This is a genomic window from Betaproteobacteria bacterium, assembly GCA_016713305.1.
Taxonomy (GTDB): Bacteria; Pseudomonadota; Gammaproteobacteria; order Burkholderiales.
Window position 1 is genome coordinate 230685 of sequence record JADJPK010000031.1, and the last position, 57671, is coordinate 288355.

Here is a 57671-nt window from a genome sequence, read left to right on the forward strand (position 1 = left end):
CGCCGAGGCGCTCATCGTCAATCCGTACCACGTGGAGGAACTGGCCGACGCGCTCCACCGGGCGCTCCTAATGCCGCCAACGGAACAGCGGGAGCGCATGGCCAGCCTGCGCATGACGGTGCGTGAATTCAACGTCTACCGGTGGGCGGGCCTGATGCTCACCGACGCCGCCCGCTCGCGCCTGCGCGAACGGATCGAGGCGAGAGTCGCCCGACAGGGAAAGGAAGCGGCGTGAAGCTGGTCCTGGAGGAGGAAGGAAGGCATGCGGTGGCGCGCTGATGAGGCGGAGGGCACTTCTCGCTTTCGATTTCGACGGAACGCTGGCGCCGATCGTCCCGCACCCCGAGGACGCCGGGTGCCGCTGCCCGTGGCGCGCCGGCTGGAACAGCTTTCCCGCGTGCGGCCCCTCGCCGTCGTGACGGGACGATCCATCGCCGACGTGACCGAACGGCTCGACTTCGCGCCACACCATATCGTGGGCAACCACGGTATCGAAAACCCGCAGGACCCCGGCCACGGCCAATGGGGAGAAGCGCTTTCGGACTTCCGCCACGCGCTGCGCACAAACGCATCCGTTTTGGCGGAAAGCGGTGTGCTCATCGAGGACAAGGGCCTTTCCATCGCCCTGCACTACCGGCTCGCCCCGGATCGCGCGCGGGCCGTGGCGGCCGTGGAATCCCTCTATCTCGGGCACAGCAGCGGCCTGTCGATCCTCGGCGGCAAGTGCGTCTTCAACGTGATGGCGGCGGGTGCCCCCGACAAGGGAGACGCGCTGCTGTCGCTGGTGGAGCGGATCGGGGCGGATGCGGCACTGTTCGTGGGCGACGATCTCAACGACGAGGCGGCCTTCGAGAAGGCGCCGCCCGACTGGGTGACCGTGCGCATCGGGCGCAATCATCCGGCCTCGCACGCCCGCTTCTACCTCGATCTCCCCGCGCAGCTGCCGCTGCTCCTGCAGATGCTCATCGACTACGCCTGAGCGGACTTCGGGCCGCTTCGCGAACCGCCTTTCCCTTCGCTTCGGGGAGAAGCCACCGGCGGGGTCTGCCGGCGGCCTCCCGTTGACCCGTCAGCGTACGGCCTTGGTCACCACCTTGAGCAGCGACCGCAGCAGACTTGTCTTCGGCGTGGCGGCGGGACCGTCGGCGTCGTCGATCTGCTGCAATCTCGTGGTGAGGTCCTTGGCCCACGCCGTGTTCTTCCAGTCGTCCGTCGCAACCGGCACGGGCGTGATCGGGGTGGACTGGCTGGACGGCTGCTCGAACTTGGCGCTCCAATTCACCAGGGGAGCCGGGGCGCTGCTCTGCAACGCGGCCACGATCTCCGGTGCGACCGTCTGCACGGCCGCCGCGGGCGCCACCGCCGGCGCCGGCGGCACCACCGGTTGCGGCAGCGTCACCGTGATCACCATGTCCGTGGCGTCGGGACCGACCTGCGGCGTGACCGCAGGCTGCAGCCGCCCATCGTTGAGCGACAGCAGTTGCAGATCGACCTGCGTCGTTCCTGCCTGGGCGGCGTCCTTCACGCGGAAGTCCAGCTCCAGCAGATTGCCCTCGCCCACCCCCATCGGGTTCAGGCGGGCGATGTCGATCTCGATGGCGCGCAGGCCGCCTTCGATCGCGTGGTCGCGTACCAGCCTCCACTGGAAGTCGGCCGACAGCGCCGGCCGGGCCTGCACATACTGCAGTGCGCTGGGGTCGTAGACGATCCTGGCCCGCACGCTTTCCAGACCCTGCGTCTGGTCGATGGTCACCGGCACCGTGACGGTCTGGCCGCGCGTGGCGGAGACATCGGCACCCAGCGCGGCGGACCGCGTCGGTCCGTCCAGGACGAACGGCACCGCGCCTTCGGGCAACGCAGGAATCTCGCGGCGCTGCTGCCCCAGCACGAACTGGTAGAAGCGGTTGACGTCGAGCGTGGTCAGCTGCCCGTTGGCGTTGAGGTCGCCGACGATCACGGGGTCGACGTTCGGATAGGCGCCGAACCCGGTGTCGATGCCGGCCACCACGCGCTGCAGACGCTGCACGTCCAGCGTGCTGTAACCGGCATTGGCGCTGCCGTCGAGGAAGTAGCCCGCCAGGTGTACCGCATCGTCGCCGGTGGCTTCGAGCGATTGCTCCTCGGCGCCCAACGCCTCCAGGACTCGCACCTCGATGCGTTGCGCGCTGCCATATTCGACGTTGTCGGGCACGAAGGCCGCCAGCCTGAGCGGCGTCGCGCTGCCCTGCACCGTCTGCTCGAAATTGACGAAGAACCGGCGTCCGCCTTCGATCTCTATCCAGTCGATGCCGCCGCCGAAACCGTTGGCGAACGAGAGATCGCCGAGTTCCAGCATTTCTGCGTCGAACAGGACCTCGAAGATCAGGGTCCGCAATCCATCGGCATGGGCGATCGAGACCGGCAGGAGGTTGCTGTCCTGTGCCGTGCTGTTGGGCACCACCACGGATTGTCCCGGTCCGCGCATGAAGTCGGGCAGGGAGACGGTGAGATGCGCGGCGGTTTCCACCACGATGTGGAAGGAAGCGTTGTCGCCGCCGATTCCGTCTCCGTTGCCGTCCAGGGCACGTCCGAGCAGATCGACGAATCCGCCTTCGCCGGCATTGAGGACGACCTCGTAGTCGCCATCGCCGAGCGGCGCGCCGGTCTTGACGAATTGCACGCCCAGACCGTCGGCATCCCGGAACAGGGATCCGGCGATCGTCTGGCCCTGCGGGCCCAGCACCGTCAAGTCGGCCGCGCCGAACATGCCGCCCTGTCCGCTGTAGAGGTTGAGGGACGCCCCGTCGATCGCCTGGTCGAACCGCACATGGAATACGGAGACGGTCCTCTGCACGCTGTCGACGGACAGCAGGTCGGGCCGGACTTCCACCGTCAACGTCTCGGCCGTCCACTCGCCGTCTTCATCGATGGCCGTGGCGACGATGTCCACGCTGCGCGTCCGATCCGTCTGATAGATATGCACCAGCACCGTCGGACCTTCGGGATTCGCCTCCACCGTGACAGGCTCGCCACCGTCGCCCCAGTTCACGATCCATTGAGTGACGTTGTCCGCACCGGCGTCGGTCCAGTCGAGTTCCAGTGTGTAGGGCTCGCCGGAAACCACGAACTCGGGGCCGTGGACGGTGAGTTCCGGCGCGACGTTCACCACCGACAGCTCGAAGGCATCGGACCCGGTGTCGCCGGTGTTGTCCTTCACCGTGATGCTGACAGTGCGCACGCCGTCGTCCGAATACTTGTGCTGGCCCACGACGTACCAGATGCCTTCTTCCTCGATCAGCTGCGCTTCCTCGGCACCGAAACCGTCGCCCCAGTCGATGAAGCCGGCCGATTGCGCCGGATCGAGAACACCGGCGTCGCTGAACGGCACGCGGATCTCCACCGTGCCGCCTTCCGTGCTTTCACGGTCGGGCCCGGCATCGACGACAGGCGCGACGTTCGCCACGTTCACCATGAACGCCGTTTCGGTCCCGCTGCCGTCGTTGTCGACGAGCTGCACGACCACCTTGTAGGCGCCCTCGTCCGCATAGACGTGGGACAGCGGTATCACGCCATTGCCGGACACCGTGTCCAGAACGATCCCTTCCGGCTCGGAACCGTCGCCCCAATCCACAGAGGCGAGGTGAGTGTCCGTGACACCGGGGTCGCTGTAGGAAAGATCGAGCGTGAAGACCGCGCCTTCGTCCGCGCTCTGGTCCTTCGTCTCCTCCAGCACGGGTAGTGCGTTGAGCGCAGTCACTGCGAAAGACAGCGTGTCGCTGTCTTCGCCATCGCTCACGGTCAGCACGACCTCGTACTTGCCTTCGTCCGCGTAGACGTGGCTGCCGCGCAGGAACCCGGTGGCACCGGGCTGGGCTTCCTCGCCGGGGAATTGCCGGAAGAGATCGAACGGAATCTCCTCGACGGTGCCATCGCCCCAATCGGCCGTGACGAAGTAGTCGTCGGCGAAGCCGGTGTCGAAGAACCCGATCTCGAACTGCTGCAGCGCGACGGCCAGGCCCTCGACGGCGACGACTTCACCCGGCCCTTCGCTCAGGAATTCCGGTGCCGAACCGACCACCGTGAGCACGAAGGAATCGCTGCCCGTGCCGCCGTCGTCGTCCGTGACGGAGATCGTCACGGTGTAGGTTCCGTCGGCACCGTACATGTGCGAACCGAACAGGCTTCCGCTCATGCCGCCTTCGCTTCCGGGCGGGCCGAACGGCTCCTCGAAGAGGCCGATCTCCTCGATCACGCCGTCGCCCCAGTCGACGGTGGCGGTATGCCCGTCCGCCGTGCCGAGATCGACGAAGAACGCCCCGGGATCCTGCTGGTTCTGACTGCTGAAGCCTTCGAGGAACACGAAGGTGCCCTCGAACGCCGTGCGATCCTCGCCTGCCGAGACCGTCGGCGCGACGTTGCCGACCTCGACCACGAACGTGTCGCGGGCACGGCCTCCGTCATCGTCCAGAACCGTGATGCCCACGCGGTACTTGCCGTCATCCGCGTAGACGTGACGCAGGCCCGCAAGCACCGCCTCCACCGATTCGCCGGGCAGCACGAAGGCGCTCTCCACCGTCGTGTCGCCCCATTCGATGTCGATGGTGAGCGCATCGCCCGCTCCCGGATCGCTGAGCGTGACTCCCGCCAGCGTCAACGCGACCCCTTCGGTCAGCGAACGATCTGCTCCCGCTTCGAGGACCGGAGCCACGTTGGTGACCCGGACGTTCACGATCTCGGGATAGCCGACCTGCACGAGCTGCCGCTCGTTCGCGGCCACCCGCACCTGCTGCTCCCCGCTCACGTCGCGATAGGCGTAGAGGTAGAGCTGGTACACGCCTTCGTCGGCCGGGGTGAAGCCGAAGGTTTCACCTTCGCCCTGCGCGATGGTCGTGCCGGCGGGATCCACGAGCGACCACAAGGTCACGTAGCTCTCGCCTCCGGCCGGGTCCTTCGCCACGCCCGAGAACTGCATCGTCTGGCCTTCGACACCGTCACGGTTCCCCAGCACCTGCAATTCGACAGTCTGGCGATTGCCGATATCCTGTCCGAGGCTCACTTCGCCGTCCGTCGTGAGGCTCACGACATCGATGCCCACGACACCGAAGCCGTCGAAGCCCGTCTCGCCCGTGGGTTCCCAGCCGCCTTGCGGAACTTCCACGACCAGGAAGGACGCATCGGCGCCGGCACCCTGCGTGACGCCTGCCGGGAAGCCCATGCCGCCATTCGATGTCTGGTCGGACACGACGCCGGAACTCTGCAGGGCGAAGCTGGAGATCGACGTGCCGAGGAAGCCGGTGAATCCGCGCGTATAGACGTCGCGCACCACCACGGTCCGCGTGACCGCCGTCACACCCAGCACCTGATCGGCGCCCGCGGCGAGCGATCGGAACGTGAGCTGGTTGCCCGTGCGCCCGACGGCGATGTCGCTGCTCAGACCCGCGTTCGCGAACAACGACGCGATGTCGTTCACCAGATCGTCCATGGTGGCGTTGTTGGACGCCATGCTGGCGGACAGCGTGATGGACCCGAGCGAGCGTCCGCTGAGATTGAAGGACAGCGCGGCACTGGTCGTCGTTGTCGTGACCGTCCGCCTCATGTTCACGTTGCTGAACCACAGGTTGGAACTGGGGTTGCTGTCCACCGTCGTGGTCGTGACGCCCGTGCCGCCGCGGACGTTCGTCGTCGAAGGCGCGGTGACGATCGCCGGCACCGGCTCGGCATCGCCGATGCTGCGGAACGCGTAGTCGCCGTTGGCATCGGAATAGGTGAACTTCTCGCCGTCGTCGTAGCGCAGGTTGCCGTTCGCGTCGAGGAAGAAGAAGACACCGTCGATCCCCGCCTCTCCCGCATCGCGTACGCCGTTGCCGTTGCGGTCGTCGTACTTGGTGCCGTAGATGGCGTTCTGAGTGGGCGTGTAGTCCACGACCACCGAAGCGCTGCGGCCGCGGCTGTCGCCCAGGGCGCCCGTGCCGTCGCGCACCGTCACCACCACGGACTCCGTGCCCGGTTGACCCGGCAGCGTCGAACGGCCCAGCGTGATGTCCGTGCCGTTCAGAGTGGCGACGACGAGCGGCGCAGGTGCCAGGACCAGGCTCAACGGATCGCCCGGCGTGTCGTCGATGTTCACGTGCACGGGTGAAGTGGTTCGCGTGACCCCGTTCACCAGCGTGCCGGTGTTGTTGTTGCCGCTGGAGTCCCTGACCGTCGTGCCGGCGGGCTCCATGAAGTTCCACCACCCGTTCAGGCCCGAGGGCGCCACTTCCGTCAGGGCGTACATGGCGGCCTGGATCTGCTGCTGCGTCCGGGCGACATTCCACAGGCGCACTTCCTCGATCGTCCCGCGGAAGGCCCCGTAGCTCGCGTCGCTCTCCAGCGTGGCGCCAAAGAGCAGAGCGGCGGGAGTGACGACCGGATTGGTCGAGGCGATGCCTGCCTTGCCGACGAGTTCGCCGTTCAGATAGACCGACATCTCGCCCGTGTCACGGTCGATCACGCCGGCGAAATGATAGGACTGCCCGGCCTTGATGGATCCGGTGGGCGTGTTCACCCAGTACTGCACCGTCCCATCGGACGACGTGAAGTGCAGATACCCCGTGTTGTTGACCCACAGGGTGTACGAGCGCGTGTTGACGCTGCCGCCATTTTTCTGGATGAGCGGCATCCAGGTGTTGGTGAAGGCCTCGACCTTGAACCACGTCTCGAGCGTGAGTTGACGGCCGGGAGACACGGTCGCGCTGTGGGGGACCAGGACGAGGTCGTTGATGCCGTCCAGGCGAACGGCCGACGGCGCTCCGCCCTGAGGCAGGACGGCCCCGATCGTGGGTGCATCGTTGGCGTCGTACAGCACGTCCACGCCTTCGGTCTGCCGCTCGAGGAAGCCCAGCGGCTGTGCCGCGTAGATCGTCGCATTGGCGATCGTGTTCGTGGTGATGTCCAGCGTGAGCCGGTCGCCGTCGATCACGAACCGCATGCTGCCGGCTGCGTAGCCGATGCCGGCGAGTTCACCGTCCAGAGCGGCATTGAGGTCGGCGACCAGGTCCGCAAGACTCGTGTTGGCGGCCGTTTGCGCCGTCGTGAGGCTGAGCGTCATCCAGCGGATGCTGCTGTCCGCCGTGCTGATGACGATGCGCGCATCGAGATCCTCGGTCAGCTGTCCATCCGCGGGCGGCGAGCCTGCGGGATCCACACCCAGACGGGTCGCGAGGATGCGCAGTTGCGTGCCGAGGTTGTCGAGAATGGAGCTGTCGTTGATATCCAGTCCCAGACGCCCGTTCACCACCGTGAACTCGATCGCGTCGTCGGCAAAGCCGGCGTTGTCGAGACCGACACGCAAGGCCGCATTGAGGTCCTCGACGAGATCCGCCAGATCCGTGTTGTCCGCGGTCACTGCCGCGAGCAGGTTGATCGAGACGGTCGTGCGCACGTCGCCCGGCTGGTCGACGCGCATCTGGTACGACAGGTCCTCGGCCAGCTTGCCGTCCGTCACCTTCGGCAACGGCGCAGGAATGTCCTCGTTCGCCGCGATCGTATCGAGCAGCGGAATGAAGTCGTCGTGCGCCCGGTTGTCGAGCGGATTGCCCTCCAGCCCCAATACCGAAAGGGAGGGCATGAAGGAATCGACTCGCACCAGTCGCACCGCGTCCGCGGCCGCCAGACCGGCCGCGTCGCTCAGGACCACCTGGACGCGCAGACCGTCGGTGGCCGTGGGATCGGCAGTCACGTTCACCGTGCCGAGCGTCTGCCACGGACGTCCGCCCATCGTGTCGTCGGCCTGCGGCGCCTGCGTCTGATCCACCGTGACGACGAGCCCCGGCGGCCGGATGAACATGGTGTCGCCGTCGTTCAGCGTCACGGCCTTGCCCAGGTAATTCACGGCGCCGACGTTGCCGCTCGCCGTGAACGCTTGCGTCGACTCCGGAATCAGCGTCGCGTACACGCCGTAGGCTTCCAGGTTGGCGAGAATCTCCGCTCCGCTGCCGCCGAACTGGGTCTTGGTGGCGAATCCCGCCTTCAGCAGTTCCGTCTGATAGCCCAGTTCTCCGGCACCCAGCTTGGGCGCGGCGATCGTTTCGTCGGTCAGATTTGCGAACAGCACCAGGTCGAAGCCGGCGAAATCGTCGGAGACGCCCAGGATGCCGGCGTCCACCCGCACCACGGCCATGGCGGCATCGCCCGGCGCCGCCGAGAGGAACGCCGTGTCGAACAGTTCCGTGGAAAGGAACGGAAGCAGACCACCCACCGCTGCACCGCCCTGGAGGGCCGGCAGATACGGCGTGAGCGTGGTGCCGCCCTTCACGAACGGGTTGGCTGTCCGCGAGCCCGTGTAGGTCTCGATGTCAGCGGTGACCCGCGGCTCGATGGAGACCGCGCCACCGCCGAGATCCGTGGCCTCGTAGTACTCGAAGGTGCCTGCGTTGGAACCGAGGATGAAGCGGCCCGTCTGGCCGGTGCTGCCGCCCGTGCCGCCGCTCGTGTTCACGAAGCCGTCGTTGGAATTGACGACCGAGCCGTACAGCTTGACCGTGCCACCGGCACCGCCGCCGCCCAGCCCGCCCAGCCCGCCGTCCCCGCCTTCTCCGCCGGTGCCGCCCTTGCCACCCGCGCCGCCCTTGCCACCCGCGCCACTGAAGATGGATCCGGCACCGCCGTTCGCACCATTGGTGCCATTGAAGCCGGTCAGGCCGCCGTTGCCGTCCGCGCCGCCGGAACCGGCACTGCCGTTGCCGCCCGTGGCATCGAATTGCGCTCCATCGACGAGGATGCGGCCGTTCGCCACGATCTCGAAGGCACCGCCGCCGGCGCCGCCGACGCCGCCCAGCCCTCCGCGCCCGCCAGACCCGCCGCTGCCGCCGGCGCCCCCGGTGCCGCCGTTTCCGCCGTCTCCGCCGGTGGCGAACACGAGGGAAGTATTGCCGCCACCACCGCCGCCACCGCCACCCGCGCCGCCACCGCCACCGCCGCCCGCGCCACCGCCGCCCCCGCCGCCGCTGCCGCCTGCGCCACCGCCGCTGATGCCCAGCCCGTTCACATTGTTGTTGCCGCCTGCGCCGGCGTTGCCGGTGAATCCATCCGCTCCACCGAAGCCGTTCTGGCCCGGTGTGCCCGCCTGGCCGTTGGCGCTGATTCCGCCACCGCCACCGCCGGACACCTGCCCTCCACCGAATCCGCCCACCTGGAACCAAAGGAAAGGCGCGTAGCCACCGGAACCGCCCGTACCGCCCGCACCGCCGCCCGCCACGTTGCCGTAGCCGCCGGAGCCCGTGCCGCCCGTGCCTCCTTGGGAGCCCAGGGAACCGATGTTGCCGTAGTTGCCCGTGCCGCCCGCACCTCCGGGCGTGCCCTGATGGAAGCTGAAGAACAGGAACTCGGCGCCTTCGCCTCCTGCACCGCCGCCACCGCCCGAGCCGCCCGTGCCTCCACCGCCGCCCGTGCCTCCGGCGCCCACACCCGCAACCGCGCCGCCGCCGGGTCCGGCGATCGTGCCGCTTGCGCTCGCATCGATCGTCACGTTGGTGCCGATGTTGACGTCGTCGCCGACCTGCAGCGACAACGGTCTCAGGCCCTGGATCACGATCGTCGTGTCGTCGGGGATGTCGAGGTCGCCGGCGATGTTGAAGGTCAGCATGCCGTTCACTACGGAAACCGTGTAGGGCGTACCGAAGAATGTCGCGGCACTGCCGTCGTCGCCGGTCACGAATCCCGTCGTCGTGTCGATGATCACCATGCCGCCGCCCGCACCCGGATCTTCCGCGTCGAGCGCGAGACCTCCGCGGAACAGCGACAGTCCCGAGACCACCTCGGCGGTGTTGGTGCCGCGGACGAAATACGTGACCGCATCGCTGCGGGAGTCCGCCGCCGGCCAGGTCACGTCCACGCGGTACTGGCCGGGCTGAAGATCGCCGAAGGTCCAGATCGCCGCGTTGGTCTCGTCGACGTTGCCGGTGAAGCGGTAGTCCTGCTCGAAGGCACCCGCGACCGGATTCAGGTTCCGGTCCCAACCCGGGGCCTGGAAGATCGGCACCTCGTTGGCACCTGTTCCCGTGGTTCCCGTGTCACCATCGTCGATCACGCGCTGACCGACGAGATCCTCGATGCTGCGGATCGTGTTGTTGTCCAGGCGCAGCACTTCCACCGTCGAAAGCTTCGTGAACGGTTCGACGTCCTGGATCGTGTGGTTCTTGAGACTCAGCACACGGATGTCGGTGAGCGACGCGAGCGCGGAAGCATCGTCGGACGGCACCGAGGCGGGCACCGGATCGGGCAGCAGCCTGCTCGAAGGAACGATCTGCTTGGCTCCGCCCGGGAGCCGGTAAGACAGTTCCACCCCTGCACCGCCGCCGTTCTCGAAATAGTCGAGACGTATCGTGTGCCAGCCCGCCGCGAGGCCGATGCTGCCGGTCGCCTCGAACGGTGCATGCTGGCCATCGTTGTTGACGACCAGCGCCCCATCGATGAACAGGCGCGAACCGTCGTCGCTGTTCACGAAGAACTGCGTGGTCCCGCTCGCGTCGATGAAGATCTGCCCGGTCCAGCGGGCAAAGAACGTGTCGGACATGCCCGTTCCGGCGAATTCGCCGAGGGTCGACGGATTGTTCACGTTCGCGTCGATGCGGACGACGTCGGCATTGCCGCTGTTGAAGCCGGACGTGAACTGGGCCAGATTGTTGATGGTGGAGTCCACATCCCAGAACCGGGCCAGCAGTCCCTGCTGGAACAGCGAGGCGGACGAGTCGGGAATGAGCACGGCCTGCGGGATGACCTGCTTGGGTCCGTTGACCGGGTCGTACTTGAGGATCACGCCCGCCGGACCGCCCGCGTCGAAATAATCCAGCCGCAGGTCGTGCCAGCCGCGCTTCAGGGTGAGGGTGCCACCCGCCTCCGTCATGGCATGGCCGCCATCGTTGTTCACGACCTGCACGCCGTCGATGAACAGGCGCGAGCCGTCGTCGCTCTCCGTGTAGAACGTGACCGGGCCGTCCCCGCCGATCCAGATCTGGCCCGTCCACCGGGCGAAGAAGAGTTCGCTCCCCACGCCCGGTGCGAACGCCGCCGTCGTGGAGCCGATGTCCACGTTGGATTCGACACGGACCGAGGCCACGTTGGTCGCGTTGTACGTCTGGTTGAACTGGGAGAGGCTCGTGATCGAGCCCAGGCCGCTGTTCCAGTACTGAGCCAGCAGGCCGTTCGCGCGTACCGTGTCCAGCGACAGGAACTCGAGCGAACGGGTGCCGCCGCCGGCCACGGTCCAGGTGAGGTCGGCGAACTCGGCGAGATCCGAGACGGCGTTGCCGTCGAAGGAGAGGCTGCGCAACGAGGCAAGCACCTTGACCGGGTCGAGTTCGTTGTCGACCGTGGACGAGAGCGACTGGATCCGCGGATTCAGATCCAGGGCGAGGTGCTCGAGCTGCGCGAGCCCTGCCTTGAAGTTGATGGCATCGCGGTAGATGCCCTTGACGACACCGTCGAGCGGATCGGTGTCCAGGCTGACGTCGTCGGTCACCGTGCCTTCATAGAGCGCACCGAACTTGCGGTCCTCCAGGCGGCGCAGCTCGTCAAGGGTCAGGTTGTTGTTCGAAAGGTTGAGCGATTGCAGGTTGGTCGCGAACTCCAGCCCCTGAAGCGTGGTGATCCCCAGCGAAGAGGCGTCGAGCCCCACGATCTCGGCCAGATCGCTGGCCCAGATGCGCTGCTGCCAGTCCGCGCCCTGCGTGGCGGTGAATTCCGTGCGGTCCGAACCGTTCTGGACGTGAACCAGCAGGCCGCCGTCGTAACGCTTGGTGACGGCCAGGCCCAGCGCATCGGCGATGGCGGCGCGCAGGCCGGCGTCCTGGATGGCGATCAGCGCGTCCACCCAGGGCGTGAGCGGCTGCTCGGAACGCTGGTCGAGCGCCGGATCGACGCGGGTCTCGCGGTCCTCGTCCAGGTCGCGCACCTCGATCTGCTCGCCGATGAAGTAGTCGTTGCCGCTGTCGCCCTGCAGGCGATCGAGGCCGGCATTGCCCACGACGAAATCTTCGCCCTCGCCGCCGTAGACCCAGTCGCGGTCGGTGGACGGATGGGCGTAGCCCCAGATGGGAGGTGCAACCTCGATCTTGAAGCCCGTATCCTCGGCGACCGGCCCTTCCTCGTTGTACACGCGCAGGTAGTACCCGCCGGCTTCCAGGGCCCGCATGTCGATGATGGAACGGCCCGTCGCGACGAGCTGGCCGTCCTTGGTGTACAGATCGGCAAGCAGACCCTCGGTGCGCGGGGTGATCTGCAGGCCGGTCTTGCCGTCGGAGCTTCCGCCGGCCAGGCGCAACGTGACGGGATCCGCACCGTCCAGGTTCTCCACACGCACGGTGAGGCGCGTGTCGCCGCGGGCGAGCGCATCGCGAACGGCCGTGGTGATGTCGAAGTCCGTCTGGGCGCCGGTGAGATTCCCGCTCGTCGTGTAGATCGCCTTGCGCTGCAGGTCGGCGCTCGTGTAGCTGTCGTCGCCCTCGCCTTCCAGCACGCTCACCGTGAGCTTCATCGCCGGTGCGGGAACCTGGTCGAAGCGGCGGGTTCCCGCGTTCGTGCCGTTGGTGGACCAGAGGGAGCCACCCGCGCTGAAGTACAGCTGCCCGCCCATGACCTGGAAGCTCGTCGCGTTCGCAGGCACATTCGGCAGGAGCGCCGGCACGGCGGCCGGGTTGTTCGCGTCGAGCACGTACATCGAACCGTTCGCCACGAAGACGACGCGGTTGAAGCCGGTGCCTTCCAGCACGGCCATCTGGGTGATCGTGCTGCTGCCGGCGCCCGGAACCAGATCCATCACCCGCGAAGCCGCCTCGCCCGTGTTCATCCGCCACAGCTCGTAGCCGGTGGAGGAATCGTTGGCGAGGAAGTAGAGGCCGGTGTCACTTGCCAGCAGCTGGCGGGGATCCCCGCTCGCCACGGAGCCCGGAACGGTGAACTGGATCGGCGGCAGGGAGATGCCGAAGAAACCGCCCTGATTGATGGTGATCACCTGCGCCGCGACGTCCGGCACGCCCACGTTGATGCCGAAGTCCTGGCTGGAGGTATCGGCCGCATTGGGATCGATGCTCCAGAGCTCGCGTCCCTGCAGCAGCGCCGTGGAAAGCGTGGAGCCCGCCGGCGCGTCCTCCGCCGCAAAGTACAGGCGCCCGTTGAACAGGGTGAGCCCGTTGGGATTGGAGGTGGCGCCCGGTAGATCGCTCATGCGCGTCAGCGCGGTGCCGCGCACGCGGTAGACATCACGATCGGCACTGGTACCGCTCACGCGCTGCGTGAAGAAGAGCGCGTCCGCGCCGTTGGCCAGCCTCGCCACGACCAGATCCGCCGGATCGGCCGTGCCGGTGAACACGCCGAGCCCGCTGGAGCCGAGCGAGAAGGAGAACAGGGAGGCAGGACCGGTGGGAGTGTCGCGGCCCGCGAAGTACACGGTGCCGCCGACGGCGGTGAGCTCCGCCATGCTGTCGATGGCCGACGAGCCTGAGATGACCCGCGTTCCGACCACGGTGCCGTCGCTGGTCCACAGCTCGTCGCCCACACCCGCGGCGGCGCTGGCATTCACGAAGACCAGTCCGTCTCCGGTGCGTGCCGCGGCCTGATCGGCCGTGAACCCCAGGGGAGCGCCATTGCGGACGGTGAAGCTGACGACGTAAGGCGTGGTGGTGCTGGAAGACCCCGGAGCAGCCACGAGGGAGAGCTGCGTGCCCGCCACCTGCACCGCAATGCTTCCGGCGTCCAGACCCTGGGCCGTCAGCGCTGCATTGAGAACGTTCCGCAGATCGCTGGCCAGTTCGGTCACGGCCGCCGAGCCGGCAGGCAGGGAGGCGTTCCCGCGCGTGGCGTTGTCGGGCAGCGTCAATACGAGATCGACAGTGCGCCCGTCGCTCGTCACCGCCTGTACGGTGATCGTCGGCGCGATGAGCGGCCGCCCGCCGGCGGGCGCGCTGTCCGAACGCAGCACGACGTCGCGGCTGTCGTTGGCTCCGCCCGCGAAGCCCAGGGTGGTCGCGCCGGCTCCGCTCAGAGCGATGTTGTAGACGGACTCGTGATCGGAGACGAGCACGAGCCTGCCCACGTTGCCCAGCGTCCCTTCGGCGAAGCGGATGGAGCTCGCGCCAAGACCGAGGGATTCGTTGAACGGGGCGAGCGCCGCATTGAGATCCTGCACCCAGGCCGCCGTGCTGGTGCCGTTGTCGTTCAGCTGCGCCGGCTGGAGCACCAGCGTGATGTTGGCGGCGGACGTCTCGCCCACCAGCGACACGGCGATGTTGAACGTCAGCGGCGCGGTCACCGTTGAACCGTTCGGCACATTGGCTGTCGCCGTGATGCGAGTCTCGGACGACGTGGAAGCGAACGTCGCGAAGCCGATTTCCTCGGCATTGCGCAGCGCGATCTGGACGATCTGGGAGACCGCGGACCGGAGTCGCAGCTGCGGCGTGGCGCCGGAGCTGTCGACCTCGACCACGATGTCGGATGTGCTGATTCCCGAGCCGGAGAGTGCGCTGCTCGCGAGCGCCGTTGCGACTGCGTCGCGGACATCCACTCGCAGGTCGTTGATGCTGGTGTTCCCCACGTAGGCGGCCTTGGGCACCGTCACGTCGACGCTGTAGCGCTCGCCCGTGGCCTTCTGCAGTTCCAGGGTGAACACAGCGTCCACGTTGGGCACACCATCCTGCGGCGCCGACGTGGTCGTGGCGCGTGCCTGGCCCAGCACGGCGGTGAATTCGCGGGGATCGCCGGGAATCTCGCCGAGTCTGGTGGTGACGATGCTGCCGTCGGCCTGGCGGACGGCCTTCCACAGCTGCGTTCCCACGGATGCGTTCGCCGTGAAGTAGAGCGTGCCGCCCACATCGGTGAGATTGGCGGCTCCGAAGCCCTGCGCGGCGGTGGTATCCGACGGGTCCATGATGGCGACCTGCTTCGTCCCCGCCAGGGTTCCGTCCGTCACCCACAGCTGCGTCCGGGGATCGGACACCGTGCTGCCGGTGAAGTAGACGAGGCTGCCCGAGCGCGTGACGTTCTGGACGTTGGTGGGTGCCGGGACGCTCGTGACAGACCCCTGCGCGTCGAGCACCAGCGACGCTCCGGCGATTTCGGACGGATCTCCGGCGTAGGCCAGGAACTGGCCCAGGTCGAACTCGAGCACCGTGCCGGTGGAGACGACGGCCTGAACCGAGTAGGCGCGCCGGAACGTCTGGCCCGCCAGCAGCGTGCTGCCCGCGTGGACCGCGTTGCCCGCGGCCTTGTTGGACCCGAGCCACTGGACGTTGCGGGCGGCACCGTCGACATCGTTGCCTGAATTGAAAGCGATGACACCCGCGTTGTCGGCGCTGGACGAGCCGTCCTTCCAGCCGAGGAAGTAGCCGGCCCCCACTGCGTCGGACCCGGACTGAACGTCGAACTTGAACGAGAGCGTCTTGTTGGCGCCCACGGTCTGGGTCTTGCCGATGCCGGTGATCTCGTACGTGCCGTCCGACCGGAGCTTGTAGATGATCGGCGTGACGGAACGCTGTGCCGAGGTATCGCCGAAGTTGCCCGTGACGAAGGACCACGAATCGACGCGGCCCGTCTGGGTGAAGGCATCCGCCACGAACAGGCTGCCGACGGCGGAGTCGACCGAGGCGCGCGACACGAGCGAACCGGTCCCCACGGTGGTGGGCCTGGCGACGGTGGCCGTCGTGCCGCGCGGAACGGCGGCGATGAACGTGTCCACCATGCCGGGACTCACACGGATGGCGTTGCCCGTCTGGCCGTCGCCGAGTGTGGTGAACCGGTACCAGCGTTCCGTCTCGCCCTTCTGCAGCACGAAGTCGTCCTGTCCGTCGCCGTCGATGTCCAGGCTCTGGAACACGATCGCACGGCCGGAGCCGTCGTCGATGAGGAAGTCGCCGCTGCCGGGAACGGTCTCGTTGGTGAGATCGATGATGACGTCGTCGCTCGGCAGGTCCGGCGGAGTGGAGGTGCCGTAGGCAAAGTACACCTTGCCGCCGCCCGGAACGACCCGCTCCGTCACGAAGTCGGCCCCCGAGGCGCCGACCATGAGGTCGTCCCGGCCGTCGCCGTTCACGTCGAGGAACGGAACGGCGGCGAGCGAGCCCAGCCGGTCGAACTCGGATTCGCCGACCAGCGTGCTGTCGGCCGCCGTGAGCACCAGCGTCCCGCCCTTGTTCATGGCAGAGAAGAACACATAGGCCGCACCGCGCTCGCTCTGATCGAGCAGCGTGCGCGTTCCGGTCGCGAACGTCTGACGCGACGGTTCGCCCACCACCAGGTCGGCGAGGCCGTCGCCGTTGAAGTCGCCGGCCGTGGCCACGAGGGCGCCTTCGTAGGTCACGCCTGCCGGAATGTTCGTCGCGAGATCGCGGCGGACCGTGATCATCGCGTCCTCGGGCGCATAACGCTTGACGGTCGAGACGCCGGTGAAATCCTCCCGGCCGGCGAAGACGAACAGGCCGCCTTCCTCGTTGGGATCGGCGCTTCCGGTCTTGCGGCCCTCGAACGAGCGCCCGATGGCGATGTCGTCGTAGCCGTCGTCGTTGAGATCACCGAGTGCGGAAAGCGAGGCGCCCAGGCCGAAGCCCTGGATCACGGCCGTCCCGTTGCCACCCAGGCTGATGGTCGAGTTGCTGCCGCCGGAGAAGGTCGTCGAATTCACGGCGAGGAACACCTTGCCGTAATTCGGATGCGTGGCGGTGATGCTTGCCTCGCCGCCGCCACCGGCCGTGGTCCCGAACACGATCGCGCCTCTGTCCGCGATCAGCACGTCGTCGCGACCATCGCCGTTCACGTCGCCGGCCACGGTCAGGTCGAGGATCGACTGCGATGCGGCGGAAGCGGACAGCGAACCCGTGCCGCCCCCATCGTTCAGGATCGCCTGCGCTTCGGCCTTCACGGCGCTCGTGGAAGGCACTGCATACGCGAAGCGCGTCAAGGCGCCCACGCTCCACGAGGTCTTCGGCGCGTCGTCGGCGCTCCACATGGAACGGCCGGACAGCACGTAGCCTGCCGTGTCGGGACCGATCCGGCTGCTCGCACCCAGGAGGATGTCGGCATAGCCGTCGTCGTTCCAGTTGAGCACGGAGAACGACGAGTCCGCCGCGGCAAACGCGACATTGAGCGTGGTCGTCGCGCTTGCACCAGGCGACGACAGCGTGAGCTGGCGGACCCGGTTCTGTCCGCTTTGCGTGACCAGGAAATCGACGTACGCCCGGTCGATCACCCGTGGCAGCTGGATGCCGTCGGCGAGTCCGCCGAGAATGGCCGTGACCACGGACGAGTTGTGGTCGTCCGCCTCGCGGATGAACAGCAGGTCCGTGTGGCCGTCGCCGTTGATGTCGCCCATGCGATCGGCCGCGCGACCCACGTCCGCATCGATGAACACGTCGGCCAGATCGATCACGTTGTCGATGGAGCCGATCTCGACCGGCCCGAGCAGGACGTAGCTGCCTTCCGTCCCGGTCAGCAGCAGGTCCTCCGTGCGGTCGCCATTGAAGTCGGTCAGGTGCACGGCGCGCGACAGACCTTCGTTCTCGAGGTCGCCGGCGAGGGCGAACGCATCGCGCATCTGCGGAGAAGACTGGTTGGCCAGATCGACCCCCGGAATTTCCCGCGGGCCCGTGGACGGCGGCAGAGGTGTCGCGAGCTGGAACACGTAAGGTTTGGCCGGCAGCCTCGACAGGATTTCGCCCTGATCCGCGGGCGTGGGTTCGCCGAGGTCCGTGCCCACGAACAGACGCAGCGAATCGCCGCCCGGGCCCGCGATCGCGAGGCGGGTGTAGTTGACGCCATCGACATTCACGACATCGGCACCGCCGAACAGCAACGGTTGCGAGGCCACCGTTCCGGCCGTCGAGTACGTGGCGCGTCCGGGTTCGAACTGGAGATCCGGAACGGCGACACCGCCGGGAATCTCGAGCCTTGCCTTCAGTGCGGCCCGGCTCGGTCCGGAGAGGAACAGCTGCACCACCTGGTGATCGAGCGAGGCGACCTCGTTGAGACGCGTGCTGTGCACCATCACGGCGGCCGCGAGATCGTCGCGGCCATCGCCGTCGAAATCGCCCACACCCCGCAGCCCGATGTTGTCGAGCTGCAGCGCGCTGTCGTCGCCGAGGAGGGAGCCAAGGGTCACCGTCCCGGTGAACGAACCGCCGAACACCAGGATGTCGTCGTTGGTGCGGTCGAGAATGAAGTCGGTCTTGCCGTCGCCGTCCACGTCGCCGACCGTGCGGACGGTCGTGGCTGCCCCGATGTTCTGGATCGTGGCCGCGAGCACCGGCTCGCCGATGCCGCTGGTTCCCTGGCGGATCATCAGGCTGCCGCCGCTGGACCCGGTCACGGTGGCGAAGTCCTCGATGCCGTCCCCGGTCTGATCGCCGAGGCCGGTTCCGCGCGCGCCGTCGAACGTGAACGTGCTGCCGGTATCGATGAGCCACTCGGCACGGGAACGCCCTCCCAGCAGCTGCTGGCTGCCGCCGAAGGAGAACAGCAGGTCGGCCGCCTGGGCCGAACTCGTCGAGGAGGCATCGCCGCGGCTCACCTGATTGCCGGTGAGGAACTGGAATTCATCCGGCGCGCCGCCGGGCAGATCGACCAGGATGGCGGCGCCCTTGAACGTGTCGTTCGACGGATCGCTGGAGAACAGCTCGTAGGAAAACTGGTGCACGCCTGCCGCGAGATCGACCGTCGCCTGTGTGCCCTCGATCCCATGCAGGCCGCTTGCCGCCGAGCCATCCGCACCGATGACCACCCTGCCATCGATGATGAGCCGCGCGCCGTCGGACGAGTGGGATTCGAACGTGTAGGTGCCTGCCGTCGTCGCCAGGAACTGGCCGGTCCAGCGCACGGCGAACTTGGTGCCCAGCGAGGCGATTCCGTCCAGCCCGGAGCCCGTGTTCGCGAAGTGGTAGAAGATCGAATCCGCCGACGACATGTCGATGCGGCGCTCGACGGGACCGAAGCCCGCCACGTCGACGATCGCCCCCCCTTCGATCCACAGCGGCACGCCTTCCTCGAAACCCGAGGCCGCCGCGAGCTGGACGGCACCCGAGACGGAGTCGTGCAGGGTGACGACGACGTTGTCGATGGCGAAGGACTCGGTTGCCCCCACGTGATAGCCGTCGCCACTGGCGAAGAGCTCGATGGTGAGCGTATCGCCGGTATGCGCGATATTGCGCAGCGCCGCCTCGCGCCCCATGTCCAGCAGGCGGTCCCGGCCCGCGCCGAATCCGAGCGAGCCCTGATCGAGCAGGACACCCGTGCCCGGCGCATAGCCCGTCCCGCCTTCGGCAAACATGTCCTCCGAGAAGACATCGACACCGTCGACGCGCACGGTGAAGCGATCCGCGCCTCCAACACCGCCCCAGCCGTCGACCAGCGCCAGCAGGAACGAAAGATCGATGGAATCGTGCGCGGCCAGGCCGGTGAGGACGATCCGCGTCGCGCTCTCCGCGCCGGCGGCAGCGTTCAGCAGGAACGAACCGGAAGCGAAGCTGCTGGGAAGCGTTGCGAGATTGGAGGTCTCGGCCAGATCGTAGTACTCGGCCAGGAGACCGTTGCCCGATTTCGACGTCACGTTGCCCGCCGCGGCGAGGGTGACCGCGCCGGTGCCGGCGTAGGGGATGAAGACGTCGCGGTCGGTCGTGAGCGACAGCACGTCCCGTGCGTCGCGGAACAGGACGGACGACGGTACGACTTCCCTGCCGGCCACCGTTCCGGGCGGATCCCAGTCGAGCCGCACACCGGCGAAGCCGCCGTACTCGAACATCTCGACGCGGATGTCGTGGAAGCCCGCGGAGAGCGTGACCGACCCGCTCCGGTCGGAGTACCCGTGCAGGCCATCGTGGTTGATGACGAGCTTGCCGTCGATGAACAGACGGGAACCGTCGTCGGAGCCCAGCGTGAACGTGTATTCGCCGGCCGTCTCGATCCTGATCTGGCCGGTCCAGCGCGCGGCGAAGTAGTCGGTGAGATCCGAGAATCCGTTGAAACCGGGGCCGCCGCTGTTGGGAACGTCGACCTGCGCATCCACCCGCGTGTGCACGGGCGTGAGGTTGTCGAACGCGATGTTGGACAGGAGCGGCGGCACGAATCCGCCCGGACGCATCGACACCGGCAGCGAGTAGTACTCGCCCACGAGGCCCGGCATCCGCCTCCACGTTCTGCTGGCGCCAGTCGCGGCGGCCGAACACGACGTAGACGCCTTGATCTTCTGTCGCCTCGGCGGCGCCGGTGATGGGATTCGCGCGACGCTTCGTGACCGCCACGGCGATATCGTCGATGCCGTCGCCGTCGACGTCACCGACGCCCCTGATCTCGGCCTTGTTGCCGGCCGTGGTCGACAGGATGGGCGAAGGCAGACTCAACGTGATGGGCGACCCGTACAGATCGGGATCGAGACCGGTGGCCGTGCCGAAGGCGAGGCGGGCGTAGCTGCTGTCCGTCGAGCTGGCGGCATCGCGTATCGACACCACCGCATCGTCATACCCGTCGCCGTTGATGTCGCCCAGGTCGATGAAGACGGGCTGGCCCAGCAATTCGATGCTGGAGAATTCCTTGGTGGCCTCGTCGGCCGACACCAGCGTGGTATCGCCCAGCGGTTCCTTGAACTTGATGCGGTACTGGCCGACGCCGAAGTCCGTGATGAGCGCCTTGCCGGAACCGTCCAGGCCGAAGCCGAAGCCCGGATTGTTGGCGGCCAGGAGCGTCCCGTTGATGCGGTTGCGCGTGGAATCCAGCACCTGGTTGCCTGTCGTGGCGGGATCGCCGTCGGCGACTTCCTCGAAACGCCAGTAGCCCTGCAGGCCGGATTCGTCGCCGGTGAGGACCCGGTTGAAGTTGCGCTGCACTTCCTCGGCCGTGCGCGCGGTGTTCCACACGCGCACTTCGTCGATGCTCCCGTCGAAGTTCTGGCCGGTGGGAATGGACTGCCGGCCGCCGATGCGGAAATCGTTCTGGCCGGTCGTGAAGTCGCCGATGCTTCCCGAGCCGGTGTAGGTGTGCGCCAGCACGCCGTTCTTGTACGTCTGGATCGTGCCGCGGTCGTAGACGATCGCGATGTGGGTCCACTCGCCTTCCTCGGCCACGACACCCGTGTCGATCCAGGCCCAGCCGGGGTTGGCGTTCGAGAACGCCCAGCGGATCGTGCCGTCGCTGAACCGGGCGATCTCGTATTCGCCTTCCCGGTTGACGATGATGCCGCCCTGGCCGGACGTGTTCGATCCGGGACCGGCGGGATTGATCCACGCCTCGATCGTGCCCTGCGCCGTGAGCTTGAGCGCGGCATTGCTGCCCATGTTCACGTAGTCGGCATCGTCGCCGGGGATGTTCTCGCCGTCGAACGTGAGCGAGCGGCCCGCCAGCGCCTCGTCCGCCTTGACGTCCTTGGTGACGTGCAGGAGGTAGTACTCCGGAGTCCCCGAGAAACGTTCGCGCGGCACCAGCGACACGGCACCGGTGGGATCGGTATCCTCGGCCGGGAAGAGGTATGCCTGCAGCTTGACGTCGTCGTCCTCCGTGACGATCGAGTCGATCACGTTCACCTTGACCACTTCGATCATGTCGGCCGTGAGCACGGCGCCCGGCGAAAGGCCGAACTGGCGGATCGCTTCCGGCGCACTGAGGATGTACCAGTCGCCTTCGTCGCCCAGGTGGAAGTTGAGGCCGTCGATGATGCTGCCCTGGCGCACGTCGGGAAGCTGGGCCGCGTAGGCGACCACGTCGTTCCGGCTGGAGAAGCCGTTGCGTGTCTGGAACTCGTAGGCGTCCGGGTTGAGGACGAAGTCGCCCGCGAGCAGGTCGCCGCCGGAGCCGCCGGTGATGGTGTCGTCGCCGCCATAGCCCATGACGATGTCGGCGCCTTCCCCGCCGTCGATGGTGTCGTCGTACGCACCGCCATAGAGGCGGTCGTTGCCCGCACCGCCGCGGATCTCCAGGTTCACCAGTTCCGCGCGCGCTTCCTGGTTGCCCTCCTTGATGCCCCATTCCTCCGTCCGGTTCGGGAACTTGAACTCCGGATCGGCGTGCACGACGTCGTCGCCCGCGCGGGTGTCGATGACCTGGCGCTCGACATTCACGGTCCGGTAGTAGGAATAGAGCTGCTCGTACTTGGCCGAGCCCACGGACAACGGGGAGAAGCCCAGTTCGGTGACGGCGGTGTCGGCGGGATCGTCGACGCGAAGCTCCAGCCCCGGACCGTTCGCGGAGAGCGTCAGCACGCCGCCGGGAAACTCCACCGTAACGGTCGACTCGATACCGGCGAGCGAGAGCGCCTCGTTGATCGCGTTGGCGAGATCCTCGCCCAGATCAGTGATGGTGCCGTTGCTGTCGGTCTGCGCCTTCTGCAACGTGACATTCACCAGTTGCGTGGCGCCCGGCACCAGCAGCCGGAAGTGGGCGTCGGCGGAGAGCTTGCCGTTCAGCGGCCCCTGCTTGCCTGCCTTCACCACGGACTGATCGGTGACGAATTCCTGGTTGGCCGTGTCCCACTGCAGCGCCGTGAATTCGTAGCGGTGCAGGAAGATGTCGTAACGGATGGCGACCGTATCGTTGACCGGCCGGCCCAGCTGATCCGTATCGCCGCCCAGGAACAGCACGCGGTCGTCGCCCGTGCCGCCGTCGAAGTAGTCGGTCAGCGTCTGCAGGCTTTCCTGGCCGTTCTTCAGCAGTGCGGAGCCGTCGGGGATGAGCTGGAAGGTGTCGTCGCCTTCGTTGCCGAAGAGCAGGTCTTCCGCCTGGCGGTCGAGGCCGCCGTTCAGCACGTCGTTGCCGGCGCCGCCGAAGATCCAGTCCTCGCCCGATCCGCCCTGCAGGATGTCGTTGCCGGTCCCGCCGAGAATCACGTCGCGCCGCACGACCTGTGGCTTGTTGGTGAAGTCGATGACCGTGGACGTGCCCTCGGTCCCCAGATCGACCGTGAATTCGTAGGTGGTCGGGATGCCGTTGGGCGAGAACACGCGCAGGAAGTAGTCCTTGCCCGCTTCCAGTCCCTCGAGCGACAGCACGCTCTGCTGTCGCCCGGAGAGATTGAGTACGGCCGTGCCGAGATAGAGCACATCGACGGGCGCGGACGGTGCGCCGGGATCATCCGGATCGATGGCATTCGCCGTCTGGGTCGGGTCGGGCGTGCCCGGCTGCAGCACCGTCGAGCACCTTGATGCCGGCAGCGTTGTAGATCTCCAGACGAAGATCGTCGGTCGCAGAGGCCTTGACGAGCCCCAGCTGGTCGTCTTCAGCGCCCCCGGTGGCGAGCGTGAAGCGGAAGAAGTCCTCATCGGCGGCGTTGTGCAGCGTGAGTCCGTCCACGCGCGCGAGCCCGCGCACGTCCGGCAGGGCGAAGGCGTCGGTGAACGAGTCGTTGCCGCTCGTGGCATCGAGGATGTCCTGCTGCAGTTGCAGGGACACCGGGCCGGTGCCCACCTCGTTGCCCGAGGCATCGTAGAGCGCCATGCCCAGACCGTCGAGCGACGAGGCGCTGTTGAGGCGGACGCGAGCACCCGCGCCCGCGGCCGAGGCCAGCGAGAACCGGAACCAGTCGGCGTCCAGCGGGTTGTCGATGGTGAGCCCCTGGACCGTCGTGTTCTGCGTGAGCGGCCCCGTGCCCAGCGACTGGGCCAAGCCCCGGACGTCGTTGCGCTTGTCGCGGTCGGCGGCGTCCACCAGGATGGCCTGGCCGGAACGCATGAGCACCGTGTCGTCGCCGTCTCCCGCGTCCACCCAGACCGTCTTCTGGACCGTCGGACCGACCGACACCCGGTCGTCGCCGCCCAGGGAATCGATGAGGATCACGTCGTAGTCGCCCTCGCCGCCCAGGATCTGGTTCGCCAGGTTGGTGGAGAGGAAGTTGATTGCCTCCAGCGCCAGCGTGCGGTCGGTGCTGTTGACGTCGATGGCCGCGGCCTGCGCATCCAGGTCGCCCGTGTCGATCACCACGTCCGTGGCATCCCACGTCGGGTTTCCGTTGGAGTCCGTGCCCTGCGCGTCCAGGCGGACCTGCGCGGCGAACGTGGAGGCGCCGTTGTTGTTGGTGAGACGGGTGACGAGGTGGTAGTCGCTGAGCAGCCCCGGCTCGGTCACGTAGTCGACGGCGATCTCGTCGTTGGCGTTGGTGCCCGCCACGTACCAGACCTTGGAGTTCTGCTTCGCGTATTCCTTCCAGTCGTTGCCCAGCAGGCCGCCGTCGAGCGATTCGAACAGCGTGCCGTCGGCGCGGAACAGCTTGTCGTTGCCCCCGTTGCCGAACATGAAATCGACGCCCGTGCCGCCGTACAGCTCGTCGTCTTCCGCCGAACCGAGCATGCGGTTGAGGCCCGTGTCTTCCAGCACGTAAGGCGTCTTGGTGGCATCGGAATCCAGCCGGCCGTCATTGTCCAGATCGCCGTCGTTGTCGTGCAGGCCGCCCTGCGCATCGACGTACACGCCGAACTGTCCGCCCGCCTTCGGATCGCGGGACCATGCGAACAGGAAATTGCGCCCCGATCCGCCGATGGCGTCGTCGTTGCCCTGACCGCCGTAGAGATAGTCGACGTCGCTGGTGGAGCCCACGCCGCCCCAGAGGCGGTCGTCTCCGCCGAAGCCGTACATCGTGTCGTCGCCGGTGCCGCCATCCAGGCGGTCACGTGCGGCGCCGCCGATCAGTGTGTCGTTGCCGGGGCCGCCATCGAAGACGCCCACGAAATCGTCGCTGCGCGCGGCCAGCAGGGACAGGTCGAGCTTGAGGACCTGAGTGCCGTTGACCACGGCATCGGCATCCCGGAAGGCGATGGTGTCGTTGCCGCCCTGCCCTTCCACCTGGAACTGCTCGACCAACGGATTGCCGTCTGCGTCGAGCCACACGGCCGTGTAGAAGTCGCGGCGGAACGTGGAGAGAACCGGGTTCTCCCGCGTGTAATCCACGTGCAGCCGTCCGTCGGCGAGCTGACCCAGCAGGATCGTGTCGTACTCGTTGCTGCCCTTGATCTCGAGAATGTCGGTCGCGTTGTCGTCGAGAACGTCGTTCTCGAAGTCGTTGCCGAAGTGGCCGTCGAAGACCTCGTTCACACCCGCGGGCAGCGGGTCGTATTCCGTCTCCACGTCCATGAGCAGCAGGTCGATGCCGCCGCCGCCGTAGAGCCTGTCGATGCCGTTCTGGCCCTTGATGCGGTCGCCGTCGGCGCCGCCCCACAGGTCGTCGTCGCCGCCGCCGCCGAAGAGCTGGTCCTGGCCCGAACCACCGAACAGCAGATCGCTGCCGCCGATGATGTCCGCCAGCACGCTGTCGCCGTAGACGGGTCCCGCCAGACGGTCGCCGTGCAGGTAGTCGTTGCCGTCGTCGCCCAGCAGCGTGTCCTGGCGCAGGTTGCCGAACAGCAGGTCGTTGCCCGACCCGCCATGGAGTTCGTCGCCGATGCGGGCGGTCTCGGCGGCAATCGCCGCGTCGCCGTCGATGAGCCGCACATCCGAGTAGGCGTGCAGGCGGTCGACGCCGTCGCCGCCGTAGAGCCGCTGGCCGGCCTGCTGGCCGTTGACGGCCGACTGGTCGCCGCCGATCCCGTTGACGGTGACGCCCGCGTCGTTGTCCCGGCCGGCATCGCCGTAGAGGAAGTCTGCGCCGCTGTCGCCGTAGAGCTGGTCGATGCCGGTGCCGCCGAACAGCGTGTCGTTGTTGCCGCCGCCACGGATGACGTCGTGGCCACGTTGGCCACGGACGATGGCATCGCTGACGCCGCCGTCCAGGTAGTCCGAATCGTCGCCGCCGAAGAGATCGTCGGTATCGAAGCCGCCGAACAGGAAGTCGATGCCGCCGTCGCCGTGAAGGGAATCCTGGCCGTCGGCGAGGTCGCCGTCCACGGACAGGTTGTCCAGGGCCACCGCGTTGATGCGCGGCGGGACGAAGCCGGTGTCGAATCTCGCCTCGTTCAGATCGAACGCGAAGGGATTGATGAAGTTGGACGAGACGTTGAGGTCGAAGTTGGCGCGGCCGACTTTCTCGAAGCCGCCCCAGATGATGTCCTGGCCGCCGCCGCCATGCAGATCGTCGTTGCCGAAGCCGCCGATGATCCGGTCGTCGCCGCCGTCGCCGAAGATGTGGTCGAGGTCGTCGCCGCCGTCGATGTCGTCGTTGCCCGCCAGACCGTGAATGGTGTCGGAACCGTCGTCGCCCAGGATCGTGTCGTTTCCGAGATCGCCCCAGATCTGATCGTCTCCGAGCCCGCCATCGATGGAGTTCGCCCCCGTGTCGCCGCCGGCCTCGCCGATGCCGCCGTACAGCAGGTCGTTGCCCAGGCCCCCCAGGATCTCGTCGATTCCGGCGTCACCGAAGACCGTGTCGTTTCCGTCCTCGCCGAGGACACGGTCGTTGCCCGCCCCCGTGCGGATGATGTCGTTCCCGACGCCGCCGAAGACCAGATCCTTGCCGCCGCCTGCCTGAATCGTGTCGTTGCCGGCGTCACCGAAGATGAGATCGAGACCGTCGCCCGACGTGATGACGTCGTCGCCGTCCTGGCCGTGGATGGTGTTGCTGTCGTTCAGCGTCGTGATGGTGTCGCCACCCGCCGTCCCGGTGTTCTCGCCGTCCTTGTCGTCGCCGAAGATGAGGTTGTTGCCAGCGCCGCCGTCGATGATGTCGGCACCGCCGCCGCCGTAGATCTTGTCGGCGTCGGATTCGCCGAAGATGGTGTCGTCTTCCTCGTCCCCATAGATCTCGTCCGATCCCGCACCGCCGCGGATGGTGTCCTGTCCCGTGTTGCCACGGATGAAGTCCTTGTTGTCGCCACCGATCAGCGTGTCGTTGCCCGCACCGCCGAGGATGGTGTTGTCCTGCTTGCCGCCGTCGATCGTGTCCGCGCCGTCGTTGCCCTGGAGCGTGTCGAAGCCGTCCTCGCCGAAGATGGTGTCGTCGCCTGTATTGCCCTGGATGGTGTCGTCGCCCTTGCCGCCCCAGATGCGGTCGTTGCCGCCGTTGCCGAAGACGATGTCCGCACCGCCGCTCGCGCCCTTGTTCGTGTCCTTGACGGTGGCAGGATCGAAGCTGAAGAAGTCTCCCGCCGCGGTCAGCGTGAACACCACGCCATCGGCGAAGATCACGTCGTTGCCGGCCGGCGTATCGGCCCCCGGGGCCGTGCCCGGATCGGCGTCGCCGCCGATCACGTCGGCGCCGCCACCGCCGATGATGATGTCGTCGCCCGCGCCGCCATCGACGATGTCGGCGCCGTCAGCCAGGCTCGCTCCGGCCGAGAGGACGACTTCCTCCTTGTCGAGCCGCGCCTTGTCGGCGGCGATGAAGTCGTTGCCGCCCTTGCCGCTGATCTTGTCGGCGCCGCCCTCGCCATAGATGATGTCCGCGAGGTCGCTGCCTTCGATGGTGTCGTCACCGTCGCCGCCCTTGACGATGCCGCGGCCGGCACCGAGACGGATGATGTCGTTGCCCGTGCCGCCTTCCACCTCGGCCACGATGTTCGTGTCCGTGACCTGGGACAGGTCGATGATGTCGTCGCCCTCGCCGCCCAGCGCGATGATGCGCGAGTCGACGTCGTACTCCTGCGCCATGGACTCGGTGACGCCCAGGTTCGGGGCCCACACCTTGACCTTGCCCGCGCCGGACTGCTTGACGAAGAACTGCTCGGCGATGTCGTTCTCGTTGCCCTCCAGGCGGTCCTTGGAGTACTTGCCCATGTTGAGCTGAAGCACGCCGTCCGGCAGTTCCGTGGCCAGCGTCGGGATCCGCGTGAACGGGATGTCGAAGTCCACGATGGTGATCTCGGGGGTGATGTTGAATTCCTTGTCCACCGAGAACAGCAGGAGGTCGATCTTGAGGTAGGCGAAGAGCTTGGCGAATATCCTGCCGGTCACGTCGAACACCGCCAGCGGCGACAGCGCCGGCTCGCCGTACTTGAATTCGTTGAGGAAGTTCGTGGCCAGTTCGTACAGCCGGATCTTGCCGTCCTCGTCCGGGTCGTGCAGGTTGAAGTCGACGGTGAAGAAGATCCCGCCGCCCACGCCGGCCTTGGCCACGCCCAGATTGATTTCCGCCGACGCGGTGATGCCGCCGCCGAAGTGGACCTCGGGAATGTCGACGCCGCTCGTGTTGAGGTCATCGATGAAGAAGCCGTCGATCAGCGACAGCGGATTCTTGAAGCCGCCGTCGAAGAAGCGCTTGATGCCCAGCGTGTCGTAGCCGAAGGCGAAGTCGATGGCGACATTGAAGCGCCCCTCGATGGCGGCGCCCAGCGGACCCCAGATGGGGAAGAACTGCGAGTAGCGGAAGTCGAACAGCAGCGGCTGCGGGTCGATCCGCACCAGCGTGACGTCGTTGCCCATCAGCAGGCCGAAGATCGGGCCCGGATCGGTGATGATCGGGAAGGAGATCATCTGGCCGAAGGTCTGGTTGCCCAGATTCTTCGTGAACGTGGTCGTCCGGCTGGCGCCCGGATTGGAGGCCTGCAGCTGCGACATCGTCTGGTTGAAGTCGTACGACGACGTGTTGGTGGGCGTGAGGGTCTGCCGCACCGTGCTGTTCCTGCTCGACAGGTTGCCGCGCAGGTTCGGGTTGTTGATGTCGTAGACCTTGAAGCCGCCGAACGGGATGAACAGCGTATCGGTGTCGGTCGGGATGTTGTTGATCAGCGTGATGAAGCCCGCGATGTCGCGGATCAGCCCCACGTTGAACTTCTCGGGCGGGGTGATCGCCTGGGCGATGTCGATGAGCGTCATCGGCTTGCCGGCGAGATCGGAGATCACGGGGATCGGCGTGGTCAGCGCATCGATGAGCGGCTGCAGCGGCTCGGTGATCTTCTGCACTTCCTTCACGATCGGCTGCACGTACTGGGAGATGAACGTTCCCATGTCCATGCCGATGTTGCGGAACTCGACCAGCTTCAGGCCTTCCTGGATCGAATCGCCGATCGCGCTGAAGCTGACGAACTCTCCCGCGTCGCGGTCACCGATCGCCCACTCGAGGACGAAGTCGGCCTGCAGCTTGGGGAATGCGGATTCGGCGTTGGGAATCAGCTCGTTGTTGAGACGCAGCTCCAGGCCCAGATCGACGTTCGCCTCGGCGGCCACGCCGGCATTGAGCCGGATGTTGCCGAAGTCCGTGATGCCTACCCGCTCGTCTTCGCCGGTCGTCGTGTACAGGTCAACTGCGATGCTCGCGCCCAGACCCGTGTTGCCGTTGTCCGAGGCATCGACCTGCAGGAAACCCAGCGTCCCGGTGATGCCCGCGCCAGGCAGCGTCACGTCGATGTCCATGCGCAGTTCGTCGGGGTTGTCCAGCTTCAGATAGAACCCCTTGCCGCCGCCTATGCCGAAGCCGAAGTTGACTTCCTAGTCCACGCTCACTTCGATCGCGCCACGCGTCTCCAGGCCGAGGCCGGGAATGCCGAGGTCGAAGTCGATGCCCGTGCCGGCCGTGACCAGGTTGCCGCCGAGCTGGATGTCCCAGTCCATGAAGATCTCGCGCAGCGGCACGCCCGGCTCGTCGATATTGGTGTTGAGCCCGATGTCCTCGACGGTGATCTCGCCGTCCTCGTTGCGGTCCCCCAGGATGCCCTGGCCGTTGATCTGGATGGTGTCGTGCAGCAGCTCGTACAGCTTGACGGAGATGAAGTTGGCCGACGGGTCGTTGGCCGTCTCCACGACGTTGCGCAGCTCGTCGATGAAGCTCTCGCGGAAGTCCTCGATAAATGTGGCCGCACTGGAGAGCTTGTCGCCTATGAGCGGCATCTTGAGCCCCGCCACCTCGCCATCCAGGAAGTCCTGCAGCAGCGCGAGGAAGCCGTCGACCCCGTCGATGATCAGCAGCAGGTTGTCCATCGCGCTGAACTGGCTGAAATCGAACGTGAGGATCTCGGGCGCGACGTAAATGAACTGATCGGCGGAGGGACCGGCAGTGCCACCGATGACGAGGCCGTCGTCGATGGACGCGGAGAGGTGGCCGCCGATCACGATGTCGCCGCGGTACAGGCTCTCGGTGGGGAAGTACACGGGCAGGGTGCCGTCGACGTCGATGCTCATGCCCACGTCGACCGAGCCACCGAGATCGGACAAGAGGTCGGTGAGCAGAATGCGCTTGGATTCGTCGGTGCTGCCTGTCAGCGCGGAGTCCTTCAGCGTGAGACCGAAGTTGCCTTCGATGCCCAGGCTGCCGCCGACGATCTTGCCGCCGATGAAGGGCCCGCCGTCGGGATCGCCCAGGCCGATGGCGAAGGAGATGTCTTCAGCTCCCGCATCGATGTGCCCCTGGATGCCCGTGTCGCCGAACACGACGATCTCGGTCGGGTCGGCGAGATTGAGACCGAACGCCAGCGTGAGGTCGAGATTGCCCTGCGTGCGCAAATCTGCGCCCCCGGACAGTTCGAAGGCCTGTGTAGGCAGTTCGAACCCGATGGGCAGGGATTCGGAGAAGCCGGGCTTGAACGTGAGATCGAAGCGCAGGAAGGTGTCCGTGCCGTCCTCGATGAGGGACAGCCCCAGGACGTCGCTGTCCTGAGGCATGTTGAAGGCTTCCTTCAACTTCTGCTCGAGGAACTGCACCGTGCCTGCAGGATTCGCCTCCACCTGGTCCAGCGCCGCGGCGAATTCGTCGGCGTAGCCGAGCATGTCGTTGACGCTCACATTGATGAGCGGGATCTGCTCGTTCAGGAAGCCGAACTCCTCGAACTCCTGCAGGAAGTCGACGAGGCTTCGCAACGCTTCCAGCACGTCGGCAAAACCGATGTCGTCGAAGTTGCCCAGCTGATCGAACCCGGACGTCGTGATGCTGATCACGGGCGCCTGGCCATCGAACGGGTCGCCGATGTCCGTGATGTCCACGGTGACGGTCGGCTCGGCCCCGGTCTGGATGAGGCCGAACGACGGCTCCAGGTCGACGCTGAAGGTGAGGTTGCCGTTGCCGTTCACCTCGGGCGCGTCGATGAGGGTGTCGATGTCGTCCAGACCATCGATCAGCTCCTTCAACGTGATCTTGCCGTCGGCCCGGCTGGTGCCGGGATCCTGCAGATCCATGCGGATCTCGCCTTCGAGGTGGCCATCGCCCTTGAGCGAGACGCCCACGAAACCGAACTTCGCGGCGAGCACGACGCCCTCCGCTTCGCCCGTGCCTGTGGGCGCCAGACCCAGTTCCGACACGGCGGTACCGGATGCGGTGATCGTGAACGATGTGGTTCCTTCGGCCTCGTTGCGGAAGATGAGGCGCTCGCCGTCATCGCCGACGAAGACCTTGCCCTTGGAGGATCTTGACGCCCCCCACCTCGACGTTGTCGATGGCGGCCTGGACGTCGGTCACGATGTCCGCCATGTTCGCGTTGGCGGCCGTGTCCGCAACCGACACCGAGACGGCGACGCCCGCACCGCCGTTCAACGAATTGCTGGTGATGGTGAACTGTGCGTCCGCCGTGAGCTGACCCGCTGCCGCCGGCGACCTCGTTGGCGGCAGTGATGACGTAAGCGTCGGGCGTGTCGATCTCGAAGCCTGCCCGCGCGTGTGCGTCCTCGATGAACAGCCGGTCGAGAATGTCGACGCCTCCGAGGGGCGCGCTGTCGATGATGTGGTCCGGCGTTTCGTCCGGATCGTCCGGATCCACCACGTCGGAGCCGAGGATGCCGAGCAGACTCGCCGCGTTGGAACCAATGGCGTTGTCGATCCGGAACACTGCCGATCCGGAGGGTGACGTGTCGCGCAGTCGCAAGCGCGAATTCTCGTCGGTGAACTCGACCTGGACACGGCCGCCTGTCTGGCTCTCGATCGCATTGATGACGTCACCGAGCGTCGCGGTATCGGTGAGCGCATCGAAGTTCACCTCGCGGCGCACGCCATCCCGCGTGGTGATGACGATATCGGCGGGGCTGCCGGTATTGGCCGTGCCAAGACCGAGTTCGGATACGGCGACTCCGCTGGCGTTGATGACGAAGCTGGTCGTGCCCGGTTCCTTGGCCGTGAACGTGAGGCGGCGTCCCTCGGAACCGACCACCACCTTGTTCTTGAGGATCTGCACGCCGCCCACTTCGACATTGTCGATGGCGTTCTGCACGTCGTTCACGACGTCCAGGATGCTCATGTTCGCCGGCGTCTCGGACTTGGGCACGGTGACCGTCACCGGCGAGCCGCCGTTGACGCTGTTCATCGCGACCGTGAACGTCGCATCGCCCGACAGGCGTCCGGGCCTGCCGATGAGTTCGGACTGGGCGCGCACGCGCAGCTGTCCCTCGACGGTATCGCCCGTCTGGTTCGTGGCGAAGCCCAACTGCGCGGCGGCACTGCTGGCGGACTTGTACTTCAGAGCGGTGACGCCGCCCTGTGCATTGAGAACGACACGGTTGCCGTCCTTCGCGGCCTGCACCTGGCTGGCGACGCCCGCGGCCGCCAGCGCGGCATTGATGTCGACAAGAAGATCATCGATGGTCTGGTTCGTCTCGGCGGCGGCCTTGGTCACCGTGACCTCGACGTCCGACGCGGCGCCGTTGATGTTCAGCTTGAACTTGGCGTCGTCGGTCAGCTGGCCGTAGGAGTTCTTCACTTCCTCCGGGGCTGCGATCACGCGGTCCTTGTTGAAGGTGATCGCGCCGCCTTTCAGGGACGACAGGAGCGTCGACTCCGACAGGGTGACGTAGCCTTCCTCGCCCAGGTAGATCCCCAGGCGAATGCCCAGTTCGCCGTCGGCAGACAGTTTGAGCGCACCGTCACCCGTCACATCGCCGATCGCGCCGAGATCGATGTTGAAATCGAGCGGGGTGTCGATCTGCGCGAAGGTCCGCTGCAGGGAGAGATCGACGACGATGGATTCGCGGGCCGCATCCCAGGTGACCGGACTGCCGGCGCCGAGAATCTCCACCAGCCGTTCGGCAAGCTGCTGTGCCGTGTTGAAGCGGGGATTGTTGTCCTTGTCGACCAGCTTGGCGGTGTCGTCGTCCAGCGTGTCCGCCGTGCCGTTGTCGTCGTACATCAGCGCCTTCTGGATGAGGTCGCCGAGTTCGAGCGCTCCCCGTACGACGTCACCGACCAGGGGAACGTCGACGCTGAAGGCATCGGTATTCTTGAGATCCGACAGCCAGCCCGTGATCTGCGCGAGCAGGCTCACGAGGGTTCCTGCGTTCATGTTCGTGAAGCGGGACAGGTCGGTCAGGGACGAAGGAATGTCGACGTCGATCGTGTTCGGATCGGCGAGATTGGTCCAGTTGAGCGTGATGGCCGTGGACGGGCTGGCCACGAGGCCGATGAACGGCGCGCTGATCGGCAGCACCACCTCGGCCGAGCCGCTGAAGGCGAGGTTGGCCGTTCCGAGCGCGTCGAGCAGTTCGGAGAAGTCGATGCGCCCGTTGGCGTTGCCGCTGCCAGGTTCGGCCAGGGACAGCGTGAAGGTCGGATTCGCGGTGATCGATCCGTCCACGACGCCCACGGAGAGGAAGCCGAACCGGGCTTCCGCATCGAGGTTCTCCGCACTGAGGATGAGTTCCGCCGCCACGGACGGATCGCGGATGAACATCCACTCAGTGGGATCGGCAGGCGTGGCGAGCAGATTGTCGAAGTCGATGCCCACGCCCACGTGAAAGTCGAGCTCTCCGGTCACGGAGGCGTCCGACGAGAAGCTGAGATCGGCGAGACCTGCCTCGAGATCGAAACCGAGATCCAGCGCCTCCGCCGAGAACAGCTGCTGGGTGAAGGCGAGATCCCAGGTGAGTTCCTTCGTGGCGCTGTCGAAGTTCAGCCCCAGTGCGTCCGCCTGCACCCCCAGTTCCTCGGCCAGATTGGCGATGAGCTCCTGGATCGAACCGAAACGCACCTGGCCGGAGGCGGTGCCGATGGGATCGATGATGTTCGTCTGGATGAAGTTCGCGATGTCGACGATGGCATCGAGCGAGTCCTGCAGGAGCGGCACTTCCTTGCCGTTGAACGTCACCGAGAAATCGGTCAGGGACCGGATCTGGTCCAGCACCTGCTGCGCACCCACGCGGAGGGAGTCGATCAGGGTCGGCGCCGCGCGGGCGCTGGCCGTCATCTCGATCGTCGACAGATCGGTGATGCTGCCCCAGGTGAACGTGACATCCGCCGAGCCCAGGTCGAAGGGCGGCGCATCGCCGGGAAGCACTGCGGCCACGCGGGCATCCACCGTGACGGAGATGTCATCCGCCGCCGAACCGGCGACCGTGAAATCCAGCGTCTGCTCCAGAGCGGACGGCGTGCCGATGGCGCTGTCGAGATCGGCGATGCGAAGCTTCTCGTCGCCGCCGGCATTGTCCTTGAGGACCACGTCCAGGCGCAGCGCGGGATCCACCTCGAGCGAGGCATCCGCGAGGGTGACATCGAGGAAGCCGATGCGGCCGGAGGCGTTGAGATCGCCCTCGATGCCGATGTCGCGCACGGTCATGCGGGTGTTGCCGCCGGTCGTGTCGATGTAGAAGCCATCCGCATCCACGCCGAACACGACGCGCAGCGTGACTTCCGCACCGATGGTGAGCTTGCCCGACAGGTCCACGATGCCGCCGAGCTGCGACGTCAGGATGTCGATGTCGGCCTGGCCCTCCAGGCGGCGGACGATCGTCGCGTCGAAGCGCGTGTTGCCCGCCGACGAGGTCATCGTGACGTTGCCGTCCGTCGTGTCCAGTGCGTCGAGCTTCTGCTGCAACTGGGTCGCCGTGAGCCCGGGGATGGAGGCCAGCGTGAATCCGTTGGGGCCTTCCTCGATCAGCCGGCGGAAACCGCTCAGGACCGCGTCGGTCGCGATGCTGCCCGCCGAAGTGCCGTCTCCCGGCGCATCGGTGCCCGCGGGTGCGTTGGTCGCCGTGCTGCGTCCCTGGAGCGCGCGCGGCAGGGAATTGCCGACCAGCGCGATCTCGTCCCACGCGCCGTCGCCGGAAGCGTCGAGGTAGTTGAACAGGAAGTTGAGACCGGCACCGAATTTCTCGCTCTCCGTCGCGGCCGCGACGTTGTCCTGCACGTTGGCCGCCGTGACGTTCTCGTACGTCACACTCTGGGCGCGGCTGAATCGCGAGTCGTAGGACTTGATGGTCGTCCGGGCGCCATCCACCGTCACCGTCTTGCTTTCGCGGGCCTGGCCTTCGAGCACCAGCCGGTTGCCGGCACCGGCGCCACCATCGAAATGAATGCCTTCGGGCAGGCTGAGCGGTCCGTTCGTGCTGTCGACCGTCAGGGTATCGTTGCCACCGTTGCCGAAGACCTCGATCTTCTGCAGGGTGTCGATGGACGCCGAGTAGACCAGTTCGCCTGTCAGCCCCACACGAACTTCGACCTGCGAAGCGTTGGTGGGGCTGCGGCGGATGACGAACTCGTCGTCTCCGGTGCCGCCGTCGATGCGCAGCGTGGACGGCTGGGTGAGGAAAGACTCCGCCCCCATCACGGTCCAGGCGCCACGGCCTTGTGTTCCCGCGAGCAGCACGTCGCCTTCGTTGGCGGCACCGAAAGCCGCCGCCGTGCGTTCCGTGAGATCGAGGTCGAACACCAGGGCGTTGGGCAGCCCGTTGCCGAATTCCGTCCAGATGCCGCCGGGAGCAGGATCGATGGCGCGATAGGTTCCCGCCGCTCCGCCGGCCAGCAGAATCAGGTGCCCGCCCATCCGCGTGGTCTCGACGCTGCGCACGTCCGGATTGTTCATCCGCTGCGACACGAGTACCCAATCATTGCCGGTGGTGCGCCGCCAGACTCCGGTGTCGGTGGCCGCGAAGATCACGTCGTGATCTTCCGGATCGACCGCGATGTCCTCGATGGACGTCGCCCCGCCAATGGTGAGCGTGGTGAAGTCCGCGGCGACCCCTCCTGCCCCGGTGCGGGCCGTGCGGACCAGCACCTCGTTGCCGCGCGATGCGGCGATGAAGTCGGCGTTGTTGGTCCCGCCCTTGCGGCCGCCGTACACCACCGAACTGAACACGCCGCCGTTGTTCGTGCCGGCTGCCGGCAGCGACAGGCGCTGCACGGTATCAAGACCGTCGTAGAGCGTTGCGCCGCCCGTGCCGATGTTCGTGCTTTCGTACAGACGAGTGATCCCCAGCAGCATCCGCGAGGAGTCCACCGTGTTCACGGTGTACGGATACTCGATGAACGAGCCGATGAGATTCGTGTCGCGCGTAGACAGCGCCGTGAAGCGGTTCGTGACCGACACCTGGCCCGTGCCGGCATTGGTGAAGGTGACGGGTGTTCCGCCGTTGGAGTTGGCGAGCTGGAACGTGGTGGGGCTCGCTGCAGTGACGCCCACCACGAAGTAGCTTCCGGCGCCTGTGGCGCCGCCCGGAAGGTTGCCGGTGCTGTCGACCCAGACCACGTCGCCATTCGAGAAGCCGTGTGCCGCCGCGCTGGTCAGCACGCCCGTCCCGGCATTGACCGCCACATTGACCGTGTCGGTCGTGGCGGCTGTGAGCCCCACGTGGTGGTTGGACCCGGCGACCATGTTGCCGGTGGCGTCGAAGAGGCGGAATCCGAGCGTTTCGAAACTGTTGCCCATCGTGTAACGGCGCACCTGCTCGAAGGCCGGGTCGGCGTCGGTGTTGATGGGCACCGCGAGCGCCGTGTTGCCGTCGCCCGAACGCCGGAAGACCACCACCTCATCCCACGCGAAGCGCTCGTCCGCCTCGTCGACGAAACCGTCACCGTCATCGTCCGTGCCGTTGACGGCGCCGGGCTGCTCCGCGATCCCGTTGTCCTGCGTCCCGATGAAGACGATGTTGTTCAACGGGTCGTACGCTGCGGAGAGCACTTCGACGGCGCGAATGCCGTTGTTGAGCACTTCCCAGCGGATGCCCTCGAGGGTCACCGTGAACGTCCCGATGAGCGCCGAGCTGAGCGAGTCTCCGGCAGCCAGCGTGATCGTCTGGGCCGTGACCGACGCGATGGTGTACTGACCGAAGTTCACGTTGGCCAGCGTGCCGTTGTCCTGCGCATTGCGGATGAACAACCGCATGCCGGCCTGGAATCCATCGGTGACAAAACTGCCGCTCGCGACCGTGCGGGTGATGGTCGAGGAAGCGCCGTTGGCGAACGTGAAGGCGGTCCGGGCCGTGGCCGGCGCCGTGGTCGCGGGATTGGGCATGCGATAGACGCCGCCGTCATCGCTCTGAAGGATGCGGCCCGTGCTGTCGAAGGTGATCACGCGCGCATCGGGGTGCGTCCCGGTCGGCATGACGGGACGCCAGACCTGCCCGTTGGGCGCCGCACGGTTGTCCCACCAGAACAGGTTCGTGCCGAGTTGCGCCGTGTCTCCGCCGATGAACACGTTTTCCGCTGCGTCCACGGCGAGAGCGAAATTGCGCTGTCCCTGCTGGCCCACGTGCACCTGCGGCTGAACGTTGCCGGGCGTGGAGGGAATGGCCAGTGCACCGGTGATGACGATTCCCGCCGCGGGTGCGGGCTCCGCGACGAACGCCGCAGGTGTGTTGCTGATCGATCGAAGCGTCAGCACCGTGGGGGTGGCGGCGGTCACGAAGTAGCGGCCGTTGTTGTTGACCGTGCCGGACACCGTGGCGAGGTGGCCGGGCATGAACCCGTCCGCACCCCAGGTCCCCGCGCCTGCGGGCCGGGTGATCGTGATGACGCCCGCGGTCCCACCGGAAGCGATGGTGAGGGTCGGGTTGCCGCTGATCTGGATGGGCGTGCGGGAGACCTGGTTGATCACGGCGCCCGCCACGCCGGCGCCGGCCGCGATGTTGGAACCGGCGGCGAGCGTGAGGGTGGTGGCCGTGACGGCCGTCACGCGGTAGAGCGTCGCGGTGCCGCCCGGGAGCGTGACGGCGATCTCGCGGTTGGCGACGAAGCCATCGGTGACGAAGCTGCCACCCGCGTCCTTGCGGGTGATCGTGGGGCTCGCGCCCGCCACGATGTCCACTGCGGCCCCGCCCGACATGGAGACGTCTTCCGCATACATCGGATCGCGCGGGGGCGGATTGGTGCCGACGAGCGCCCAGTTGGCACTGGCCGGAGCCTTGCGCCATACGCCCATCAGCCAGTCGGTCGTGCCGATGAGCGCGGCATAGACCGGGTTGTCGTTGGCGGTGCGGTTCTCGCGCACGGACAGCACGATGCGGGCAGCCCCGGCGGCTCCTTCCTCCGGATTGTCGACGCCCAGATAGGCATCGTTGTCGACGCCATCCGCGGCGACACCGAGCGTGCCGTTGATGTTGGTCCACGTGGCGCCGGCGTTGTCCGACTGGTAGACACCCCCGCCCACCACCCCCCTGTAAAGGCGCGAGAGATTGCCCGGATCCTGGACGATGGACGTCACGGAACTGACGGGGAAGTGATAGACACCCGGCTGCGCGGGCGCGGCGACGATCTCGGACTTGGTGAAGGTCTGCCCGCCATCGGTGCTGCGGAAGACGCCGCCAGCACGGGCGACGCGCGTCTGCAGAGCACCGGTGTCGTCGCGCGACGTGACGGAATTGGCGATGGTGCCGACGACGACGACGTCCTGTGCGCCGTCGCGCGTCGCCACGATGGATGCGATGGGCAGGCCCGCCATGTCGGGCGGCGTGATCAGTTCCCAGGTGGCGCCGCCGTTGACCGAACGCATGAGGCCGACGCTCTGGCCGCCCGTGTACTGGTTGCTGAACTGGCCGGTGCCGGCATAGACGACCAGCTTCTCCACGGGAGTCGCCGCCGTGACGAGCGCGCCGGTGTTGTCGTGGGTGCTGACGGCCAGAGCGCCGATCGCCAGCGACGGGAACTGGTCGGTCGTCGTGGACCACGTGGCGCCCGCATCGGTGGAGCGCCAGACGCCGCCGTTCACCGTGCCGACGAAGAGGATGTTGGAATTGAGCGGATGATCCGCGATCGCCTGGATGGCGCCCGCCCAGGGCTGGCCGCGGAACAGCGGGAAACCGGCCGCGTTGCCGATGCCGCCTGGCCCTTGCTCCACCCAGTTCGGAACACCGTTCGCGGTCAACGTGAACGAGGCCCCGAGGACCGTTTCCACGTTGCGCAGCTCCACCGCCGGCCCGGTGCCTTCGACCAGAAGAATCGTGCCGTCGGACTGGCGTACAGCCGTCATCGACACGGCCCGGCCGCTCACGTCCACCGTGTCGTTGCCTTCTCCACCGTCGATCACGATGCGGCTGTCGAACAGCAGCGCATCGAAATTGATGACGTCGTCGCCCGCGTTCGCGTTGATGAGCAGGTTCTGCTGCGGCTCGCGCAGCGTGTGGTCCTCGAAGGTTCCGTTGAGGCTGTCGATGAGCAGCGTGCCCACGGTGACGCCATCGAATACCCGGAACGTGTCTGCACCCGCGGTCGCCAGGTTCAACACCTTGTCCGGCGCGATGGTGTTGTCAGGCAGCGGCTCCATGTTGGCGTAGGCGATCGTCTGGTCGTCCAGACGCACCGTCCCGGAGGACGGACCTGTGGCATCGAAGATGGCGATGGTGACGCGCCGCTCCGCGATGACCAGCGAATCGAATCCGCCCGCGCCGCCGTCGATCAGGCCGCTGACCGTGGCATCGGGCCCGATGATGAAGGTGTCGCGATCGTTGTCGCCCCCGGTGAGGCCACCGTCGACGCTGCCCGAGACGGTCCAGACGCGCTCGGGGGTGTCGAGCCATCCGGCCGGCGTGGCGATGTTGGGATCGACCGAGGCAGGGCCGGGGTTGATGTTGACCGTGATCGGTGCCGTCGTGTCCGGCGCATTGTTGCGGAGGATTTCGGGAACAGCCCCCCCCGGGAGGTCTGCCGAGAGCAGCACCCGCGGCTCCAGCGCCTCGAAGAACGCCTTTCGGCGGAAGGGGATCGGGGTTCTACGTTGAGCGGTCGCGCGGCGACCATGGAAGAACCGATTGAATGCGTTTCGCCCGAGCATAGCCGACCCCTTGCCGCGATCTGCGGCGGCTTCATCACAGCCAAAGCCGGATCGGCCGGGGTCGAGCAACCCGCAACGGGTGAGCCCGTGCTGCAGACACGGGCGTGGCGGGCCACCCTCGCCGGAGAACCGGCACCAGCCCGCGCGAAATCACCCCTTCCGAGCGAGCATGTCTGCGCGTCGCATGCGCCGCGCAGAAGCAGCACCACGAGGGAAGGACCGGGGAACGGAACGATTCGCCTCAGGGCAACTGCTTGATTCTTTGTTTTGTTGCGCGCGAGGGTGGCGCCGGGGGCGCCGATAGGAATGGTCTCCTCACGACGGGATGAAAAATACTCTCGCCGGTGCCGCTTGTCTATCGCTGAACAACGTTCATTTCGCGGCGAAAACCTGTCGAGTTTTCTTACCTTTACATTGTTGCGGCTTATGTCCAGAATCGTCCGCACCCGCGATCGAATCTCTTACTGATCTCTTATTTCAATGCTCTTCGCCCTGCGTGATCCGAAGTACCTGGCGGCTCTCTGCCTTCTGCAATGCAGCACCGCCATGGCGGCCGAAGACTACGACTGCCTCATCGAGGCGCGCGACACCGTGGAGATCCGCAGCCCGGTCGAAGGGTTGATCGAGCAGGTCCTGGTGCGCCGCGGCGACATGGTCCGAAAGGGCACGGTCCTGGTGAATCTGGAATCCGGCGCGGAGCGCGCGGCCGTGGAACTGGCCCGGTCCAAGGCCACGATGGAGGGCCCGCTCAGGGCCGCCGAATCCCGGCTCGACTTCGCCGCCAAGAAGGAGCAGAGGACGGTCGAGCTGTTCAAGCAGAACTTCGTCTCCGCCGGCGCGCTCGACGAGGCCCGGACGCAGCGCGAACTGGCCGAATCGGAATTGCGGGAAGCCCGCGAGAACCGCCGCCTCAACGAACTGGAACTGCAGAGGTCCGAGGAAGTGCTGAAGCTTCGCACCATCCGTGCGCCGTTCGACGGCGTGGTGGTGGAGCGGTACATGTCCTCCGGCAGCTTCGCCACTTCGAACGTGAAGGATCCGATCCTCCGGTTGGCGGAAGTCAACCCGCTGCACGTGGAAGTCGTGATCCCGGCGACGCACTTCGGCAGGATCCGCAAGGGCGCTCGGGCGACGGTCCGGCCGGAGGCCCCCAACGGACGCTTCAAGGCAACCGTGATCACGGTGGATTCGGTCATCGACGCGGCGAGCGGCACGTTCGGCGTCCGCCTGGAACTGCCCAATCCCGGACTGGCGATTCCGGCAGGTGCCAAGTGCAAGATCGCCTTCGACGGAAAGTAGTCTTCTCCGCCTGCGCCTGCCTGATCGCGGGGACGTGGAGTTCCCGCGCGCTTGCCCAGACGGGCCAGGCGCGCATCACGGCCGACGTCCCGCCCGGCGTCCACAAGACGCTCCGGCTGCGCAACGTGCCGAAGGACGCCCAGCTGGCGATCGCGGTCCAGGCCTCTTCCCGCATCCTCCTGTCCCTCATCGGCGAGGAGGACGCCAAGCGCTATCCGGACGTGACGGAGCCGCTGTTCACCGCACCCGTCGAACGCGCCATGTCGTTCTCCGTGACGCTGCCCAGCGCCGGCAACTACTACGTGGTGTTCGACAACCGCAAGGGTGAAGCGGTCAGCAAGGTGCGGCTGATCGTGCGAGCCGCGCGCTCGCGCGCCGACCCCGTGCCGCCGGCACCTCCCGCCGCGGAGCCTCCGGTTTCGCCGCCACCGCCCGCCGACCGCCCGTCGCCGCTGAGACGCAGGACGGAAACGCACGAGATGTAGGACGGAACGGGCGGGATCGCCGCCACCGTCCTTCCGCACCGTGACTGCCGTTGCGCGATGGCGAACGGTACGGCGGCGACCCCTGCATGGCGCATTGCCGACGCCCGCATCGGCCACGTAGCCCGATGGCGCGGCGTCTCCAGAGGAGGATTCCATGACCGCATATTTCGCAGGCCGGCGACGCGTCGGACGATTCTTCCAGACGCTCGACTCCGGACGCTCCCGCGTGGACGTCGACATCTACGAACGCTGGGAGGACATCGACGCCAGTACCACGGCGCGATGCGGCGCAGCCGGCAGTTGCCAGATCGCGAAGTCCGAAGGCCTCAGCGAGAAGAGCGCCTACAACCTGAAAGGCGTCATCGAGAGCACTCTTGGCACCGCCGGAGTACTGAGTCTCAAGGCGCAAGTGGAGGAAACCATCGGCCGGGAAGTGAACTGGAACCGCGGCGTGACCGTGACCAAGACCTTTCCCTACACCGCGCCCAAGTGCGGACGGTTCACCCTGACCATCTACGAACTGACCCGCGAATACGAGATCGCCTATTCGAGGCTCAAGCGCCGGCTGTTCCATCCCGATGTCTGGGAAACCAGGTGGACGAAGACGCTGCACGAGGCGACCAACCGGCACGACGGCTATCCGGACATCGAGGAGTTCGACGAGGCCTGTGGCTGCCCGGGCGCGAGTCCGCAGTCCGATGACGGCAGGCTGTCCTTCGACTTCGGCTCGCTGACCTTCCGCTTTCCTTACCGGCTGACGGAAAGCGGATTCGAGGTGCAGATCTTCAAGCAGGTCGTCGCGTTCGCGTTTGCCACCGGCTACGCAAACGGCATCCGCAGCCTGGACGCGGGCGTGACGATTGACGTTCCGCTCGACGTCATTCCCGAGCCGCTACTTTTCCTGGGGGAACTCCAAGGCGAGCGCGCCAATGCGACGGTCACACGATGGTTCGAATCCCTTGCGTCCGCCCTCCCCGTGCCGGATCTCTTGCCGGCGGCGGCGGAATCGATCCGCATCTCCGGCATGGCGGCACTGCCCGAACCGAAGGGCTCCTGACCGGGGAGAAGCGGTCGGTGATCCGTTCGCTCGCCCGCTTCGGGCTCTGACCGGGGTACTGGGGAAGTTCTCTGCGCGCCTCCGTCCCTGCGATCCTCGATGCCCCGGCAAACCTCAGGGGCCCAGGAAGCGTCCATCGGCGGCCGCCTGCACCAGGAAGTCCACGAACGCCCGCACGCGCGGCGTGGCGTGGCGATTCTGCGGATAGAGCACCCATAGCGCCGGGCTCTGGACCCGGTACCCGGCCAGGACCGGTTCGAGCGATCCCCGCCGGATGGCATCGCCCGTGACGTAGCTGGAGATCTGGATGATCCCGCAACCCGCGCACGCCGCTTCGACCAGACACTCGGCGTGATCGAAGGTGAGGCGCCCCGACACCGGCACCGGGAACGTCTGCCCATCCCGCTGGAACAACCACTCGCGAAGAACACCGCGGCTGGGGACCACGAAGCGGGTGCATTCATGGCGGGCGAGATCCTCCGGGACGGCCGGACGACCGTGCGTGCTCAGGTACGCCGGGGAAGCACAGGTCACGAGGGTCCCTCCGATCAACCGGCGCGCCACGAGACGGGAGTCCGGCGGCTCGCCGAGACGGATGGCGACATCGAAGCCTTCCTCGATCAGGTCCACAAGCCGATCGGTGGCACTGGCTTCGATGGTCACCTCCGGATATCGCGCGAGGAACTCCGGGACCAAGCCAGCGACTTGCAGACGGCCCACGGATACCGGCATGGTGAGCCGCAGGCGGCCCCGGGGCGCAAGGTGTACGGAGCTCAGGGACTGTTCCGCATCCTCCAGGTCCAGCACGATCTGACGACATCGCTCGTAGAACGAGACGCCCTCCGGCGTGAGGGTGACACTGCGGGAAGTGCGATGAAGCAACCGAACCGCGAACTTCGTCTCGAGCCGGGTCACCGCCTTGCTGACGCCGGAGGGCGAAATGCCCAGCATCCGTGCTGCGGTCGTGAAACTTCGAGCCTCCGCAGCCCGGACGAAGGCGAGCACACCCGTGAGATTGTCCAGCCCGAGGCCCGCCATCTGTGACCCTCCGTCACTCAAAGATTGCCAGGAGCCAGGATTATCACGCCAGAGTCATCCTTCTACAGTCCTCCCCACGACGGCACGGGAATGCGCCCGGATCCTCCGGGCAAACCCCCGTCTCTCTCGAGGAGAGGACATGAACGGATTCGAAGGCAGGGTGGCGTTGGTCACGGGCGCAGGCTCGGGCATCGGCAGGGCGACGGCAATCGCGTTTGCCCGGGAGGGCACGTCAGTGGTCGTCGCCGGCCGGCGGGAAACGGAAGGAAACGAGACTGTGAGAACGATCGAACAGGCCGGCGGCGAGGCGATCTTCGTGGCGGCGGACATACGCAGCGAGGCGTCGATCGCCCATCTCGTCGAAAGAGCGTTCGGCTGGAAGGGCCGCCTGGACTTTGCGTTCAACAACGCAGGCACGGAAGGCCACGGCCGGTTCGTGACGGAAGAGACGGAACAGAACTTCGACGACGTCTTCGGCACGAACGTGAAGGGAACGATGCTCGCCATGAAACACGAGATCCCGGCGATCCTGAAAAGCGGCGGCGGGGCGATCGTCAACAATTCTTCCATCGTCGGGCACATCGCGTTTCCGGGAGCGGCGGTCTACTCGGCCAGCAAGCATGCGGTCATCGGTCTGACTCGCTCCGCGGCTCTCGAGCAGGCAAAATCGGGAATCAGGATCAATGTCGTGGCGCCCGGCGCGGTCAAGACCGACATGATGGATCGCTTCGTCGGCGGCAGCGAAGAGATGGCGGCAGGCTTCGCGGCCATGCATCCGATGGGTCGAGTCGGTGTGCCCGGGGAGATCGCGCAGACCGTCTTGTTCCTTTGTTCGCCCGGCGCCTCGTTCATCACGGGGCAATCGATTCTCGTGGACGGAGGTTTCACCGCTCAATGACAGGCACGCCGGCGGGCCCGCAGAACCTGCCCGATCACATACGCTCCCAATGGCCGTTCACGCCGCGCTTCGCACGCGTGAACGGCTGTCGCATGCACTACGTGGACGAGGGTGCCGGCGATCCCGTCGTGCTGCTGCACGGCAATCCGACCTGGGGGTTCCTCTACCGGGAATTCATCGGCCCGCTCGTCGCGGCCGGCCACCGGGTCATCGTGCCGGACATGATCGGCTTCGGCCTGTCGGAGAAGCCACCCCGGGAGCACGCCCACAGCCTGGATGGCCACATCGCCGATCTCGCGGGGCTCATGCGGCAACTGGACCTGCGCCGGGCGACGATGGTCTGCCACGACTGGGGCGGGCCTACGGGGCTCGGCGCGGCGCTGTCCAATCCTGAGCGCATCCGCGCGCTCGTCATCATGAGCACGTGGGCGTGGCCGGCTCCGCCCGCCGAATTCCACACGCGCGTCTTTCCCTGGCGGACGATGCATGCACCGCTGGCTGGACCGTACCTGCTCGGACGCCACGCCGCGTTGTGCGGACGCGGCATGTATCTCTCGGTCGTGGATCGAAAGCGATTCCAGTCCCGTGCCCAGGCGGCCTACGAGGCCGTGCTGCCCGATCCTGCGGACCGCCTGCTCACCTGGGCCTGGCCGCGCTGGATTCCGCTCGATGAAACGGCCCGGGGGCATGCGCGCTTCCAGTGGCTCGAGCGAGAACTGTCGCAGAGCCGGTGGCCCGCCATGATCGTCTGGGGAAGAGAGGACGACGTCTTCGATCACGGGACGTTCGCCACCCGCTTCAAGAAGATGCTGCCGCACGCGGAGGGACCGCACCTTGTAACTGGACGGCATTTCCTGCAGGAAGATTCGGGTCCGGAAATCGCCGCGCTGATCGTATCGTTCCTGGATCGTGTGAAGAAGGGGGAACGCGCGTGACACCCGCTCCTTTCGTCCGCATCGCGGATTCCCTGCCGCTCGAGGACAAGCGATGCTCGCCCGTGCTGGTGGAGGACCGGCTGGGCCACTACCCCGAGTTCCGCGAGTTCTTCGCCCGGCAGTTCGATCTCGACCGCACGGGGCTCTCGGCGCCTGGATTCGTCACGGCCGACGATCGGCACTACATGTTCGTCTTCGTGGGCCGCAGCGGCGAGCCGTTTCCGAGCGGCGTGGAGATCCACGCCGTCGTCGATGCGCTGGAACCGCTCGACGACACGCTCGTCGACCGCGATCTGTGGGAGATCCTGCGCTGGGTGTTCGAGGGCGTGGGTGCTCCATGGACCGTGGAAGACCTCGACCGCACGGGCGGCCTCTACCGGATCCCGGCTCTGACAGCGTCATAGGATTCGGGCTCACGGGAAGCCTGCTCGATAGGCTATCCTCCGGCGCGCATCGGCCCACACACGAACCCATCGCCAAGGAGAGCGCCGTGGCCAAGGAAGTCGATCCCGTCAAGACCGCCAGGCAGTTCGAATCGTACGTCCGCAACATCTGGCCCTGGCAGCGCAAGTTCGTCGGCAGCCGCCTGCATCGGCGATGCACCCAGTGCGGTGCGTCCGAAAGGATGCTGCCGCTGAACGCCTCCGGCATCTGCAGCGAGTGCGAGCGGATCAACGCCCAGGGGCAGCCGCCGAAACGCGCACGCAATCCCGCCGTGGAGGCAGAACTTGCGCAGATCCTCGCTGCGGCCCAGGGAACGGGAAGCGGCAGCTACGACGCGCTGCTCATGTTCAGCGGCGGCAAGGACAGCACCTATCTCGCCCAGCGCATGAAGAACGAGCATCCGCGCCTGCGGCTGCTCGCGTGCACGGTGGACAACAGCTTCATGAGTCCCGTTGCGAAGAGAAACATCGACGAGATCCTTCCCCGGCTCAACATCGATCACGTCTTCATCCGGCCGCGGCGCGAGTTCTACGTGAAGCTTTTCCGCTACGCAGTCACGCACCTCAATGCCGAAGGCAGTTACGGCACCGTCGATTTCAGCGACGGCGAATTCATGCTCGACTCGGCGCGCAACCTGGCAGCCGAGAAAGGCATCCCGCTCATCGTCTGCGGGTACTCGCGCTATCAGGTGGAGAACGGATTGGGACTGCAGCACTTCGAGTCGCCGCGCGAGACCTAACGCCGTCCGCGTACCGACACGGCAGGACTCAAGCTGGAAGACATGTTCGATGCCGACGAGCGCAACCTCTGGTGGCGAGGGCAGACACGCGCGGACATCGATGTTCCGCGCCTGCTCTTTCCGCTCTACGCGTGGGATCTGGAGGAAGCGGAGATCAAGCGGCAGGTCGTGGAGTGGGGGCTCATCCAGGACCGCAATCAGAGCCCCATCGTCACCAATCACCGGCTCATTCCGTTGCTGGGCGTGGTGGACGTCCACCAGTTCGGTTACAGCAGCTTCGAGAAGGAGTTCTGCCGCATGATCCGCGAGGGCAAGGCCGAGCGGGAGCCGTGGCAGCATACGTTCGAGTTCCTCGAGTACACGTCGAAAACGGGATTGTTCGTGAAGCCGCTGGTGCTCGATCTGCTGAAGGAACTGGACCTCACGACCCAGGATGTGGGCGTGAAGTTCGACTGATCGCCCCGACCCGGCGAGTGCTCGCGTGGATCAGAGGAAGAAATGAGATGAAGGAACGCCCTTCGTCGTTGCCGTCGGCGGATTTGGGCGCGGCCCTGTTCCTCGTGCTGCTCGTGTGTGGTGCGGGTGCCGTGTCCGCGGCGGAAAGCGGCTGCGGAAGGGACGTGCATTCAGTCCTGAGCCGCAACTTGAAACTGCCCGCCCTCGTGCCCGCCGAAGCGGACGGAAACATCGTGGCGGAAGCCTGCAAGCCGTGGCCGGACAACCCGCGGATGACGGTGGCGGCCATCGCCTTCGATTCCGGTGTCCAGTACGAGAAGCAGTTGGTCGTCGCCCTTGTGGACGCGAGATCCGGAAGAGTGGCGAGCCACCACCGGAACACCGTCGCCGAAGACGCAATCACCGAATTCGGCCCCGCCAGCCTGAGCATCGACACCGCCCGATACCGCCTTTCGCCCACTCTCAGGGCAATCGGCTATCGCTTCAGAAGCGCGGCCCAGGGGGCGAGCTGCGGCGAGGCGAACTGGAACGACGAGCTCACGCTGCTTGTTCCGGAAGGCGGGACGCTCCGTCCCGTTCTCACCCTGCCCATGTACCAGCAACGTTCGCTGAAAGGATGCCTCAGCGTGCAGTCACAGGGCGCGGTATGGCAGGACGCCGCCTTGACGCTCGGTATGGAAAAGTCGATATCGAACGGCTACCACGACATCAGGCTGTCGGCGTCCGTGACCACAACGGCCAATGGCGATCCTGCCGGTCCGTCGCCCGCCTCGATCGAGCATCACGTCTTCCGGTACGACGGCAGGATGTACCGGCCGGAGACGGACAAGCCCTGGTGGGCAGGGTTCTGACCCACAATCGCCCGCAAAGCCGCTCCGGAGCGAGTCCGAAGCGGCCCTGCAGCCCGGGCGGACAGGGATGCAGACCGCCGAAGGGTCAGCCCGCCGCTGCGGCGCTCATCGTCGCGTAGTCGAGATAGCCCTCCGGCCCCCTCGAATAGAAGGTCGCCCGGTTGTACGGTGTGAGCGATGCCCCCACCCTGAGACGCTCCGGCAGATCGGGGTTGGAGATGAACAGGCGGCCGAACGCGATGGCATCGGCATCTCCGTCGGCGATCATTGCGTTGGCACCCTCTGCGCGGAAGTTTCCGGCCGCGATGAGGCGGCCGTGCCACATCGGCCGGAACAGCCGCGCCGCCGAGGGCACATTCTGGTGGTCCACTTCTCTCTGCCCCGCCCCGCCCGCGCGCGGTTCGATGAGATGCAGGTACGACAGCCCGAACGCGTCGAGCTGGCGAATCAGGTGCGAATAGAGCGGCATGGGGTCAGCCTCGCCGCTGTCGTTGGCGATCCCGTAAGGAGAAAGCCGGATGCCCACGCGCGAGGCGCCCCACACCTGGCTGATCGCCTGCACGACGTCCAGCACCACCCGGCAGCGGTTCTCGATGGATCCCCCGTAGATGTCGGTGCGCTGGTTCGTGCGCGACTGCAGGAACTGCTCGAGAAGATAGCCGTTGGCCGCGTGGATCTCCACGCCGTCGAATCCGGCCGCCTTGGCATTGCGGGCGGCCTGCGCATAGCGGTCCACGAGCGCGGGAATCTCGGCCGTCTCCAGCGCGCGCGGAGTGGGAAACGGTTCCTTCGTGAAATCCGCCGTGGTCGCTTCTCCGGCCGCGGCGATCGCGGACGGCGCGATCGGCAATGCGCCCCCGGGTTGGTGCGACGGATGGGACAGACGTCCCATGTGCCACAGCTGCAGGTAGGCGACCCCGCCCTTCGCGTGGATCGCGTCGCTCACCAGCTTCCATCCGGCGATCTGCTCGGCCGAGTGGATTCCCGGCGTGCAGGGGATACCCTTGCCGTCCGGGGAAATCTGCGAGGCCTCGCAGATGATGAAACCGCCTGCCGTGGCCCGCTGCCCGTAGTACTGCGCCATCATGGCGTTGGCCGCATTGCTGGCAGCATCGGCGCGCATGCGCGTGAGCGGCGGCATTACGACACGGTGGGAAAGCTGAAGACCGCCGAGTGTCAGCGGCGTGAAGAGGTTGTGAGTGGTCATGGAATGCGGGAGTCCCTGGAGATCGATGAACGCGTCCGGATCCACCGGACGCGCATGGTCGGCCGGGCATTATCTCCGCTTCGACCTATCGCGCGAAGCCTCGCGTGGCATTTCTCGGACAGGGTCCTGCCGATCCAGTACCGGTCCGCTCATTCCCTCGCCGCCATCACGCCTGAGCGCTGGGACGCTTCGATACTGCCTCGTACCAGCGAGCGACATGTTTCAGTTCGGACGGCAGTTCCAGACCGGTAAACCGCGCGAAATCGATCGCGCACAGCGCACTGATGTCAGGCATGGAAAACTGCTGCCCGGCGACAAAGGGATTGCGCTCGAGTTGATGATCCAGCATCCGGACAAAGCGTCCGTAGCGTGCCCGGCCTCTTTCTATGAGCTCCGGAATCTGGGCCACGGTCTCGGCCGTTCCCGGCAGCCCCCGGCCTGCGAAAGGTGGAAACGCATTGCGGAAACTTTCTTCGACACCGAGTTCTCCGTCGCAGTGCACCTTTTGCTGCCACATCTCCACCATTGCCTCTTCGAGGGCCGTCCTTCCCCACAAGGCAGGAATCGGATGAAGCCGCTCAATGTATCGGCAGATCGCGGTGGACTCTCCGATCTGGGTACCGTCGTCCAGTTCCAGCATCGGAACCAGCCGTGGGGAGTACCTGGAGATGTAATCCGTCTTGAGGCACGCGCGCTCCGCGTCGAAACATTCCTCGGTTTCTATCGTCAAGCCTTTCTCGGCGAGGAAGATCCGGACACGACGGCAATTCGGTGAGAGCTTCATATCGTAGAGCTTCATTCAACCCGCCTCCATGGAACGTGGGGATTCGCCGCGAAACCCTACGCGAAACGGTCTTACCGATGGATTACCGCATCGCGCTGTCGCCTTCAGGGCGCCACTCCGAGAGACTGCAAGACGGCTCTGGTCTCGCGCGAAGGTTCCACGCCCAGCGTGCCGGTGAGCATTTCGCGGCACCGGCGATAGACGCCCACGGCATCGGCATGCTCGCCCCTTTGCACCAGGCAAGCCATGAGGCGCCGGTAGAATTCCTCGTGCAGGGCGTCGGCATCCAGGGCCTTGCTGTAGACCTCCGCCGCGTCGGCCCACCGGCCCTGATCCTCGAGCATGCGCGCCACCCGGACGACCGCACGCTGGAATTTGGCTCGCAGGCGGTCCCGATAGCCGATCGACCACACGGAGTCCACTTCTCCACCGAGGAAATGCCCGGCATAAATCGATACCGCCCGCTTCCAGTCGCCGGCCTCCGCCTTCGTACCGGAGCCGGACAGGATTTCGTTGCACCGCACTTCGAAGACATGCGCGTCCACCCAGCAGCGTGCCCCATTCAGGGTGACTCGTCCTGCATCGAGTCGAACGGACTCCTCCCCTCCAAGTAGCTTCCTCAATCGATGCAACGCGACGGTCAACGCCGCGTGCGCCGCATCGCCGTCCAGTCCCTCCCACAATCGTGCCGCCAGGTCCGTGGCGCTCGCTCCCGGCTCCCCGGCGGAGATGATCGCCTTCAGGAGTTCCAGCAGCCGATACTGAGGCCTGTGGCCGAAGCGCAACGGCTCTCCGTCGATCAGGACAAGAAACCGTCCGAGGGTGAAGATCTGCACGGGCCACGGCCAGGGGGCATCCACGGCCGGGGATTGCAGTTTCCGGCGGCGGACGAGTTCGCGAACGTAGTCCGGCTGTATGGAGAACTCCATCGCGGCACTGCACAGTTCACCCATCATCCGGGGCACCCACATCAGCGTCTTATGGAACGCATGGCGCGCTCCTGCCTCGAATGCACGGGACAAGATCGTTTTCACCTCGGCGGATCGCCCCGACCGAAGGGCGACGAAAGCATCCATCACGTCCAGATTGAAATTCAGCAGCGGGCTGCCCATGCCGGCGAGCGCAACTCGCCAGCGTTCGATCCGGGCTTCGGCCGCCTGGAATTCCTTGCGCTCGCACAGAAGAAACACCGGGGGATGGTTGTAGGCAGTGTTGAATGGAACCCCCACCATCGGCATCCGGGAAAACTCGTCCCAAAGCTGGTGCGCCCGGGGGAGATCGCCCTTCAGCACGAATGTCCAGAGTTCAAGGGAGCGGAAGTAGACGACCTCCATGTAGCGATCGTCTCTCAGTCCGGAGCGCGCCTTCTCCAGAAAGCCGCATGCTTCGTCGATACGCCCGACGCTCAACAGCACGTGCGCGCATCCGACCAGTTGGAACGATGCGGAGATCTGTGCGCCTTCCTCTTCGGCGATCCGCAATGCGGCGATCTGCTCTTCGAAGGCGAGGTCTCCCTCCCCCTGCATGTCGTAGTACTGAGATGTCCTGAATGCTTCCCAGATCCGCAATCTGGGCGCTATTCGCGGATTGCGTCGAGCCTTCTTGGCCATCTGGACCAGAGGCATCGACCCACGGAAGTTTCCCATGAGCTCGTAGTAGAAGAGCAAGAAGACGCGCGAACGCAGGAGTTCGTTGGGATCCGTTTCCTCCTCCAACCCCGCAACGACTTCGGCGGCGAGCTCGCGCAGCAGCGGATCGCCCGGCCGGCGATACAGAAGCGCGATGAGCAACGTGGTTCGGACCGAAGCAGCAAGAGGACGCGGTGCGTCTGTCCGCAGCGTCAGGAACAACTCCTTCAGCCGATCGAGAAAAGGATCCATGAAGGCGACCGTGTGCCATTCCTGGCAGAACCCGTCGATGTAGGCGGACAACGCAAGCATCTCGCCTAACGGCTCCGGCTGCGCCGAGAACTGACCGGCGGCTTCGGCGAGAAGTAGTCTTCCGGCGGGAATGTCGAGCACCGACCGGGCCATGCCTCGCCAGTAGGTCAGCCAGGGTCTCGTGGCGCTTCTGCCGGGGGGAGCCGCGTCTACCCATTCGAGTATGGTGTTCCACCGGCCTTGCTTCATCATCTCCGGCGCGCGCTCACGCAAGACCGATTCGATCTCTTCCCAGGCGGCAGCGTCCTTGAGGAGCGCGACTGCGGGGTCGAAATCGCCGCGTTCCACGAGTATGCGGCTGGCGGACAACAGGACGTCCCGCCACTGGCGCGCGGGAAACGTGCCGACTGCACGGTTCAGGAGGAATTCGCGGAACAGGTCGTGGTACCGGTAGCCGATACCCAGGCCCGTCTGGCGATCCGTGAAGAAGTTCCGGCGGAACAGCCGTTCGAGTACCTCGGACGCATCGCTCCTCCCCGTGAGGAGCATCGCCGTCTCCGGCGTTATGCGCGGCAGCAACGCGGTACGCATCAGAAAGTCCTGGTCAGCCGCTTCCGCTCTCGAGAAGACCTCCGAAGCGAAGTAGGCGAAGATCGCTTCCTGCGACATCGACCTGGGGATCGCCGTATCCGCGGCCCCGGACCCGGCCGCGGACAACAACAGGACGACGCCGGCAGGCCATCCTCCCGAGCGGTCGTGCATCCGACGCGCCGCCTCGCCGTCCGTCCCTCCGCGGCCGACGATGGCAGACGTTTCCTCGGCCGTCAGACGCAGCTCGTCCCACTCCATCAATCCGATGGTCCGATCGGCCAGATGTTTCGCGAAGTCCTGAGGCGGAGCCTCGCGCGATACGAAGATCGAACAGCCTGCCGGAGGTACCTGTGACATCGCCGACTTCAGCAGTGCATGAAAATCGGCGCCCGCCGCTTCCTGACAATTGTCGAAGACATAAACGGTCTCGGCGTCGAAACGCGCGAAGAGTATCCGGAAAAATCTGCGTCCGAAGCCTGCCTTGTCGTCTGCGTAGTCGATCGTGAGATAGGGAAGCGATTCGCGCGCAGGCCCGTGCCCTGCCGTGTCCACGAGAAACGAAATGAACGTCGAAGCATCGCCATCGCCGCTGTCGACCTGATACCAGCAGAAAGGGCGTCGCCGCGCATCGAGCCAGCTGCTGACCAGCGACGTCTTACCTGCGCCCGGCGGACCGCTGATCCAGACCGCCGAGTATTGACTGCACAACTCGTCCAGGCGTCGGAACAGTCTTTCCCGCGGGACGGCGCGGTGAATGCGCGGACGGGACAGCTTGGCGAGTTGCGCTTTCTTCGGTGCTCTTCTCGGCATCGGGGCAGTCCTGTTCTGATGGGCACTCGGGGCTCGCAGCCCGCGTGTGCGTCCGTGGCCGGCGAGTTCGTGTCGAAGCTGCCCGTCACACGCCCCTTCAGTTTACTGATTCCCGTCGAGCGGGCGCATGGATCATCGATCGGATACCGCCTGTTCCGTCACGATCGACCCTTCCGGATCTCTCGTCGGCGCGGCCTAGATGACGTGAGATCATTCCGTCACCCCCTTCCCGCTCGAACGATGACATCGAAACCGTTTCCCTCCATGGAACCGACAACCGGCGGCCGGAATTCGCCTCCCCTGCCGCCCACCGCAAGCGCGTGGATCCTGTTCGGCGCAGGCGCGATGGCGTTGCTCTTCTCTCTAGCGATGCAGTCCTGGATGTGGCAGGTCGTGTTCGGACTGCAGCCTGTGGCGCCCGGGGGCGGCGAATTCATGGTGGGCCTTTTCATCGGACTGCCGGCTCTTCTGATCGCCAGTCTCCTGCTGGGGCTCACGGTGGCACGTCGAGCCTGGCGATCGAGAGCCTCGTGGATTCTGTTCTTTCTTTCGGATGCGGTGCTGTTCGCGTGGATCGCCCTGTTCGTCCGGGACGGTCTGAAATGATGCGCCGCACGCACCAGCCCGAGCGCTCGACATGCCGATCGTCCATCTGATCCGCCACGCGCGCCCTGCAGCGGCGTGGGGCGAGGACCCCGATCCCGGACTCCATGCCTTGGGCCTGGATCAGGCGGAGGCCACGGCTCGCGCCATGGCGCTGGCGCCGGATCCGCTCCCGATCTATACGAGCCCGCTGCGCCGTTGCCGGGAAACCGCCCGGCCGCTGGAGCGCAAGTGGGACCGCGCCGCGACGGTATTGCCCGCCTGCGCGGAGATCCCGGCGCCCCCGCTGGATTCGTCCGCGCGCAGGACATGGCTTGACCAAGTCCTGGCTGGCACGTGGGCGGAACTGGATGCGTCACGGGAAGCTGGATGGCCCGACTTCGCTTCGTGGCGCCTGACACTCTTGCGCTCGCTGGAGGCCCTGGACGGCGAATCCGTGGTCTTCACCCATTTCATCGCGATCAACGTGGTGGTCGCCCACGCACTGGGCCGCGACGAGGTCGTCTGCTTCCGGCCGGACCATGCCTCCATCACGACGGTGGAGTTCACCCCTGGCGGTATCCGGATCGTGTCGTGGCGACCAGGGGATTACCTCGGTTCTCACCTGATGCCGCACCGGACTTGCGCTTGACCGGGCCGTGATTCCGTCCGCGGTGTCCGGGCCGTGACCGATCCGTTGAACTTCCTCATCGCAGGACCCGCCCTGCAGGCCTGATCTGCATCCGCTGCCACCCCGGCACTGGTCGCGCATGGCGCGCCGTCGCGGCTCGCAGCATTGCCTCGCGCGTCCCAACTCCTGCTCGTCATGCCGGTTCGGCTCGGGTCGCCGCCACGGAGTGCACAGCACGGCCTGCACGGGCTTGCGTTCCTGTGAATTTTCCCTATGCCGCAAGAAAGATCGGCGCTAGGTTACGCATGACCGGCCCGTGCCCGTTGCGGTGCCGCCCCCCCGCTGCCCTTCGACAAACGCGCCAGCAAAGGAGAACCCATGTCCATCAAGAACTGTCTTCGTACCCTGTCACTCGCCCTTCCGGGACTTCTTGCAGGAGCCGGCAGTGCGTTTCCGGCAACTTCGTCCATCACCGTCGACGCGAATCTGCCAAACGGCCAGTTGATCGATGCAGCGAGTTTCGAATGGGGAGTGAAAGCAACGTTGGTCAATGGTAACGGCAGACCCGGGCCAATCCCGGTCGTGGACAAGATCTCCTGGACGCAGGGCGTCGACACCACCTTGGGGACGCTTTGGAACCGGATGCTCGTAGGTTCCGCCCAGTCCCGTCCGGAGAAGGTCGACTTCAGTCAGCCCGGCACCACCGGCGTCAAGCCGTACCTCTCCATCGCGACGGAATATTCGCGCGTGACGGACATCGACCTGCGCACGGACACGGCGACCGTTTCCGAAGATTTCGTCGCGATTACGATGACGTACGACCCCGCCGGCCTCGGCCGGGAGGGCCAGAAGTCAACGGCCGGGTACAACGTGGCACTCGAAACGGGGACGTCTCCGGCCGCAGCCAAGGTAACCGCGTTCACTGGAACGCAGCCGGCGGCATTTCCCGGCGGCGAAACCAGCATCTATGCCCGGCTGGGAGGTCCGAGCGACTTCATCCCGGGCGCAAGCCAGGCGGCAGGGTACGAGAACTGGATCAAGCTCGATACCGTGAACATGACGGCAGCGCTTGTCAGCACTGCTCAGCCCGGAGGAGAGAGGACGGCCCCCGCATTCGACGGACTGACCTGGACCCAGACAGTGGACTCTTCCACGCCTTACATTCTTTCGCAGATCCCCGTCGGCCCGGAGACTTCCTATGCCACCCTGGAGTTCGTCAAGGACGCCGGTGCGGGACCGGTGACGTTCATGCAGATCACTCTGAGCGACGTGCTGTTCACGCAACTGGATCTCGCTGCGGGTCAGGAGTCGCTCGCCAGCGCGGAAGTCTCCATGTCCTTCGGGGAGTTCAAGCAGACCGTATGGAATCTCAACGCGGATGGCACAAGGGCCGATTCGCGGACCACCGGTTACGACATCATCAAGGGCAAACCCTCCACGGATCTCACCGCGCCCGACATTCCCGGCTTCGGCAAGGGAAATCTGGCGCCACTCGCTCCGGCCGGATTCGCCGCCGTCGCGCTGTCGGTCCCCGAACCTGGGACGTGCTTCCTGACGCTGGCGGGGATCTGTGCGCTGAGCTTCGCGGTCCGGGCCCGGCCGGGCCGGGCCGTCTGACCGGCGCGCCCTCCGCGCACTTGCGGAACCCGTGCGACATGGCCCGTCAGGTGACTGGCAGTGCAGTCGTCTGCGCACCGACCACCGAAACCCACCGCCCAAAGACAGGCCCACATCCGGTCCATTCGAGGTCCGGCCGCGGACGCGCAGTGTGCGCAGCCAGCCCCGCGAACGAACCGCCCTCTCTTGCAGGAGACATCATGCGTAGTCCGACGATTCACCGAACCGTCCTGGCCTTTCTGTTCCTGGTCCTGACCCATGCGGGGGCAGAGGCAACCCCTGCGGGCATCGAGATCGATCTTCGGCCCGGCATCCCGAACGCTGTCCCGGCAGCGAGTCTTGCATGGGGGGCGAAGGCATCCTTACTTGCTCATGGCGAAACCCGAGTGACACTGGAGCCGATCCGCTGGACCCAGAGCATCGATACTTCGGTGCCACGCTACTGGGATTCCCTCGTGGAAGGGACCGTGCTGACCCCGAGAGGATCCTTGAGCCTCCTTGATCCGGACCATGCAGGCAGCAACCCCTATTTTTCACTGGCGCCCGCGAACGTCGCCATCGCGAAGTTGGATCAATCCGCGGACACTGCTTCGGTCGCCGCGCACTATTCGTCCATCGACATCGTGTACGACCCGGCCGCACGCGGTCTGTCCGGTACTCCCGTTGTCCAGAGCTTCGACGTGACCACAGGACGGTCGGATGACCTCCTCCGCTCTTCGGCGGAGACGTTCTCCGGTACCCGCGCCGCCGCTGATCCTGGCGGAACGACGCGCATCTACATGCGACTTGATCGTGGAGACGAATACTATGTCTCGGGCGAAAGCGTCGCCGCGGGTTACGAGAACTGGATCGAACTGGATTCGGCCGACATGGCTCTCGGCCCTCTTTCCGGTACCCTCGGAGAGGTCGAGAATCTGAGGTGGACCCAGCAGTTCGACGGTTCCGTGCCGTTCATGCTGAACCGGTTGCTGACGGGCGAACGGGCGCGGGGTGTCGTGGAATTCGTCAAGGATGCGGGAGCCGGGCCTCTCACATTCATGCAATTGATCCTGGACGAAACACACATCGTCGCACTGGCCATCGAAGCCGCCGGGAGCGAACTGGCAACGGTATCCGGGACCCTCGAGTTCTTGCGTTACCAGCGCACCACCTGGGCGATCAACGAAGACGGCACTCGCGGCGCGGCGTTCTCGGTCGGCGTCGATCTCTCCACCAGCAAGTTGATCGATAAAAATCTGCCGATAACGGACGTTGCCGTTTTCGGACACGGCAATCTGGCGCCGGCAGTACCGGAACCCGCCTCATGGATGCTGCTGTGCGCGGGACTCGCCGCGCTCCTGCTCGCTGCCCGGCACAGGATCGGTATGCCGCGAACGGCGAGTGCCAGCACAAGGCGAACCCTCGCGGAATCCCTCCGGGACTAGCCATTTGCGAGTGCCACGCCTTGCCGGATTCGTGCCACCATCCGGGGACCCGCAACCGTGGCTCCCCCTCCCGATTTCCCGAGGGTGGGAGCCATGAGGCCGTCCGCCTGAGGCGAAGCACAACGGCACCCGATGATCGGACCCGGTGACGACGACCCCTTCGATCTGCAGCGTTTCGTCGATGCGCAGGCCGCGTGCTATGGGCG

Annotated in this window: 21 protein-coding genes and 4 pseudogenes (2 of these 25 cut by a window edge); 16 read left to right on the forward strand and 9 right to left on the reverse strand. The window is 66.3% G+C overall.

Annotation, left to right across the window (positions count from 1 at the left end):
- Together IPK20_22720 and otsB are read left to right on the forward strand one after the other, a co-directional pair.
- Positions 1–235 (forward strand): annotated as a pseudogene (locus IPK20_22720) (trehalose-6-phosphate synthase) (it extends 1770 nt beyond the left edge of the window).
- Positions 236–278: 43 nt separating this feature from the next.
- Positions 279–979 (forward strand): annotated as a pseudogene (gene otsB / locus IPK20_22725) (trehalose-phosphatase).
- A 90-nt stretch (positions 980–1069) separates the two neighbouring features.
- Here otsB and IPK20_22730 read toward each other — a convergent pair.
- From IPK20_22730 to IPK20_22750, 5 genes and pseudogenes are all read right to left on the reverse strand, one after another.
- Positions 1070–20119 carry an FG-GAP repeat protein gene (locus IPK20_22730; protein MBK8019205.1) on the reverse strand — a complete coding sequence of 6350 codons (19050 nt, stop codon included), beginning with the start codon at positions 20117–20119 and terminating at the stop codon, positions 1070–1072.
- A 694-nt stretch (positions 20120–20813) separates the two neighbouring features.
- Positions 20814–21815: pseudogene (locus tag IPK20_22735) on the reverse strand (LamG domain-containing protein).
- 900 nt (positions 21816–22715) lie between these two features.
- A pseudogene (locus IPK20_22740) lies at positions 22716–22808 on the reverse strand (calcium-binding protein).
- A gap of 244 nt (positions 22809–23052) precedes the next feature.
- Positions 23053–29196 carry a hypothetical protein gene (locus tag IPK20_22745; GenBank protein ID MBK8019206.1) on the reverse strand — a complete coding sequence of 2048 codons (6144 nt, stop codon included), beginning with the start codon at positions 29194–29196 and terminating at the stop codon, positions 23053–23055.
- 1703 nt (positions 29197–30899) lie between these two features.
- Positions 30900–39623 carry an exo-alpha-sialidase gene (locus tag IPK20_22750; GenBank protein ID MBK8019207.1) on the reverse strand — a complete coding sequence of 2908 codons (8724 nt, stop codon included), beginning with the start codon at positions 39621–39623 and terminating at the stop codon, positions 30900–30902.
- Positions 39624–40217: 594 nt separating this feature from the next.
- Here IPK20_22750 and IPK20_22755 point away from each other — a divergent pair.
- The 3 genes from IPK20_22755 to IPK20_22765 all read left to right on the forward strand — a co-directional run bounded on the left by IPK20_22755 (position 40218) and on the right by IPK20_22765 (position 42578).
- Positions 40218–41036, forward strand: coding sequence for an efflux RND transporter periplasmic adaptor subunit (locus IPK20_22755; protein ID MBK8019208.1), 819 nt, complete (start codon positions 40218–40220; stop codon positions 41034–41036).
- Entirely contained in the window at positions 41009–41521 is a 513-nt protein-coding gene (locus IPK20_22760; protein MBK8019209.1) for a hypothetical protein, read from the forward strand. The genes IPK20_22755 and IPK20_22760 overlap by 28 nt, the downstream gene beginning before the upstream one ends.
- Before the next feature lie 154 nt (positions 41522–41675).
- Positions 41676–42578: a hypothetical protein gene (locus tag IPK20_22765; GenBank protein ID MBK8019210.1), complete on the forward strand. Its 903-nt coding sequence runs from the start codon at positions 41676–41678 to the stop codon at positions 42576–42578.
- 114 nt (positions 42579–42692) lie between these two features.
- Here the strand turns inward: IPK20_22765 and IPK20_22770 are convergent, their stop codons facing one another.
- Positions 42693–43616: a LysR family transcriptional regulator gene (locus IPK20_22770; protein ID MBK8019211.1), complete on the reverse strand. Its 924-nt coding sequence runs from the start codon at positions 43614–43616 to the stop codon at positions 42693–42695.
- A 139-nt stretch (positions 43617–43755) separates the two neighbouring features.
- Between IPK20_22770 and IPK20_22775 the strand changes: the two genes are divergently transcribed.
- The 6 genes from IPK20_22775 (at position 43756) to IPK20_22800 (ending at position 47939) form a co-directional block, all read left to right on the forward strand.
- Positions 43756–44514 (forward strand): SDR family oxidoreductase, encoded by a 759-nt coding sequence (locus IPK20_22775; protein MBK8019212.1) that lies wholly within the window; start codon positions 43756–43758, stop codon positions 44512–44514.
- Positions 44511–45449, forward strand: a complete 939-nt coding sequence (locus tag IPK20_22780) for an alpha/beta fold hydrolase (protein MBK8019213.1) — start codon at positions 44511–44513, stop codon at positions 45447–45449. Before IPK20_22775 ends, IPK20_22780 begins: the two co-directional genes overlap by 4 nt.
- Positions 45446–45853 carry a hypothetical protein gene (locus IPK20_22785; GenBank protein MBK8019214.1) on the forward strand — a complete coding sequence of 136 codons (408 nt, stop codon included), beginning with the start codon at positions 45446–45448 and terminating at the stop codon, positions 45851–45853. The genes IPK20_22780 and IPK20_22785 overlap by 4 nt, the downstream gene beginning before the upstream one ends.
- 86 nt (positions 45854–45939) lie before the next feature.
- Positions 45940–46632 carry a hypothetical protein gene (locus IPK20_22790; protein MBK8019215.1) on the forward strand — a complete coding sequence of 231 codons (693 nt, stop codon included), beginning with the start codon at positions 45940–45942 and terminating at the stop codon, positions 46630–46632.
- 42 nt (positions 46633–46674) lie between these two features.
- Positions 46675–47088 carry a hypothetical protein gene (locus IPK20_22795; GenBank protein ID MBK8019216.1) on the forward strand — a complete coding sequence of 138 codons (414 nt, stop codon included), beginning with the start codon at positions 46675–46677 and terminating at the stop codon, positions 47086–47088.
- A 47-nt stretch (positions 47089–47135) separates the two neighbouring features.
- Positions 47136–47939: a hypothetical protein gene (locus tag IPK20_22800; GenBank protein ID MBK8019217.1), complete on the forward strand. Its 804-nt coding sequence runs from the start codon at positions 47136–47138 to the stop codon at positions 47937–47939.
- Positions 47940–48024: 85 nt separating this feature from the next.
- On the opposite strand, the gene IPK20_22805 is transcribed toward IPK20_22800, so the two are convergent.
- The 3 genes from IPK20_22805 to IPK20_22815 form a co-directional block, all read right to left on the reverse strand.
- Positions 48025–49146, reverse strand: coding sequence for an alkene reductase (locus tag IPK20_22805; GenBank protein MBK8019218.1), 1122 nt, complete (start codon positions 49144–49146; stop codon positions 48025–48027).
- Between the two features lie 166 nt (positions 49147–49312).
- Complete coding sequence (locus IPK20_22810; GenBank protein ID MBK8019219.1) at positions 49313–49945, reverse strand: glutathione S-transferase family protein; 633 nt, start codon at positions 49943–49945, stop codon at positions 49313–49315.
- Between the two features lie 89 nt (positions 49946–50034).
- Positions 50035–53211: a hypothetical protein gene (locus IPK20_22815; protein MBK8019220.1), complete on the reverse strand. Its 3177-nt coding sequence runs from the start codon at positions 53209–53211 to the stop codon at positions 50035–50037.
- Positions 53212–53451: 240 nt separating this feature from the next.
- Between IPK20_22815 and IPK20_22820 the strand changes: the two genes are divergently transcribed.
- The 5 genes from IPK20_22820 to IPK20_22840 all read left to right on the forward strand — a co-directional run.
- The gene (locus tag IPK20_22820) at positions 53452–53817 is read left to right on the forward strand and encodes a hypothetical protein (GenBank protein MBK8019221.1); all 366 of its coding nucleotides are present in this window, start codon (positions 53452–53454) and stop codon (positions 53815–53817) included.
- A gap of 31 nt (positions 53818–53848) precedes the next feature.
- Entirely contained in the window at positions 53849–54445 is a 597-nt protein-coding gene (locus IPK20_22825; GenBank protein ID MBK8019222.1) for a histidine phosphatase family protein, read from the forward strand.
- A gap of 357 nt (positions 54446–54802) precedes the next feature.
- Positions 54803–56041 (forward strand): type VI secretion system tube protein Hcp, encoded by a 1239-nt coding sequence (locus IPK20_22830; protein MBK8019223.1) that lies wholly within the window; start codon positions 54803–54805, stop codon positions 56039–56041.
- Between the two features lie 200 nt (positions 56042–56241).
- Positions 56242–57465 (forward strand): type VI secretion system tube protein Hcp, encoded by a 1224-nt coding sequence (locus tag IPK20_22835; protein ID MBK8019224.1) that lies wholly within the window; start codon positions 56242–56244, stop codon positions 57463–57465.
- A gap of 132 nt (positions 57466–57597) precedes the next feature.
- Positions 57598–57671: the start of a DUF1810 domain-containing protein gene (locus IPK20_22840; GenBank protein ID MBK8019225.1), read on the forward strand. Its footprint extends 388 nt past the window's final position; the window shows 74 of its 462 coding nt (coding positions 1–74); the start codon lies at positions 57598–57600; its stop codon lies beyond the right edge, outside the window.

Bases quoted from the DNA above. Each gene is read 5' to 3' on its own strand.
- IPK20_22775 (MBK8019212.1), top strand. From the start codon at position 43,756: ATGAACGGATTCGAAGGCAGGGTGGCGTTGGTCACGGGCGCAGGCTCG.
- IPK20_22795 (MBK8019216.1), top strand. From the start codon at position 46,675: ATGTTCGATGCCGACGAGCGCAACCTCTGGTGGCGAGGGCAGACACGC.
- IPK20_22755 (MBK8019208.1), top strand. From the start codon at position 40,218: ATGCTCTTCGCCCTGCGTGATCCGAAGTACCTGGCGGCTCTCTGCCTT.
- IPK20_22730 (MBK8019205.1), bottom strand. From the start codon at position 20,119: ATGCCGGGCCTCGTGGGCGAGTACTACTCGCTGCCGGTGTCGATGCGT.
- IPK20_22815 (MBK8019220.1), bottom strand. From the start codon at position 53,211: ATGCCGAGAAGAGCACCGAAGAAAGCGCAACTCGCCAAGCTGTCCCGT.
- IPK20_22770 (MBK8019211.1), bottom strand. From the start codon at position 43,616: ATGGCGGGCCTCGGGCTGGACAATCTCACGGGTGTGCTCGCCTTCGTC.
- IPK20_22800 (MBK8019217.1), top strand. From the start codon at position 47,136: ATGAAGGAACGCCCTTCGTCGTTGCCGTCGGCGGATTTGGGCGCGGCC.
- IPK20_22765 (MBK8019210.1), top strand. From the start codon at position 41,676: ATGACCGCATATTTCGCAGGCCGGCGACGCGTCGGACGATTCTTCCAG.
- IPK20_22780 (MBK8019213.1), top strand. From the start codon at position 44,511: ATGACAGGCACGCCGGCGGGCCCGCAGAACCTGCCCGATCACATACGC.
- IPK20_22825 (MBK8019222.1), top strand. From the start codon at position 53,849: ATGCCGATCGTCCATCTGATCCGCCACGCGCGCCCTGCAGCGGCGTGG.
- IPK20_22810 (MBK8019219.1), bottom strand. From the start codon at position 49,945: ATGAAGCTCTACGATATGAAGCTCTCACCGAATTGCCGTCGTGTCCGG.
- IPK20_22820 (MBK8019221.1), top strand. From the start codon at position 53,452: ATGACATCGAAACCGTTTCCCTCCATGGAACCGACAACCGGCGGCCGG.
- IPK20_22830 (MBK8019223.1), top strand. From the start codon at position 54,803: ATGTCCATCAAGAACTGTCTTCGTACCCTGTCACTCGCCCTTCCGGGA.
- IPK20_22805 (MBK8019218.1), bottom strand. From the start codon at position 49,146: ATGACCACTCACAACCTCTTCACGCCGCTGACACTCGGCGGTCTTCAG.
- IPK20_22835 (MBK8019224.1), top strand. From the start codon at position 56,242: ATGCGTAGTCCGACGATTCACCGAACCGTCCTGGCCTTTCTGTTCCTG.
- IPK20_22745 (MBK8019206.1), bottom strand. From the start codon at position 29,196: ATGGACATCGACGTGACGCTGCCTGGCGCGGGCATCACCGGGACGCTG.